We start from the raw sequence: 57,327 nt of genomic DNA, 5'->3' as shown, positions 1-57,327 counted from the left end.
GCTGGCCCGAGCCATTCTCAAGGACGCACCGATCGTGCTGCTCGACGAGCCGACCGCGGCGATGGACGCCACCAACGAGCGCCACGTCCAGCAGGCCCTGTCCGGCCTGATCCGGGACCGCACGGTGCTGGTGGTCGCGCACCGGCTCGGCACGGTGCGGCACGCCGACCGGATCGTGGTCCTCGACGGCGGCGAGGTCGTCGAGGTGGGACGGCACGACGAACTCCTGGCCCGCGACGGGCGGTACGCGCGGATGTGGGCCGAGCAGGAGGCGACCCGGTCCTGGCGGCTGTAGTCGCCTGACGGGCGGCCGACGGCCGCCCGTCAGGCGGGTGACGCTCTCCGGGTGGTTCCGGCCGGTGCCGGGGACGACCTCAGGCGGCGATCCAGACGTTCTTCGGCCGCAGGAACTCCCGGACGCCGGCCTCGCCGCCGATCCGGCCCCAGCCGCTCTGCCGCATCCCGCCGAACGGGGCCGACGGCAGCACGCCGGGCACCCCGTTGACCCAGACGCTGCCCGCCGCCACCGCGCGGCTCACCCGGTGCGCCGTGCGCAGGTCGGTGGTGTGCAGGTACGCCCCGAGGCCGTAGCGGGTGCCGTTGGCCAGCCGGATCGCCTCCTCCTCCGTGTCGAAGGAGGTGAACGCCAGCACCGGCCCGAAGATCTCCTCCTGCGCCAGCTCGCTGTCCGGGTCGACCTCCCCGAACACCGTCGGCGCGATGAAGTACCCGTCGCCCAGATCACCGCCGAGCCGTTCGCCGCCGGTCACCAGCCGCCCCTGGCCCTTGTCCCGGGCCCGGTCCACCACGCCCAGGATCCGGTGGCACGCCTGCTCACTGACGACCGGGCCCATCATGGTGCGCTCCTGCGCGGGATCGCCGAGCGGCACCCGGGCCAGCCGGGCGGCGACGGTCCGCAGCACCTCGTCGTAGACGGACGAGTGCACCAGCACCCGGGTGCCGTTGGCGCAGCCCTGGCCGCTGAGCGCGACGACACCGCTCATCGCCAGCCGGGCCGCCATCCGGACGTCGGCGTCGGCGAAGATGACGTGGGCCGACTTGCCGCCCAGCTCCAGGCCCACCGGCAGGAGCCGCTCGGCGGCGGTGGCGAGGATCCGCCGGGCGGTGCTGCCGCCGCCGGTGAAGTGCACCTTGTCCACGCCCGGGTGCCGGACCAGCGCCTCGCCGCCGGCCGCCCCGCCGGGCACCACGTTGAGCACGCCGGGCGGGAAGCCCGCCTCCAGCGCCAGCTCACCGATGCGCAACGCGGTGAACGGCGCCAGCTCGGAGGGCTTGAGCACGATGGTGTTGCCGGCCGCGAGCGCCGGGCCGAGCATCTGCGCGACCGACACCAGCGGGCCGTTCCAGGGAATGATCAGGGCCACCACGCCGTACGGCTCGTCCAGCGTGTAGTCGACGGCCCGGATCGGCCACGTCGGGACGACCTCGCCGCCGACCTTGTCCGCCCATCCGGCGTTGTACCGCAGGTGGTCCACGGCGACGCGGGGCATCACCGAGGCGAACTGCCGGGGGCAGCCGTTCTCCAGCGTCTGTAACCCGCCCAGCTCGGTCGCGTGCCGCTCGACCAGGTCGGCCAGGGCGAGCAGCAGGTCCCGGCGTACGTTGCCGGGAGTGGCCCGCCAGCCGTCGAGGGCCTCGCCGGCGGCACGGACCGCCGCGTCCATCTCGGCGGCGCCGCCCAGCGGCACGGCGGCGGTGACGCGTCCGTCGGCGGCGTACACGTGCTCGTGCACGCCGCCGGTGGTGGTGGCCGTGCGAACGGCGCCGATCAGGGCGGCGGTGTCCGGGATCAGTTCGGTCGGAGCGGCGGTGACGGGCACGTGGTGACACCTCTTCCGGCTCGGCGCGCCATCCGGATGGCGACGGTCAGCGGAGTATGTTGGGTCGAATCCTAGTGTAGTTTGTTGCGTTAGATAGCCCCCCGTCCGGACGGTCGGTCGGGTGGCGCACCGGATCGTTGGACCGAGGAGGCCGGTCGTGTCAGGACAGCTGTCGTACTTCGAGTTCGGGGTGCCGGACGTCGCGGTGGCCAGCAGCTTCTATGCCGAGTTGTTCGGCTGGAAGGTGCAGGCGCAGGAACACGGTGGGTCGATCGACACCGGGGAGGCGGCGGTGCCGGGCGGCTTCCACCGCGACCCCGGGCCGCCGCAGCACTACCTCTACTTCCGGGTGGACGACATCGACGCCGCCATCAAGCGGGTGCAGGAACTCGGCGGCGAGGTCGAGCCGATGCGCCCGGCCACCGAGGAGTGGGGTGCGTTCGCGGAGTGCCGGGACAACCAGGGGCTCGCCTTCGGCCTGCACGTACCGCCGAAGCCGAAGAACTGAGCGCGGCGGGGGGGGGGGGGGGGGGGGGGGGGGGGGGGCGGCCCCCCCCCCCCCCCCCCCCCGCTCTCAGTCGGCGACCGGTTGCAGGTGCCGCCGTGCCTGCTCCAGCGTGCGACGGCTGTTGGTGCCCAGCGAGCGGCGGACCAGGTCCCGGGCGTCGGCGAGGGTCGCCGAGTCGCCGAGCAACGCGGTCACCCGATCCGGGCGCAGCACCACCGTGTGATGCGACGTGGCGACCACGCCGTCCCGGTCGGGGCGCAGCGTCCAGGTGCCGGTGTGCGCCGCGAGCAGCGGCGGCAGCACCGTCTGCTTGTAGACGATCCGGTCGGCGGGGAAGCAGACCCGGACCGACCTGGTGGTGTGCACGCTGTCGTCCGGCGCGACGGTGTCCATCTCCAGGATCTGTACGCCGGGCTCGTCCTCGGTCAGCTCCACCCGGGCCACGTGCGGCAGCCGTTCCCGCCACCGGTCGGCGTGGTAGAGGAAGTCGTACACGTCCTGCGCCGGGGCGGCCACGTACACCTCGTCGGCGAAGGAGAGCAGGGTGCCGTCCTCGGCGGACTCCGCCGCCGCGCGCAGCGCCGCCAGCTCGGCGGTGCTGTTGTGCTCGACGGCCCGCGCCACCCACTCGGCGGCGTCGGGGTCTTCGTCCACCACGGAGTAGTCGTGCAGCAGGACGACCCGGGTGCCGCCGTCGATCGGTTCGAGCCGCCATTCGCCGCCCATCGAGGCCACCGGCGCTGCCGACACCTCCTGCCGGAACGTGATCCGGCCCTCGGCGGGCGTCAGCGTGCGCCGGGAGACCCAGGAGCGCACCACGCCGTTGGCGGTGGCCCAGAGCCGCAGCCGTTCGCGGTGCTGCGGCCCGTCGGCCTCCCGCTCGATCAGGTCCACGTGGACGGTGGGAGCGAACGTGTACGGCCAGCGGGTGACGTCGGCGATGATCGGGTACACCGCGTCGACGGGTGCGCTCACGTCGACGGTGTGGCGTGTGGTGTGGACGGTGGGTTCGGGCACGGGGGGACCTCCTGCCGGCTCGGTCGGGATGCCCGTCGAGCCTCCCGCGCGCCGATCGACGTCCGATCCAGCACCGTTGGAGGAGCTACCGCACCCGCTGTCCGGCGCGCAGGACGGCGGCGACGCGCCGCAGCGCACCGGGCTCGACGGTCGGGTCTCCGTGCACCGCGAGCAGGTCGGCGTCGTACCCGGGTGCGATCCGGCCGATCCGGTCCGCGAGTCCGCAGACCTGCGCGGCCCCGGAGGTCACCGCCCGTAGCGCGGCCGTGGGCGGGACGCCGAGACCCACCATCGCCTCGACCCCGTACGCGAGCGACCCGTGCGGCTTGCCCGGCCCGCAGCCGGCGTCGCTGGCGCACGCGACGGGGACACCGGAACCGGCCACCCGGCGCAGGGCCGAGTGCACCGCCGCCCGGCGCGGGTCACCGCCGCCATCGCCACCGCCGCCACCGTGTCCGGCGGTGCCGAGGGTGAGCGTGATCCGGGTCCCGGCCGTCGCCATCCGGGCCAGCAGCGGCGGGTCCGCGCGTACGCCGTCGGCGGTGACGAAGGTGCAGTGTTCGATGCCGTCGAAGCCGGCCGTGACTGCGGCGGCGATGCCGTCGGCGGCGTGGCAGTGGCCGGTGACCGGCAGCCCGTACCGGTGGGCCTCCCGCACGACCGCGTCCAACTCCACCGGCCCGAACTGCATCTCGTGCGGCAGCGAACCCGGGGTGAGCTGGCCGCCGGTCACCACGACCTTCACCACGTCGACCCCGCGTTCGGCCCGCTGCCGCACCGCGGCGCGGATCGCGTCGACGCCGTCGACCTCGCCGCCGAGGAACCAGCAGTGTCCGCCGTACGACGTGATCGGTGGTCCGGCGACGAGCAGCCGGGGCCCACGGTGTGGCGTGTCGGCGGTCTCGGCCCGGACCCGGAGCCCCAGGTAACCCCGGTCGCCGAGGTCACGGGCGGTGGTGACACCGGCGTCGAGCGTCGCCGTGGCGGCGGTCCGCATCCGGGTCAGCAGGGTGTCGTCGTCGGCGACGGCGAGACTGCCCATGGTGTCCGGTGTCGCGTCGAAGGCCAGGTGGACGTGGGCGTCGACGAGCCCGGGCAGCAGGGTCGTGTCGCCCAGGTCGACCAGCTCGGCGTCGCGCGGCGGCGGACCGTCCAGGACCGCCTCGATTACGCCGCCGGAGAGGAGCACGGTGGGCCGCGCCATCGGCACCGGGCGGACCCCGTCGAACAGTCGCCGTGTCCGTAGCGCGAGCATGTGCCCCCTCCGCGTGCCGCCGGTCGTTGCCGGGGCAGCGTGTCAGCTCGCGCTAGAGGTTCGCCGGAGCCCGGCACCGATCTGCCGGACGTGCGCCTGGAGACGCACCGAGGCGGCGGCCCGGGCCGCACCGGCCGCCGTCCGGACGTGGTCGCGTGCCTCCCGGTGGTGGCCGCGTCGCTGCGCCAGCACGGCCAGCCCGATCAGCGCCTCGCATCGCGCCTGCGGGTGGCCGATGCGCTCGGCCTCGCGCAACGCCCGCCGGTACTCCGGCTCCGCCAGATCCGCCCGGCCCTCGTCCTGGTGCAACGCGGCCAGCAGGTTGCGGGCGTTGACCAGCAGCGCGACGTAGCCGCCCTCCTCGGCAAAGGCCATCGCCCGACCGACGTGCCGGTGCGCGCGGTCCCGGTGCCCGGTGGCCCGACCGACCCGGGCCAGGCCGTAGGAGGCGAGCGCCACGGAGTGTGCCGACCGGGCGCACCGCCCGAGCCGCAACGCCTCCCGCAGCCACCGGACCGCCTCCCGGTGCGCGCCCAGGTCGCCGCAGACCGTGCCGAGCCGGGCCAGGATCTCCGGCTGGGCCGAGCAGGAACCGAGGCGCTCGCCGATGCGCGCCGCCGTCATCAGGTGTCGGCGGGCCAGCCGCAGGTCGCCGCGCCCGTGGTGGGCCATCCCGAGGTGCAGCAGGCAGCGCGCCTGCGCCTGGCGCAGGCCGAGTCGCCGGCACAGCCGCAGGCCACGGTGCAGCAGGCGGATGGCCTCGTCGAACCGTTTCCGGGGGCGCTGGAGGCGGTGCATGGCCAGCGCGGTGACCGCGACCATCTCCAGCGGTGCCGGACCGTGCCGGTGCAACCGGTCGCGGGCGTGCCGCAGGTGCGGCTCGGCGGCGTCCAGGTCGTGCAGGCCCTGCAACGCCAGGCCGAGGTTGAGCCGGGCGATCGCGGCGTGCACCGGCTCGCGGGCCGGGTCGGTCGCGTCGACCGCCGCCTCGGCGGCCAGCCGCCAGTCGGCGTGGTGCCGGTCGGCTCCGCACGGACCGCGCAGCGCGTCGGTCAGCCGGACCGCCAGCGGCACCAGACCCGTGGACGCGGCGTGCACCGCGACCGCGACCAGGTTGCGCCGTTCCCGTGCCAGCCAACCACGGGCCGCCCGACGCCCGCCGAACGTCGACGTCCGGTGGGTGGCGGGCACCCGCACCACGTCCGGGTGGCACAGCCGCACCGCCTCGTCGGCCGTGCGCAGATACCACTCGCCCAACCGGCGCAGCGCCGCCCGGCGGTACGCGGGTGTGTCCTCGGCGCGTCCCCGCTCGGCGGCGTAGCGCGCCATCAGGCTGTGCAGCCGTACCGCTCCGTCGCGGCCCTGCTCGACGAGTTGGGCGCGGACCAGCTCGTCGAGCCCCTGCGCCGCGGTGGCGACCGGCAGACCGGCCAGCTCCGCGACGGTCTCGGCGCGGTGCGACACTCCCGGCACGAGCGCCAGCAGCCGGAAGATCCGCCGGGTACGCGCCGGCAGCGCGGTGTACGCGAGGTGGAACGCGGTCCGTACCGCCGCGCGCCGGCTGCCGGGCAGGCTCAGCGCGTCGAGCGGGTTGGCCCCGAGCAACTCGACGAACTCGCCGATGCCCTGGGTCGGATGGGTGGCGAGGTGGGCACCGGCGATCCGCAGCGCCAGCGGCAGCCGGTCGCAGTGGGCGACGAGCGCGTCCAGCGCCGCGCGCTCCCGCTCGACCCGGCCCGGGCCGATCATGACGGTCAGCAGCGTCGCCGCCTCGGCGGGGGAGAGCACGTCGAGGGCGACGACCCGGACGCCGGGACACGCGACGAGCGCCTCCGGCCGGCCGCGATGCGTGACGAGGACCGCGCAGTCGGCGGCGAGCGGGAACAGGCCGCGCAGCGCCGAGGCGTCGTGCAGGTCGTCGATGACGATGAGGACCCGGCGGCCGGCGAGGCGGCGCTGCAACGCGCGGGCACCGGCGGCGGTGGTGGCCGGTGGACGGTCCTCCCCGGCGGCGGTCAGCAGCTCGGCGAGGAGCTGCGGCCAGTCACGGCCGGCGCCGTCGGCCTCGCTGGCGTGCGCGTACCACTGGCCGTCGGGGAACCGGTCCCGCAGGCGGTGTGCGGTGCGGACCGCCAGCGCCGACTTGCCGACGCCGGGTGCCCCGGTCAGGCAGACCACCGGTGGGCCGTCCGGCGTCGACCGCAGCGCCGCGTGCAGCTCCGCCAGGAGGCCGGCCCGACCGGTGAAGTCGGCGACGTCCGGCGGTAGTTGGCACTGTGCCCGCCAGCCGGTGCGGGCGGCCACCACGGGCGGGTCCGCCCGACCGTGCGGCGTCCGGGTTCGCGCGGTGTCGCCGGTCTCGGCGAGCAGCCGGCGGTACCGCTGCCGCAGCTCCAGGCCGGGCGTCGCGCCGAACTCCTCGCGCAGCCGGTCCCGGGCCCGGTGGTACGCGGCGAGCGCGGCGGCCCGGTCACCGCTGCCGGCGAGCGCCTCCATGAGCTGTGCCCACAGGCGTTCCCGCTGCGGGTGGGCGACGACGGCGGTGCGGAGTTCCCCGACGACCTCGGCGTGCCGGCCCAGGGCCAGTTCGAGTTCGAAGCGCCGTTCCGTCAGGTGCAGCAGGTCCGCCACCAGGCCGGTGACCACCTCCTGCCGGATGCGTACCGACGGCACCAGGGCGAGCGGTTCCCCGCGCCACTCGGCCAGCGCCTGCCGTACCCAGTGCACCTCGGCGTCCGGCCGTCCGGCCCGTCGTGCCTCCCGGGCCCGGGTCGCCGCCTCGCGGTAGCGGTGCAGGTCCAGTGATCCGGGCGGCACGACGATGCGGTACGCGCCGGGCCGGGTCTCGATCGGCGCGGGCACCTCGGGGCGGATCCCGGCGAACAGGGACCGCAGCCGGGAGAGGTGCACGTGGAGGGCGGCCCGGGGGTTCTCCGGCGGCCGGTCGTGCCACGCCGCGCCGACCAGCTCCGGTGCGCCGACCCAGGTGTTCGCCCGCAGCAGCAGCGCCGCGAGGAAGACGCGTTGCTTCGGGGCGGTGACCGGCACCGGGCGGCCGGAGAGCGTCGCGACCAGGGGTCCCAGGACCCGGTACTCGTCGTCGGCGGTCTGCCCGCTTCCGGCTGTCGCGGTCACGCGGCCTCCTGGACGGTGGGCCTCTTATCGTCGTGCCTCGATGTTTCCAGACGGGAAATGCGTGCCGGTCACATCCGTCATGTGGGTAGCAGGGTGGCGAGCGCCGACCGTTGCGGGACGTCGCGCGGGCGCAGGCCGCACGCCTCGGCCAGCAGCGCGTACGAGCGCACCCGCGCCTGGTGGTCGTGGATCGTGGAGAGGACGACGAACTCGTCCACGCCCACCGCCTCGCTCATCGCGGCGAGCTGCCGGGCCACCTCGCCGGGGGAGTCGACCAGGTAGCGCGGCCACTCGGTGCGCTCGGTCAGCAGGTCCTCGCCGAGACCGGGCAACTGGGCGAGCGCCACCTCGACGGGCGGCACCGGCCGCAGGTCGCCACGGGACATCCGGTGGCGGAACAGGCGCTGACTGGCGAAGACGTGCTCCGCCTCCTCGCGTGTCGGCGCACAGTAGACGCCGATGCCGACCATCACCCGAGGGGTGCCGCCGGTGCGCGGGTCGAAATGCCGCCGGTAGGTCTGCACCGCCTCGGTGACCAGCTCCGGGCGGCCGAAGTGCGCGAACGAGTACGGCAGCCCGAGTCGACCGGCCAGGGCCGCGCTGGGCGGACTCGCGCCGAGCAGCCAGACCTGGGGTGTGCCGTCCACCGACGGCATGATGCCGCCCTGGTCGCCGGTGGCGCCGAGGAACGCGCGCACCGCGTCGACCTGCTCGCCGAACGCGTCGTCGGAGGAGGTGTAGAGGTGCGGGTTGAGCAGCCGGGCGTCGCGGGAACTGGCCCCGGCGCCACGCCCGATGCCGAGGTCGACCCGGCCCGGCGCGAGAGCCTGGAGCACCCGGAAGGTCTCGGCGACCTTGAAGGGGCTGTAGTACGGCAGCAGCACGCCGCCGCTGCCGATGCGGATCCCGCTCGTCTCACCGCTGAGCCGGGCCACCATGACCTCGGGGGAGGGGCTCGCGAACGACGGCGTGGCGTGGTGCTCGGCGAGCCAGTAGCGGTGATAGCCGAGCGCGTCGGCCGCGCGGGCCAGGTCGAGAGTGTGGTGCAGGGCCTGGGTCGGGGTGGACCCCTCGGGGATCATCGACTGGTCGAGGATCGACAGCTGCACGGGTGCTCCCTGCGGGTCAGGCGTCGGCGGGCAGGCCGACGGGGCGGGTGAGCCGCGCGACGACGGAGGCCAGGCGCTCGTCGAAGGCGGCGGCGTCCAGTGCGGTGGCCAGCTCCGCCCGGCATGCCTGTGCGGCCAGGGCGTGCCGTTCCACGCCGGGCTCGGTGATCTGGCAGTAGACCCCACGGCGGTCGTGTGCGCAGCTCACCCGGGCCGCGAGCTGCTTGGCGGTCAGGCGGGTGACCAGGCGGCTCATCGAGGACTGGTCGAGGGCGACCGCGTCGCTGAGGTCCTGGATGCGCATGCCACGGGGGTTGCCCCGGGTCAGTTCGTCGAGCACGAGCAGCTCGGTGAGGGTCAGGTCGAAGTCGCGGGTGAGTCGCCGGTCCAGCGTCTGCCCGAGTCGGCCGGTGAGGACGGTCAGCTGCCGCCACAGGGCGAGCAGGTCGGGCTGTCCGTCGCGTCGCTCCGCCATCGCGCCCCCTTCGTCTGCTGACGCCCTACCCTACATGTCGCTGCTCATTCAATGTAACAGCATCTTTTATTCGCGTCTGACCACAAGTTCGAGCAGGGAAACCCGCGCGCTGGACGCTCGTGTGCGACAAAATGTGTGTGCACATGCATGTAGTATCCCTGCGTCAATCCCCGATCACCCGGCTCGGAGGTCCACATCATGTCCAGCGACACGCCGTCCCTGGCGGCAACCGACGGGGCCGCATCGCGGCGGGCACCCGACGACGTGCCAGATCCCACCGGCCCGGCGGTCGACGACCGCCTCGATCCGGCGTTCCTCAAGATGGCCGGCGTCCTGCTGCTGGCCCTGCTCATGGCGCTCCTCGACGAGACGATCGTCAACGTCGCGGTGCCCCGCCTGACCGCCGTCTTCGACGCGCCCCTGTCGACCATCCAGTGGGTCACCGCCGTCTACCTGCTCGCCGTCGCGATGGCCACCCCGGTCGCCGGGTGGGGAGTGGACCGGTTCGGTGGCCGACGAGTGTGGATCTTCGCCGTCGTGCTGTTCACTCTCGGCTCCCTGCTGTCCGGTCTGGCCTGGTCGGCCGAGAGCCTGATCGCGTTCCGCGTGGTCCAGGGGATCGGCGGAGGCATGATCTTCCCGGTCGTGCAGGCGCTGATCGCCCGGGCCGCCGGCCCCGCCCGGGTCACCAAGGCGATGGGCCTCATCTCGATCCCGCTCACCGTCGGCCCGGTGCTCGGCCCGATCCTCGGCGGCTTCTTCGTCGACGACATCAGCTGGCGGTGGATGTTCTTCATCAACCTGCCGGTCGGCGTGGTCGCGCTGGTGCTCGCCCTGCGCGTGCTGCCCGCCGACGGCCCCACCGGGGACGCCGCCGCACCGAAGCTGGACCTGCTCGGTCTGGCCCTGCTCTCGCCCGGGTTCGCCGCGCTGATCTACGGCCTCGTCACCGCCGCGCACCGTGGCGACTTCGGCGACGGGCGCGCCGTCACCGCGTTCGTGGTCGGCGCGGCCCTGCTCGTGGCGTACGTGCTGCACTCCCTGCGTACCAGCGCGCCGCTGATCGACGTACGGCTGTTCTCGAAGCGCGGCTTCACCATGTCGGTGGTCACCATGCTGCTCGTCGGCGCGGTCGCCAACGCGCTGCTGTTCCTGACGCCGCTCTACTACCAGCAGGCACGCGGATTCGGGGCACTGCACGCCGGCCTGCTGATGGTCCCCTCCGGCATCCTCGGAGCCGCTGGTGCCATCGCCGTCGGCAAGGCCGGTGCCCGCCTGACCGCGCGGGCCACCGCACCGATCGGCATGCTGCTCGCCGCCCTCGCCGCGGTGGTGCTCTCCGGCGTCGGCCCCGACACGTCGCAGACGGTGACCGCTGTCGCGTTCGGCGTCGGCGGGTTCGGCATCGGGTTCACGGTGCCGGGCGTGATGGCGTTCATGTACCTCGCCGTCGGTGACGCCGACGCACCCCGGGCCACCAGCGCGCTGTTCATCCTCAACCAGATCGGCGGTGCGCTGGGCATCGCCGTGGTGGCGGTGGCCCTCCAGGACCGTCTCGCGGCGGCCGGCACCTTTGCACCCGACGCGTACGGCCGGACGTACTGGTTCGTGGTCGGGTTCGCGCTCGTGGCCGGTCTGGCCGCCGCGTTCGTGCCCGGACCGCTGCGCGCGCCACGACAACCCGCGTGACGCTGGGGGCGTCCTCGACCCGGCCGCGAGTGCCTGCGGCTAGAACCGGCGGTGGCGGCACCGCGCCGCCGGTCGACGGAAGGGGAGCCCCCGCATGCGCGTCATCCGTTACTCCGAGCACGGCGGTCCCGAGGTGCTGACCGTCGACAAGGTGCCGGTGCCGGAGCCCGGCGAGGGTCAGGTGCGCGTCCGGGTCGAGGCCGTGGGCGTCAACTTCATCGAGACCCAGCTACGCTCCGGCACCGCGCCGTTCCCGTCGCCGGTGCCCAGCGCCCCGCGCGGGGACGTGGTGGGCCGGGTGGAGGCGGTCGGACCGGGCGAGCACCGCTTCGCCGTCGGTGACCGGCTGGCCGCCTGGGGCGTGGCCGACGCGTATGCCGACCAGGTCCTGGTCACCGACGGGCAGGCCGTCGCCGTACCCGACGACGTGTCGGCGCCGGTCGCCACCGCGCTCGCCTCGACCGCCCAGGTCGCCGCGAACGTGCTCAGCGTCGGTCGGCTCGCCCCCGGCGAGTCGGTGCTCGTGCACGCCGCCGCCGGGGCGATTGGGCACCTGGTGACCCAGTTGGCGAAGCTGCGTGGCGCCGGGACCGTGATCGGCACGGTCGGCTCGCCGGAGAAGGCGGCGTTCGTCCGCGAGCACGGTGCCGACGTCGTGGTCGACTACACCGCACCCGACTGGTCCGAGCAGGTGCGGGCGGCGACCGGCGGCGCCGGGGTGGACGTGGTCCTGGACAGCGTCGAAGGGCCGGTCTTCGCGCCCAGCCTCGCGCTGCTGAAGCCGCTCGGCCGACTGGTCTACTACGGATTCGCGGGCGCCGACGGCGACGTGGCGCGGGTCGCCCTGACCGACCTGCTGAGTCTCAAGAGCATCGTGGGCACCGCGTTCGACGCCTGGCTCGCCGCCGCGCCCGAGGAGGCGCAACGCAATCAGCGGGAACTGACCGAACTCGTCCGCGACGGTCGGCTGCGGGTGGCGGTGCACGCGGTCCTGCCCCTGGAGGAGGCGGCACAGGCCCACCGACTCATCGAGGACCGCCGCCAGCTCGGCCGCGTGGTGCTGGTCCCGTGACCGCCGTCGAACACCGGCCGCTGCTGGTGGTCGGTGCCGGACCGGCGGGCCTGAGCACCGCCATCTTCGCGAGCCTGCACGGGGTGCGCCCGCTGGTCGTGGAGCGCCGGGCCGGCACGTCGACCGGGGTCAAGGCCACCGGCCAGTATCCGCACACCATGGAGGCGTTGCGGGTGGCCGGTCTGGTGGACCGGATCCGTGACCTGAGCCGTCCGGACCGTACCGAGTTCTCCATGGTGCTCGCGCCCCGGCTGGGTGGTCCGGTCACCCGGACGCTGGTCAGCGGCCGGGAGCTGACCATGCGACACGTGTCGCCCGAGGACTGGGGGACGGCCAGCCAGTCCGGTGCGGAGGCGGCCCTCGCCGAGCGGGCCCGAGGGCTCGGCGCCGAGGTGCGCTTCGGCACCCGGCTGCTCGGGTTCGCGCAGGACGAGGACGGTGTCACCGCGTTCCTGGAGGAGACCGAGACCGGTACGCGCCATCGGGTGCGGGCGTCGTACCTGGTCGCCGCCGACGGGTGGCGCAGCCCGGTGCGGGAGTCGCTCGGCGTACCCCTGCGGGGTCGGGGCGTGGTGGGGCAGGTCCTGCGGGTGCTGTTCAAGGCCGACCTCAGCGAGCCGCTGGCGCACACGCCCGGTGCCGCCGACGGCTCCCGGTTCGCGGCCTTCCACGTCGGGAAGGCGGTGCTGTTCAACACCGAGATCCCCGGACTGTACGGCTACTTCCGCAATCTCACCCCGGAGCTGCCGGAGGGCTGGCACCGGTCCCGGGAGGCGATCGCCCGGCAGATCACCGTCGACCTGGGACTCGACCAGGACCTGCCGATGGACATCACCGAGTACGGCGAGACCTCGATCGCCTGCGCCGTCGCCGAACGGTTCCAGGTGGAGCGGGTGCTGCTGGCCGGCGACGCCGCCCACGTGATGCCGCCGACCGGCGGGCTGGGCGGCAACACGGCGATCATGGACGGGTGGTACCTGGGCTGGCGGCTCGCCGCCGTGATCCAGGGCTGGGCGGGGCCCGACCTGTTGTCGACGTACCAGGCCGAGCGGGGGCCGTACGCCCGGCTGCTCGTCGAGCAGCAGTTCGCCAACCTGGTCGAACGGATCGCGCCGGAACTGCGCGACGACGAGGTGCCCGCCCCGCTGCCACCGGCCGTGCTCACCTTCGGCTACCGCTACCCGGCCGGTGCCGTCCTGCTCGAACCCGGCGACGACGGCGCGCTCGTGGAGGACCCGACCACGGCCACCGGCCGGCCCGGATCGCGGGCGCCCTACCTGCCGCTCACAGGCCCGGACGGCGCCGACACCTCCACCACGGCGTTGTTCGGCACGGGCTTCGTGCTGCTGACCGGGTCGGCGGGAACCGCCTGGGCGGAACCGGCCACGCGGGTCGCCGAGCGGCTCGGTGTGCCCCTGGTCGTGCACACGATCGGCCCGACGGGGGAGTACGTCGACCGGGACGGCCGGTTCGGCGCCCGCTACGGCATCGAGCCCGACGGCGCCACGCTGGTGCGGCCGGACCGGTTCGTGGCCTGGCGGTCGGTCGGTCCGCTGCCCGATCCCGAGACCCAGCTGGAGCAGGTGCTACGGACCCTGTTGCGTCGATGAGACGCGCGCGGTGGCGGCCGGACGCTCCCCGGTCCCGTGATGTCGGGAGGTGTGCGGGTCACCGCCCCACGCCTGGGGCGCGAACGGTCGGGCACCGTGCAGCGCCACCAGCTCCGGCACCACCGCATCGCCGACGGTCAGCACCGCGCACCGGGAGGTGCCCGGCAGCAGGTCGTACACCTGCTCGGCGTCGCGGACGTCGTCCAGCACCAGCAGTACGCGCCGGTCGGCGAGCCGGGCGCGGTACGCGGTGACCAGTTCCCGGCGACGCAGGGGCACCGCGTCGGCGGCCACACCGGAGCGTCGCAGCAGCTCGGCGAGCACCTCGGCCGGGTCACGCGGTCGACCGGCGGGGTCGGTCAGCCGCACGTACCACTGCCCGTCCGGGAACGCCGCGCGCAGCCGGCGGGCCAGCGCCACCACGTCTGCGGTGCGGTCCGGGCCGGGCGGACCGGCGAGACACACCAGGGGCAGCGCGGTGCCGGCCTCCCGACCGGCCAGCGCGGCGGCGACGGCCGGCCATCCGGGTCCGCGCGGCTGCCGGTCGGCGTCGACCGGCGGCAGGTCGGTGCGGGTGTGCCAGCCGTCCCCGGCGATCCGCCGGTGCACTGCCTCCAGCTCCGGCCCGGGTGTCAGACCGAGTCGGGTCCGCAGCGTTGCGCGGGCCCGCTCGTACGCGGCCAGGGCCGCAGCCCGGTCACCGGTGCGTTGCAGCGCGGTGACCAGCAGACACCACAGCCGCTCGCACACCGGGTACGCGACGACCAGGGCCCGCAACTCGGTCACCAGCTCACCGGGCGGGCGGGTGGCCAGCTCCAGTTCGTAGCGTCGTTCGAGCAGCCGTAACCGCTCCTCGACCAGCACCGGAGTGACCTCCTCGGCGAGCGAGGGCACCACCGCGAGGGACGCCACCGTGGCCGGTCGCGCCGGGTCCGCGTGCCACTGCGCCAACGCCGCCCGGACGTGCGCGAGTTCGCCGGCCGGGTCGTCGCCGCGTCGGGCCTGCTCCGCCCGGCGGGCGGACGCGCGGAACCGGTGCAGGTCCACGGTCTCCGGTGGGGTGCGCAACGCGTAGCCGCCGCCGAGGGAACGCACCCGGGGGCGGGGCGAGGTCGTCGGCGTACCGGGGCGGTCGCCGAGCACCGCGCGCAGCCGGGCCACGTGCACGTGCAGTGCGGCGGCGGGTCGGGCCGGTGGGCGGTCACCCCACAACCGGGGGTAGAGCTCGTCCAGCGGCACCTCCTCGTTGACCCGCCACAGCAGCGTCACCAGGAGTGCCTGTTGCTTCGGAGCGCCGATGAGCACCGGTCGCCCGTCGATCGTGACCTGCAGCGGCCCGAGAATGCGAAAGTCGGTCACCGAGTCCCCCGTCGAGCGGCGGAATGCACGCACAGTGTCAGGGCGACTACCGTCACCCCGCCTCGGACATCGTGCTCGGGTCGGGCGGCACCGGCAACGCGTATCCCAGTGACGCCCATCTCACCGGCGACTCTCCACCAGGACTCCAGCACCCGTCGGTACGAAGGGCGGGAACCTGTCGTACCGGTGGAGGGCGATGTGAAAGCACTGGTCACGTCCGCGGACGAACCCGACGGACTCCGCCTGGAGTCCGTACCCGAGCCACGCCCGGCACCCGGCGAGGCGCTCGTCGAGGTGCACGCCGTCGCGGTGAACCGCGCGGACCTCCTGCTCGCCGCCCGGCAACCGCCCGGCGCCCGGCTCGGGCTGGACGTCGCCGGCACGGTGGTGCGCGCCGCCGACGACGGCACCGGGCCACCGATCGGCACACCCGTCGCGGGCGTGGCGGCGTCGACCGGATGGGCGCAGCTCGCGGCCGTGCGGACCGACCGGCTCGCGGCCATACCGTCCGGCGTGGAACCGGCCGTCGCGGCGGCGGTGCCGGTGGCCGGACTGACCGCCCTGTACGCGCTGCGGCGTGCCGGGTGGCTGTTGGGCCGCTCGGTGCTGGTGACCGGTGCCAGCGGTGGCGTCGGCGGTTTCGTGGCGGACCTGGCGGCGGCGGGCGGCGCCACCGTCGTCGGTTGGGTGGGCACCCCGGAACGCGGCCGGCACCTGACCGAGCGGGGCCACCGCGTGCACGCCGACTACGCGACACCGCCGCAGGAGCCGGTGGACGTCGTCGTGGACAGCGTCGGCGGGACGGTGTTCCGGGAGGCGTTCGTGCGGTTGCGCCGGGGCGGGGTGGCGGTGGTGTTCGGCAACACCGTGCGCGCCGAGCTGGTCCTGCCGCCGGACTGGGGCCACGCCCGCGCCGGGGTGCGCCTGGAACATCTGTTCCTCCTCGACGAACTGGAACGGCACCGGGCCGACGAGGACCTGGCGACGCTGTTCGGGCTCGTGGTGGACGGGCGGCTGCGTCCGCACGTCGGGCTGCACGCGGACTGGACCGATGCCGCCACGGCGGTGCGGGCCCTGCTGGAGCGCCGGGTCACCGGCCGCGTCGTACTCACCCTGTGATCGACGATCGAGGAGGACAACGGAGATGACGACACCGAGACGTACCGGCGCGGCGCTGGTGACCGGCGGTACGAGCGGGATCGGGCTGGCCGTCGTGGAGACGCTGGCCGAGCAGGGCTTCCCGGTCTACTTCTGTGCCCGCGACGCGGCACAGGTGGCCACCGTCGTCGACAAGCTGCGTGGGCGCGGCCTGGAGGTCGACGGGGTCGCGGCCGACGTGCGGTCCCCGGACGACGTGGTCCGGCTGGTCGCCGGGGCGGTGCAGCGGTTCGGCCCGGTGACGGTGCTGGTGAACAATGCCGGCCGCTCCGGCGGCGGCATCACCGCCGAGCTGGACGACGCGCTCTGGGAGGACGTGCTCGCCACCAACCTCACCTCCGTGTTCCGGGTGACCCGCGAGGTGCTGCGCGCCGGTGGCATGCGCGAGGCCGGGTGGGGCCGCATCGTCAACATCGCCTCGACCGCCGGCAAGCAGGGCGTCGCGCTCGCGGCGCCGTACACCGCCTCCAAGCACGGGGTGGTCGGCTTCACCAAGGCGGTCGGGTTCGAGCTGGCCGGCACCGGCGTCACCGTCAACGCGGTGTGCCCCGGGTACGTGGAGACGCCGATGGCGGTCCGGGTACGCCAGGGGTACGCGGCACACTGGCAGACCACCGAGGACGCGGTGCGGCAGCGGTTCGAGGCGAAGATCCCGCTGGGCCGGTACTCGACGCCGGAGGAGGTCGCCGGGCTGGTCGGCTACCTGGTCACCGACACGGCCGCCTCGCTGACCGGGCAGGCGCTCAACGTCTGCGGCGGTCTCGGGAACTACTGAGACAGGCGACGGCCGCCGGAGCGCGCTCCGGCGGCCGTGGACTGGTGCATCAACCGGTGACGCGGTCGGCCTCGTACTGGAAGACCGGCTCGGTCAGGTGCGGTTCGCCCTTGATGATGCCGGTCAACCGGTCCAGGCGGGTCCGGAACTCCGGCTCGTGCAGCGCGGTACGGAAGGACTCCTCGTCGGTCCACTCGGCGATGTTGTAGTACGTCGACGGATCCTTCTGCGAGCGGCTCAGCACGTACCGGATCAGCCCCGGTCGGGTCTGCATGTACTCGGCCACGCTGGCGTAGTGGCGTTCGAGATCCTCGGCGGCGCCGATCAGCGTGAGCTTGTTGACGAATACGACCATGACGCGGTGTTCCCTTCCGTGTCGTCGATGCGGGGGTAGTCGAGATAGCCCCGGCGACCGCCCTGATAGAAGGTCGTCGGGTCCGGCGGGTTGAACTCGGTGCCGTCGGCCAGGCGGCGGGGCAGGTCGGGGTTGGCGAGGAACTGTTTGCCGAAGGCGAGCGCGTCGAACCCGGCGGCCAGCGCGTCCGCCACCGCGGCCCGGGTGGCCTCCGGCCCGAGGTGACCGGTGCCCGGGTTGAGCACCACCGCCCCGTCCCAGCGGGCCCGGACGACCCGGGTCAGCTCCGGGTCGGAGCCGTGCACCAGGTGCAGGTACGCCAGGTCGAGCGGGCGCAGCGCCTGGAGCAGGGCGGGGTATACCTCGGCGGCGTCCGGCTCGGTCATGTCGTTGAGCCCGAACCCGGGCGACAGCCGTAGCCCGACCCGGTCCGCGCCGACCGCCGCGCCGACCGCCTCCACCAACTCGACGGCGAAGCGCACCCGTCGGTGCGGTGCGCCGCCGTACTCGTCGGTGCGGCGGTTGGTGACCGCCGACAGGAACTGGTGGACCAGGTAGCCGTTGGCGCCGTGCAGCTCCACGCCGTCGAATCCGGCGGCGACGGCCGTCTCGGCGCACCGCACCACGTCCTCGATCGCGTCGGTGATGTCGGTCGGCGACATCTCCCGCGGCTCGGGGTGTTCCTTCGGCCCGTCGAACGTCCGGGCCAGCCCGGCGGCCGGCACCGGCGACGGCGCCAGCGGCTGGTGACCGTACAGGGCGGGGTGACCGATTCGTCCGGCGTGCATGATCTGGAGCACGATGCGGCCGCCGGCGTCGTGGACGGCCCGGGCCACCGCCGTCCACGCCTGGGTCTGCGCGGGGGTGTGCCACTGCACGCTGTACGCGTGGCCGACCGCCCGGGGTGCCGGGTTGGTCGCCTCGCTGACGATGAGCCCGGCGTCGGCCCGCTGGGCGTAGTAGTCGGCCACGTACGGCAGGGGAGTCCCGTCCCGGGTGGCGCGTCCGCGGCCCATCGGGGCCATCACGATCCGGCTGGGCAGCCGCAGGCGACCCAGTCGGACCGGATCGAAGAGCGTCGGCATCGGGGCAACCTCCTCGCTGGGTGGTGCCTGATGCTCGCCCGGGATTCTCAAGGGCCCGTGGAGCCTGGCTACAGGTCGGGCCCGCCCTCCGGTGGGCGGGGGCCTGGTGAACAGCCGTACGTATCAGTTGTGTGAACTTGTGTGAACACTTGCGCCGCACTTCATCAGCCGTTCGGCCGGGTCAGGGTGACATTTTCGGGACTTCCGCCGTGAACAAGGGTTGGGGTCTTGTTCACCTCCACCTAATCCGATAGAACACGAGTGGGTCCGCTGCGCGGCCCGTCCGCCTCGTAGTTCTAGGAGGACTACTTCATGGCACGTACACCTGGTGTGGGCCCCTCCTCGCCCGCCTTCTCCCGTCGCGGGGTGCTGCAACTGGGCGGCAGTTTCGCGCTCCTGCTCGCCACGGGCGCCTGCGCCGCGAACAGCGATTCGAACTCGGACGACTCGACGTCCGGCGGCCCGACCGCCAGCACGCTGCGGATCGCGGTGTCGAGCTACCTGTCGAGCTGGGATCAGGACTTCGTCGGCTTCGACCTGACCGCGCTGATGCTGTTCAAGAACGTCTTCCCCTACATGATCGACTACGGCGTCACCACCGCGGGTGACAGCCAGATCCTCGACACCCAGAACATCACGCCGACCTTCGCCGAGTCCTTCGAGCCGGACGCCGAGCAGAAGGTCTGGACGTTGAAGCTGCGCCGGGGCGTCACGTTCGCCAGCGGCAACGAGATGACCGCGGCCGACGTGAAGTGGTCCAAGGACCGCGCCTTCGCCGCCCAGGCGAACGTGGCCGGCGTCTACCGCACCATCGGTTTGACCGAAGCCGACCAGGTCAAGGTCGTCGACGACTACACCGTCGAGTTCCACCAGGCGTTCCCCAGCGCGCTGACCCGGCAGATCCAGGCGATCTCGCTGTACGTCTTCGACTCGGAGGAGGCCAAGAAGCACGCCACCGCCGACGACCCGTGGGCCAAGGAGTGGTTCGCCAAGAACGCTCCCACCGGCGGCTACTACAACGTCACCAAGGCCACCCAGGGTCAGGAGATCGAGCTGGCGGCGAACACCGGCTACCCGGGACCGGACGCGCCCAAGACGCCGACGATCCGGATCTCCGTGGTGCCCGCCGCCTCGAACCAGCGGCTGCAACTCCAGGCCGGTGACATCGACGTCGCCCTCGGCGTCAGCCAGCGCGACATCGAGGACCTGCGCAGCACCGACGGGGTCAAGGTGATCTCGGCGGCCAGCAACCGTCAGGTCGCGATCCAGATGTCGGTCACCTCGGCGCCGTTCGACAACGTCGACGTCCGCAAGGCCCTGGCCTACGCGGTGCCCTACGAGCAGATCATCAACAACGTGTACGGCGGCGACGCCCGGGCCGCCAAGAGCCCGGTGCCGCTGGACATGCCCGGGTACGACGAGAGCGGCTACCCGTTCACCCACGACGTGGACCGGGCCCGCGCCGCCCTGAACGCCGCCGGTCGGGCCTCGGTCGAGTCGGAACTGGTCTTCGAGGCCGACAACGAGGAGCAGCAGCGCATCGCGGTGCAGGTGCAGAGCGAGGCGGCGAAGGCCGGTATCAACCTCAAGCTGACCCCGCTGGACCCGGCCACCCTCGGTGAGCGGCGGACCCGCAAGAACATCCCGCTCCAGCTCACCTCCGGCCAGCTCTGGGTCAACGACGTCGAGTACATGCTCGCGACGAGCTTCGTCAAGGGCGCGAACCTCAACTACTCGAACTACACCAACGCCGAGATCGAGCAGATCTACGAGCGGTCGCACACCACCGTCGACGAGGCCGACCGCACCGCGCTGTGGCAGCGGGTCCAGCAGATCCTCGCCGAGGACGTGCCGTGGGTGGTGATCTGCCAGCCCAACTTCAACCTCCCGGTCCGCGAGGCGGTGGCCGGCTGGGTGCAGCCGATGGACGGCCTCGCCCGGTTGCGCTACCTGACCAGGTCGGCCTAGGCGCGGCCGGCTCCCTTCATGCGAATCCTTCGTTTCGTCGTCAGGCGGCTGCTCCAGCTCATCCCGGTGTTGCTCGGGGTGGTCGTCCTGACCTTCCTCATCGTCCGGGTGCTGCCCGGCGACCCGGTCCGCAGCATCCTCGGCCAGAACGCCAGCGAGGCCGACGCCGAGGCGGCCCGCGCCCGGTTCGGGCTGGACCAGCCGCTGTGGCGGCAGTTCCTCGACTACCTCGGCGGGCTGGTCACCGGTGACTTCGGCACGTCCATCCAGAGCGGCGGTTCGGTCGGCGCGGAGATGGCGCTGCGGATCGGACCCACCCTGGAACTGGTGGTCATCGCGGTCTCCATCGCGCTGGTGGTGGCCACCGTGCTGGGCGTCTGGTCGGCCCGGCGCGCCAACAGCGTCGGCGACCACGGCGTCCGGATCTTCGCCCTGGTCGGCAACTCCATCCCGGAGTTCTGGCTCGGCCTGGTGCTCGTGCTGGTCGGCTACAGCATGCTGGGCTGGTTCCCGGCGCCCAGCGGACGGGTCGACCCGGACACGAACCTGACCCCGCTGACCGGCGCCGGCCTCGTCGACGCCGCGCTCACCGGCAACGGGCCGGCGCTGGCCAGCGCCGCCGCGTACCTGGCGCTGCCGGTGTTCACCCTGGTCGTCGGCGTAATGGCACCGCTGCTGCGCAGCGTCCGGGCGTCGGCGCTGGAGGTGCTCAACTCCGAGGCGTACACCGCGGCGGCGGCGCACGGCCTGCCGCAACGGACCCTGCTCTACGGCTACCTGCTGCGCTCCACGCTGCTGCGGCTGCCGGCCCTGGCCGCGTTGGTCTTCGGCACCGCCATCGGCTCGACCGTCCTGGTCGAGTACGTCTTCTCCTGGCAGGGCTTCGGCCAGTGGGCGCTGCGCGGCCTGCTGTACCGGGACTACCCGGTGGTGCAGGCGTCCGTTGTGGTGATCGCGCTCTGCTACGTGCTGGTGTTCCTCATCGCCGACGTGGTCCACGCGATCCTCGACCCGAGAGTGAGGATCTGATGGCAGACCTGCGCGGTGTCGGCCCCGGGGACGCCGGCGCCGACGCGGTGATCGTCACCGGCAGTCGGGACGACCGCTTCTCCCGCATCCTGATCATCACCGGCGCGACCATCCTGGCCGTGGTCGCCCTGGCCGCCCTGGCCGCGCCGCTGCTCTCCTCGTGGGGCGCGACCGAGGTCGACCCGAACGCCACCCTGGCCGCCCCCGGCGGCGCGCACCTGCTCGGCACCGACACCAACGGCATGGACATCTGGAGCCGGGTGCTGCACGCGGCCCGGCTGGACCTGGGCATCGCGGTCGCCGCGGTGGCCCTGGCCGTGGTGGTCGGCACGCTGCTCGGCCTGGTGGCCGGCTACCGGGGCGGCTGGATCGACGACGTGCTCATGCGGGTCGTCGACATCTTCCAGGCGTTCCCCACCTTCATCCTCGCCCTGGCGGTGGCGGCCCTGCTCGGCAACGGCACGGTCAACCTCATCATCACCATCGCGGCGGTGAACGCCCCCGCGTACGCCCGACTGGTCCGCGCCGAGGTACGCACCCAGCGGGAACTGCCCTTCGTCGACGCCGCGGTGACCTCCGGGGCCTCGACGACCGGCATCCTCTGGCGGCACCTGCTGCCCAACAGCCTCACCCCGGTCCGGACGATCGCACCGCTGAACTGCGGCTGGGCGATGCTCACCCTGGCCGGGCTCTCCTTCCTCGGGCTGGGCGTCAGCATCCCGGAGGCCGAGTGGGGCGCCATGATCAGCCTCGGTGCCCCGGACGTGGTCGGTGGTCGATGGTGGACCAGCGTGCCGCCCGGCCTGGCCCTGTTCGTCTCCGTGCTGGGGTTCAGCCTGCTCGGCGAGGGCCTGCAGGAACGCGCGAACGCGAAGCGGCGGTAACCATGCTCTCCATCGAGAACCTCTCCGTGGTCATCCACCGTGCCGGCCGGCAGGTGGCCGCCCTCAGCGACGTCAGCCTCACCGTCCGGCCCGGCGAGGTGGTCGGCCTGGTCGGCGAGAGCGGCGGCGGCAAGAGCATGGTGGCCCGCGCGGTGGTCGGCCTGCTGCCCACCGGCGCGCACGCCAGCGGGCGGGTCCGCTTCGACGACGCGGACGTGCTGCGGATGGACGAGGCGGCCCTCGCCGCGCACCGGGGACGCGGGGCGGCGATCTGCTTCCAGAACCCGCGCGGGGCGCTCAGCCCCACCCGCACCGTGGGACGCCAGCTCACCGACCGGCTCGTCACCCACCAGGACATGTCCGCCGAACGGGCCCGCGAGGCCGCGCGGGAGCTGTTCGAGGCGGTCGGCATCCGCAACCCGCAACGCCGCCTGGAGGCGTACCCGCACGAGCTGTCCGGCGGCATGGCCCAGCGGGTGATGATCTCGCTGGCCACCGGCTGCGCCCCCGGTCTGCTGATCGCCGACGAGCCGACCACCGGCCTGGACGTGACGCTCACCCGGGAGATCCTGCGCCAGTTCCGGCACGCCGCCGACGTGGACGGCCGCAGCGTCCTGCTGATCTCGCACGACCTCGCGTCGATCGCCGAGGTCTGCGACCGGGTGGTGGTGCTCTACGCCGGCACGGTGGTCGAGAGCGGGCCTGCCGACCAGGTCTTCCGGGAACCGGCGCACCCCTACACTCGGGCGCTGCTGCGGTCGGTGCCCGACGTCGGCGGTCGACCGGTGGTGGCCACCCCCGGCGCCATGCCGCTGCTGCGCGAGGCGCCGCACCAGTGCCCGTTCGCGGCCCGCTGCCCGCACGCCGACGACACCTGCACCAGCAGCCGTCCACCCACCGCCCCGATGGACGCGCCGGCCGGTGGGACGGACGCGCCCGCCGCCGACTGGTCGCTGGCCTGCTACCACCCGCAGACCGGCGCGATCACCACCGACGAGGCGGTACCCGCCCCGGCTGCCGAGCCCGGCCCGACCGAGACGGGGTCCGCCGTGCTGGAGATCGAGGACGCGCACGTGGTCTACCGCAGCCGCTTCGGCTCCGGCGGACACCACGCGCTGCGCGGCGTGAGCCTGCGCCTGGCACCCGGCGAGACGCTCGGCGTGGTCGGCGAGAGCGGCTGCGGCAAGAGCACCCTCGCCAAACTCATCATGGGGCTGGTTGCACCCTCCTCCGGCTCCGTCGCCGTCACCGGTCAGCACCTGGTCCGGCAACCGGGCCGCCCCGCGCCCCGGGGCCGGAAACTGCGTCGACTGCGGACCCGCGCCCAGCTCGTCTTCCAGGACCCGATCGGGTCGCTGAGCCCGAGGCGTACCGTCGGCGACTCCATCGCCGAGCCGCTGCGCGCCGCCGGAGTGCCCGCCGCCCAGCGGGAAGCCCGGGTCGCCGCCGTGCTGGACCGGATGGAACTCGACCGGTCCATCCTGCGGCGCTACCCGCACGAACTTTCCGGCGGTCAGGCCCAGCGCATCGGCATCGCCCGCGCCCTGGTCGGCGAGCCCGACCTGATCGTCTTCGACGAGCCCACCTCGGCCCTCGACGTCACCGTGCAGGCCCAGATCCTCGACGTGATCGCCGACGTCACCGCCGACACCGACCGGGCCTCGGTCTTCATCTCGCACGACCTGGCCACCGTCCGGGGCTTCTCCGACCGGGTGGCGGTGCTCTACCTCGGTCGCGTGGTCGAGGAGGGGCCCGTCGACGTCGTGTTCGACGACCCCCGCCACCCCTACACCCGGGCACTGCTGGCCAGCGCGCCGCGACTCGGCACGCCGCCCGCGTCCGTCGCGGGGGTGGAGCTGGTCAAGGACCTGGAGGAGACCGACGCGGCCACCGGCTGCGCGCTCGCCGCCCGGTGCCCCTTCGTCACCGACACCTGTCGCTCCCAGCCGCAGGAACTTCAGTCGTACGGCGCGAGCCGGGCCGCCTGCTGGCGCGTCCCGGAACTTCCCGCCCTGATCGGAAAGCAGGCCGACACGCCATGACTCGTCGCCCCATCCGGCTGGCCGTCGACATCGGCGGCACGTTCGTCGACGCGATGGAACTGGACACCCGCACCAACCGGGTGCGCTTCCGCAAGGCGTCCACCACCCCGGCCCGTCCCGCCGACGGGGTGCTCGCCGCCATCGAGGCGCTCGGCACCGACCTGTCCGAGGTGGAGCTCTTCACGCACGGCACCACGCTGGGACTCAACGCGGTGCTGGAGCGGCGCGGCGGCCGGACCGGGATCATCACCAACGAGGGCTTCCGTGACATCTTCCTGATCGGCCGGGGCAACGTGCCGTCGGACCACATGTACGACTTCCAGTACCAGCGCCCGCCGAGCCTGGTGCAGCGCCGCTTCACCGCCGGGGTACGCGGTCGCCTCGACCACCGGGGCCGGGTGGTGGAGGAGTTGGACCCGGACAGCGTCCGCGCCGCCGCCCGCACGCTGGTGGTGGACCAGCAGGTGACCTCGATCGCCATCTGCTTCCTGCACTCGTTCCTGGACCCCACCCACGAACGCGAGGCGGCCCGGCTGATCCGCGAGGAGTTCCCCGAGGTCAGCCTCTCGCTCTCCACCGACATCGTGCGCGAGTACCGCGAGTACGAGCGGACCAGCACCACCGTGCTGGAGGCGTACATCCGGCCGATCTTCGAGCGGTACGTCGACGAGTTGGAGTCCGGCCTCTCCGAGCGGGGCTTCGCCGGGCAGTTCCTGATCATGCGCTCCGGCGGTGGCTCGATGACCAGCGCGGTGGCGAAGACCTCACCGACGCACACCGTGCTGTCCGGCCCGGCCGGTGGCATCGTCGGTGCCGCGTACCTCGCCTCGGAGCTGGGCCGGGAGCGGCTGCTGACGTTCGACATCGGCGGCACCTCGCTGGACGCCTGCGTGATCGAGAACGGCACCGCCGTCGCCGCGTACGAGGCGCAGTTGGAGCACTTCCCGCTGCTGATCCCGACGTACGACATCCGGACCATCGGTGCCGGCGGCGGCTCGATCGCCTGGCTGGACCGGGGGCTGCTCAAGGTGGGGCCGCAGAGCGCCGGGGCCGACCCGGGACCGGTCTGCTACGGGCGGGGCGGCACCCGACCGACCGTCACCGACGCGGCGGTGGTGCTCGGCTACATGGACCCGGACCGGTTCCTCGCCGGCACCATGGGCCTGCACGACACTGCCGCGCGGGCGGCGATCGACGAGCAACTGGCGCAGCCGCTCGGGCTCGACGCCACGGCCGCCGCCGCCGGAGTCTTCGACGTGCTGCTGGCCCGTACGGTGGGCGCGGTCCGCCAGATCACCGTGGAGCGGGGGCACGACCCCCGGCACTTCTCGCTGCTGGCCTTCGGCGGCGCCGGGCCGCTGCTGGCTCCGCTGCTGGCCCGCGAGATGGGCATCGGCGAGGTCGTCGTGCCGTTCGCGCCGTCCGGCTTCTCCGCCTGGGGCATGCTGTCGGCGGACATCGTGAACGACTTCAGCCGTACGGTGATGGCCGGCCTCGACGAGGTGGGGCTGGACGAGCTGGAGGAGCTGTTCAAGGCCGTCGAGGCGGAGGCGGTCGCCTCGCTGGTGGAGCAGGGCGTGCCGGCCGACCAGGCCGTGCTGGAGCGCCAGTTCGAGGTGCGCTACCTGGGCCAGGAGCACAGCCTGATGGTGACCGTCGGGTCGACGCTGGATCGTGACGCGGTGCGCGGCGCCTTCGACGAGGTGCACCGGGCCCGCTACGGCCACACCATGGACAACCCGCTGCAACTGCTCAACCTGCGGGTCCGGGGCATCGGCCGGACCACCCGCCCGGAGCTGGGCACCCACCCGCGCGGCGACGGTGACCCGTCCCGGGCGCTGCTCACCCACCGCGACGCGTACGACTTCGGCTCGCGCGCGGTGGTCCCGTTCGCGGTGTACGACCGGGCGGCGCTGGAGCCGGGCGACACGTTCAGCGGTCCGGCCCTGGTCGACGAGGGCACCTCCACCACGGTCGTGCCCAGTGGCCAGCGCGTCACCGTCGACGAGCACCGCTACCTGCTGGTCACCCTGGAGGAGTCGGCATGACCACACTGGACGGAGCGCAGGTCGAGGTCGTCCGCAGCTATCTGCTGTCGGCGGCCGAGGAGATGCGGGCCACCCTGATCCGGACCTCGTTCAACCCGGTCATCTACGAGGTGCACGACTTCGGCCTGTCGATCTACGACGCCGACCTGCGCCTGGTCGCCGAGGCCACCGGGCTGACCTTCTTCCTCGGCGCGAACGACTTCTCGCTGGCCAAGGGCGTGGAGTACGTGGGTCGGGAGAACCTGCACCGGGGTGACGTGGTGCTGTTGAACTACCCGTACTGGAACGCCGCGCACGCGTACGACGCGACGCTGTTCGCGCCGGTGTTCCGGCCCGACCCGGCGGACGCCGACGCCGACGGCGACCTGGTGGGCTTCCTCTGCGTCCGGGCGCACTGGATGGACCTGGGGGCGAAGGACCCGGGGTACGTGTTGGACTCGACGGACATGCACCAGGAGGGGTTGATCTTTCCGGGGACGAAGGTGGTGTCCCGGGGTGTGCCGGTGCGGGAGATCCATGAGTTGATCCGGTTCAACTCGCGGATGCCGGACGCGGTGTTGGGTGATCTGCACGCGCAGATCGCCGCGCTGCGCACCGGCGAGCGTCGACTGCTGGAGATCATCGAGAAGTTCGGCCGGGACACCGTCTCCGCCGCCGTCGACCACATCATCGCCGACGGCGAGGCCCGCACCCGGGCCGCGCTGGCCACCCTCCCGCAGGGCACCTGGACGGCCGAGGACTGGGTCGACGACGACGGCATCACCGACGACCCGGTCAAGATGCGGGTCACGGTCACCGTCAGCGACGAGCGTTTCGTGGTGGACTTCGCCGGCTCGGCACCGGCCACCCGGGGGCCGATCAACATGCCGTTCGGCGCGACCGAGGCGATCTGCAAGGTCGTCCTCAAGTCGTTGACCTCGCCGGACGAGCCGTCGAACGCCGGGACCGTGGCCCCGCTGGAGGTCCGCGCCGAGCCGGGCACCCTGTTCCACGCGGTCTACCCGCAGCCGACCTTCACGCTCTGGACCGGCATCGTCGCCGTCGAGTTGATCCTCAAGGCGTTGGCGCAGGGGATGCCGGAGCGGTTGCCGGCGTCCAGTGGTGGTGACGTGCCCGGGTTCATGATGGTCGGCGCGAACCCCGAGACGGGTCAGATCTTCGCGGTCAGCAACAACGACCTGGTCGGCTGGGGCGGCACCGGAGAGCACGACGGCATGGAGGCCGCCACCCACGTCTCCGGCAGCACCGGGCGGGGCACCCCGATCGAGGTGATGGAGGCCCGCACCGGGATGTTCTTCGAGCGGGTGGAGATTCGGACGGATTCGGGTGGTGCGGGGCGCTTCCGGGGTGGGTGTGGGTTGCGGCGGGATATTCGTTTCGTGTCGTCGGGGGAGTTCCTGTCGGTGATCAAGAAGACGCGGAGTGCGCCGTGGGCGTTGGCGGGTGGGTTGTCGCCGGAGCCGAATCAGGTGGTGGTGTTTCCGGGTACGGATCGTGAGGCGCGGGTGAGTACGCGTCGGACGGCGGTGGTGGCGGGTGATCGGGTGTCGTTGTTGACCGCTGGTGGTGGTGGTCATGGTGATCCGGGTCTGCGGGATCCGGAGGCGGTACGCCGTGACGTGGCGGAGGGATACGTCTCCGCCGACGCCGCCCGTGAGGTCTACGGGGTGGACGTCGATGGGTGAGCCCCCGGTCGACGGCGCGACCGTCGAGGTGATCGGCAGCTACCTCACCTCCGCCGCCGAGGAGATGCGGGTGACGCTGGTGCGTACCGCCTTCAACCCGGTCATCTACGAGGTGCACGACTTCGGCATCTCCGTCTACGACCGCCACCTGCGGCTGGTCGCGGAGTCGACCGGGCTGTCCCGGTTCCTCGGCGCGAACGACTACTCCCTGGCCAGGGGCGTGGAATACGTGGGTGGGGAGAACCTGCACCCCGGCGACGTGGTGCTGCTCAACTACCCGTACTGGAACGCGGCGCACAGCTACGACGCCACCCTGTTCGCCCCGGTCTTCCTGCCCGACCCGAATGGCGCCGACGGGGAGGAGCTGATCGGCTTCCTCTGCATCCGCGCGCACTGGATGGACCTGGGGGCGAAGGACCCGGGCTACGTGTTGGACTCGACGGACATGCACCAGGAAGGGTTGATCTTCCCTGGGACGAAGGTGGTGTCCCGGGGAGAACCGGTGCGGGAGATCCACGAGTTGATCCGGTTCAACTCGCGGATGCCGGACGCGGTGCTGGGTGACCTGCACGCGCAGATCGCCGCGCTGCGCACCGGCGAGCGCCGACTCACCGAGGTGTACCGCCGGCACGGCACGGCCACCGTGGACGCCGTGGTCGAGCGGCTCATCGCCACGGCCGCCGAATCCGCCGCCGAGGCGGTCGCCGCCCTGCCGCAGGGCACCTGGACGGCCGAGGACTGGCTCGACGACGACGGCGTCACCGACGAGCCGATCCTGATGCGGGCCACGGTGACCGTCGCCGACGGCACGTTCACCGTGGACTTCGCCGGTTCCTCACCGGCGGTCCCCGGCCCGGTGAACCTGCCGCTGGGCGCCACCATCGCCACCTGCCGGGTCGCCTTCAAGGCGATCACCACGCCCACCGAGCAGAGCAACGCCGGGCACTTCGCCCCGCTGCGGGTACGCGCCGAGCCCGGCACGCTGTTCCACGCGGTATACCCGGCGGCGACCTTCACCCAGTGGACCGGGACGGTCGCCCTGGAGCTGATCTACAAGGCGTTGGCGCAGGGGATGCCGGAGCGGCTGCCGGCGTCCAGTGGTGGTGACGTGCCCGGGTTCATGATGGTCGGCGCGCACCCGGAGACCGGTCAGATCTTCGCGGTCAGCAACAACGACCCGGTGGGCTGGGGCGGCACCGTCGACCACGACGGCATCGGCCCGGCGAACCACCTGTGCCAGACCCAGGCCCGCAACACCCCGGTCGAAGTCCTGGAAGCCAAGACCGGGATGTTCTTCGAGCGGGTGGAGATTCGGACGGATTCGGGTGGTGCGGGGCGGTTCCGGGGTGGGTGTGGGTTGCGGCGGGATATTCGTTTCGTGTCGTCGGGGGAGTTCCTGTCGGTGATCAAGAAGACGCGGAGTGCGCCGTGGGCGTTGGCGGGTGGGTTGTCGCCGGAGCCGAATCAGGTGGTGGTGTTTCCGGGTACGGATCGTGAGGCGCGGGTGAGTACGCGTCGGACGGCGGTGGTGGCGGGTGATCGGGTGTCGTTGTTGACCGCTGGTGGTGGTGGTCATGGTGATCCGGGTCTGCGGGATCCGGAGGCGGTACGCCGTGACGTGGCGGAGGGATACGTCTCCGCCGACGCCGCCCGTGAGACCTATGGAGTGATCGCATGAGCACCGTCGAACCGAACCTGCTGCTGGCCCACTGCACCGTGCTGGACGCGCGCGTGGTGGACGGCGTGGACCCGGTGCCGGACGCCGCCGTCTGGGTACGCGGCGACCGGATCGCGGCCGTCGGCCCGTACGCCGAGGTGGCGAAGGAGGCCCGGGCCGCCGGAGCGGTCCGCGAGGTGGACCTGGACGGGGCGTACCTGACGCCCGGTCTGGCCAACATGCACACGCACTTCTCGCTGTCGCTGCCCGGTGCCGGCGGCGACGATGTGAAGACGATGGGGCCGCACGACCTGGCGTACTACATGGCCGACGGGGCCCGGCGCACGCTGCACTGCGGCGTGACCACGGTGCGTTGCGTCGCCGAGAAGGACCACGCCGACTTCGCGTTGCGCCGCGCCATCGCCGCCGGTCGGGCCCAGGGCCCCCGCATCCACACCGCCGGGCGGGCGCTGGTCTGCACCGGCGGGCACGGCCACGAGAGCAGCGACACCCTGGAGTGCGACGGACCGGTCGGGTTCCGCCACGGCGTCCGCAGCCAGATCAAGGCCGGCGCGGACCTGATCAAGGTGATGATCTCCGGCGGCATCGCCGGGGAACACGAGCGCATCAACACCCCGCAGTTGTTCACCGACGAGCTGGCCGCGGTGCTGGAGACGGCCCACGCCTGGGGCCGCAAGGTGACCGCGCACGCCGGACCGGCCGAGGTGATCGGCGCGGCGGTGGAGCTGGGACTGGACTGTGTGGAGCACGGCTACCAGCTCACCCCGCAGGTCGTGGCGCGGATGGCGGAGCAGGGCACCGCCCTGGTGCCGACGCTGCTGGTGACCCGCTGCAAGGAGTTCTTCGACGAGCTGGGCGTACCGGAGTGGATGCAGTGCCGGTCGCTCGGGGCCGGACCCCGGCACCTGGAGAGCTTCGCGATGGCCGTCGACGCCGGGGTGGAGGTGCTGCTCGGCAGCGACATGCCGCCGTTCTGGCACTTCGAGGGCACCAACGCCACGGTCCGGGAGCTGGAGTACATGGCCGAGCGGATCGGCCCGGCGCGGGCGTTGCACGCCGGCACCCGAGGCCCGGTGCGCTGGCTGGGCGTCGAGGAGGACCGGGGCACGGTCGAGGTCGGCAAGCTGGCCGACCTGATCGCGATGGACGAGGACCCGCTCGCCGCCACCTCGGCGTTCCGGGGTGTGCGCTGGGTGATGAAGGGCGGGCGGATCGCCCGGGACGACCGGACGGAGACGGCATGACGATCGTGGCAACCGACGCGGCGCTGATCGACGCGCTCATCGACGACCTGTACGCGGCCTTCCTCGCCGGGGACCGCGACCGCTTCGACGGGCACCTGCACGCCGACGTGACCACCTGGGAGACCCACCTGCCCGGGCCGCTGCGGACGCGGGCGGAGCTGGACGCCTACCGCGACCAGCGCGACGCCGCCGGTGAGCGCCCGCAGTTGGCGGTGCTCGCGGCGCAGGACAAGCGCATCGACGTGTGGGGCGACGTGGGCCTGGCCCGCTATCTGCTGATCGCGCGGGCCGACGCCGAGGAGCCGCCGTCGTCCGCCCGCGTCACCGACGTGCTGCGCCGCGTCGACGGCCGGTGGCAGATCGTGCACCACCACTCCGAGTCGATCAGCGAGCCGGTGGCGGCGGGATGATCCGGCGGCTGGTCGCCTACGACACGGGTGAGCCCGGTCGGGTGCTGTCGGTCGCCGAGCGGCCCGACGACCCCGCGCCCGGTCCCGGTGAGGTCCAGCTCGCGGTCCGCGCGGTGGGGCTGAACTACCTCGACGTCTCGCTCTGCCGGGGCGAGTACCCGGTGCGGCCGGAGCCCCCGATGACCCCGGGTGTCGAGGCGGCCGGTCGCGTGGTGGCGGCCGGTGCCGGTGCCGAGCACCTGCTGGGTCAGGAGGTCATCGCCTGCCCGGCGCTGCCGCGCGGTGCCCTCGGCGACACCGTCACGGTCGACGCGACCGTGGTGGTGCCCCGTCCGTCCACGGTGGACCCGACGGTCGCGGCGGCCCTGCCGGTCACCTACCAGACCGCCTGGTTCGCGCTGGAACGCGCCGGGGTCACCGCCGGGAAGACGGTGCTGGTGCACGCCGGTGCCGGTGGGGTCGGCATCGCCGTCACCCAACTCGCCGTCGCCCGGGGCGCCCGGGTCGTCGCGACCGCCGGTGGCCCGGCGAAGACCGAGGTCTGCCGGGCCCAGGGTGCCTCCGTGGCGATCGACTACACCGGCGAGGACTTCGTGGCGGCGGTCCAAGAGGCCACCGACGGGCAGGGCGTGGACGTGGTCGTCGACCCGGTCGGCGGCGACCTGCTCGCCCGATCGCTGGACTGCCTGGCGTTCGAGGGCCGCCTGGTCAGCGTGGGCGCGGCCGGTGGCCCGCCGCCGCCGGTCGACCCGGCCCGGCTGATCGCGGCGAACGCCGATCTGATCGGGCTCTCCTGGGGCTCGCAGTACCCGTGGCGTCGCCCCGAGGCGGTCGCCGACGCCTACCGGGCGCTGTTCGACCTCTGCGACTCCGGCGCGGTCCGGCCCCCGGTCAGCCGGGTGGTGTCGCTGGCGCAGACCCCGGCGGCCCTGGACGACCTGGCCGCCCGACGGACCACCGGCAAGATCATCGTACGACTCGACGAGGAGGAGCGAGGATGACCGACAGCCCGGACGGCGACATGGAGATCTACGACCTGACGGTGACCGTGGACCGCATCGAGGGACGCTCGGTCTGTGGCATGGCCGTCGGCGACTCGTTCGACCTGGTCAACAGCGCCCACCTGAAGCTGCCTGACGGCAAGCACTTCTGCGTCTACGCCCTCGCCGCCGTGCTGCCCTTCCTCGCCGCCAAGCAGCGGGACCTGGCCGCCGGGGACTGGCTCGACCAGGACTCGCACTTCGCCTGCCCAGACCCGGAGGAGCGGCTGATCATGAAGGTGGAACGCACCTGCCGCCGCCGGATGAACTCGGCGGACCTCACCTGATGACGGTCGAGATCGGACTCGGCCTACAGAGCGACAAGCCTGCCGGCGCGTACGCCCGGCTGGCCCGTGCCGCCGAGTCGCACGGATTCGACGTGCTGACCGTCTTCGGCGACCTGATGTACCAGCCACCGATCTTCCCGCTGCTGGAGATGGCCCAGGCCACCAGCCGGGTACGCCTCGGCCCGGCCTGCCTCAACCCGTACAGCCTGGCGCCGTACGAGATCGCCGGTCAGCTCGCCGCGCTCGACCTGGCCTCGGCCGGACGGGCCTATCTGGGGTTGGCGCGCGGCACCTGGCTCGGCGCGGTCGGTCTGCCCCAGCCGAAGCCGCTGGCCACCATCGAGGAGGCGGCGGCGGTCGTCTACCGCCTGCTGCGCGGTGACCGGGAGGGCTACCGGGGGCAGGTCTTCACGCTGGCCCCGGAGACCGCGCTGCGCTACGCCGTGCAGCGCCCCGATCCGCCGCTGCTGATCGGCGCGTGGGGACCGAAGGGCGCGGCCCTGGCCGGTCGGATCGCCGACGAGATCAAGGTGGGCGGCAGCGCGAACCCCGACATGGTGCCGGTCGTCCGGGACCGGCTCCGGGTCGGCGCCCGTGCCGCCGGACGTGACGTGGACGAGGTCGGCATCGTCCTCGGCGCGGTGACGGTGGTGGACACCGACGGCGAGGCGGCGCGGGCCAAGGCCCGGACCGAGGTCGCCATGTACCTCGCGGTGGTCGCCGACCTGGACCCGACGGTCACCCTGCCGGACGGCCTGGTGGCGCGCGTCGGGGAACTGGTCGACGCGGGAGAGCACGACGCCGCCGGTCGGCTGATCCCGGACGAGGTGCTCGACCGTTTCGCCTTCTCCGGCACCCCCGAGCAGGTCGCCGCCCAGGCCCAGCAGCTCATCGACGCCGGGGTCCGGCGGGTGGAGTTCGGCACCCCGCACGGGCTGACCGACGACCGGGGCGTCGACCTGCTCGGCACCGCCGTCCTGCCCCTGCTGCGTCGCTGAAGGAGAGCCCCATGGACGTCACCGTGCTGGTCGGCCCGGAACTCACCGCCGATCTCGCCCTGCTGGAGTCGCTCACCACGGCCACCGCCGCCGACCTCGGCGGCACCGGTCGTCTGGTGGCCGCCGACTCTGCCGCCGCGCTGGAATCGGCGCTGGCGGCCACCGCCGCGCCGGTCGTGGTGCTGCCTGGTCCGACGGCGTCCGCGCGGTCCCTGATGAGCGGGGCCGCCCCGCACGTCGTCTGGTACGACCTCACCGTGGCCACCGCCGTCGCCGGTGCTCGCCACCTCTCCGGTCGGGGCGTCTGGGGGTTGGCCTGGGCGATCCGCCACGCGGTGCACCAGCACCGGTCCCCGGCGGTACGCGTTGCCTACGGCGCGCACGCCGACCAGTGGGGTGAGCTGCGACTGCCCACGGCGGACACGGCACGTCCGGTGCCGGTCGCGGTGCTGCTGCACGGCGGCTTCTGGCGGTCGTACTGGGGCGCCGACCTGATGGACGCGCTCGCCGTGGACCTGGCCGCACGCGGCTACGCGGCGTGGAACGTGGAGTACCGGCGGCCGGACCGGCACGGCTGGGACGCCACCACCGCCGACGTGGCGGCGGCACTGGCGGTGCTGCCCGTCGTGACCGACGCCGGTGCGCTGGACCTGGACCGGATCGTCGTTCTCGGCCACTCGGCCGGTGGGCAACTGGCGCTGCGGGCGGCGGCAGACCTGGCCGACCCCGCCTCGGCGCCACGGGTCGCCCTGGCGGTGTCGCTGGCCGGTGTGCTGGACCTGGCCGAGGCCGACGGCCGTCAGCTCGGGGACGGTGCGGTCAGCGCCGCCCTCGGTGGTACCCCGACGACCGTCCCCGAGCGGTATGCGGCCGGTGACCCGATGGCGCGACTGCCGATCGGGGTGCCCACGCTGCTGGTGCAGGGGGCGGGCGACAGCCCGGACCTGGTCGATATCAACCGCCGGTACGCGGTGGCCGCTCGGGCGGCCGGTGACCAGCTGACCCACCTCGAACTCCCCGGCGACCACTTCGACGTGATCGGTCCCGGCTCGGCGATCTGGCAGGCCACCATGGATCAGGTGGGGCGCAGTCTCGGGCGGTGAGCCCGCCCGGAGTTGCCGGCTTGTTTCATCAGAGTGAACAAGCCGGGGCCGCCGTCAGAACAATCGGGGCGTGACGACCGAGACCACGGTGGTCACCGCGTCGGTGTCGTTGTACATCGTGTGCGGCACCGTGGAGCGCAGGTGCACGCTGTCTCCCGGATGCAGCCGGTGCTCGACTCCGTTGACCTCGTAGAGCAGCTCGCCGGAGATGACGTAGGCGAACTCCTCGCCCGCGTGGCCGTACGCGTTCTCCCGCCGGCCGCCGGGGGCGATGTGCACCAGCATCGGTTCGAGCAGCAGGTCGGGCCCGCGTTCGGAGAGCATCCGGTAGGTCTGCTGGCCCGACACGTATTGCGTGGCGGTGGTCTCCGCCCTGGTCAGCGAGAAGTGGTGGGGCAACGTGGTGACGGTGCCCCCGACCGGCGCGGTGCTGGCGTCGAAGAAGTCGCCCACCGTCCGGTCCAGCGCCTTGGCCACGCTGCCGAGCGCGGTCAGCCCGATCGACGAGATGCCGCGCTCGACCTGGGACAGGAAGCCGATCGACAGCCCGGACCGGGACGCGAGGCCGCGCAGGGTCAGCCCGCGTTCCTTGCGGTACTGGCGGATCCGGGCACCGACCAGGTCGGCCGGAGTGTGGCCGTTGCTCCCGCCGTCGGGGCGGGCCTGCTCCGGGACCGGATGACTGCCCGTGGACCGCATGGGGACCTCCTGTCGCGCTGGCCGGAACCCGTCCGACACCCGTGTTCGATGCTATCGAACGGAGGTGGCCCTTGGGGAAGCCCCCGACCGTGCCGAATCGGCGGCGATCTGGTCCCCGTGTGCCGATCCACGGCCGGGGAGCGGGATCTCGAAGTGGACGGTGGGGGAGGCGTGTGGATCACCGTCGCGCGGGTCGTGCACCAGGTCGGCCACCCCGCGCCAGAACGCCTCCGCGCCGGGCACCCGGGTGTCGGTGTGCAGATAGACCACCCGGTAGTCGGGTTGCCCGGCGGCGAACGCGACGGCCCGCCGCACGAGCGCTCGGGCGAGCCCGTTGCGCCGGTGCTCGGGACGGACGTAGACCCGGAACAGTTGCGCCGTGCTCGCCGCCGGATAGCGCTCCGCCAGCCAGCGCGGATGCGGCGGGCTGTTCGGTGCGGCGGCGCGTACGGCGGTGGTGGCGACCACCTCGTCGCCCTTGGTGGCGACGAACAGGGCGTGTCGCTCCGGCCGTAGGTAGGTGTCGGCCAGGTCGATGACGTCGGCGTGCCAGCGCGGCTGGTAGCCGTGCCCGAAGACCTGGTAGAAGGTGTCCAGCATGACGCTGCGGGCACCGTCGAGGTGCTGCGGCCCGGCGGTGCGGATGTCGTACGGTCCGGTCGTCTCGTCGGTCATGTCCTGCTCATCTCCTCGGTGTCGGGTGTGGTTGCGGGTAGCGCGATCGTCGGGTCCAGCAGCGCGCGGGTCAGCGGCGACCGGGCAGCGGCGGGCAGGTCGGCGGTCCGACCGTGCTCGACGACCCGACCGTGGTCGAGCACGACCACGTGGTCGGCGAGCCGGACGACGACTTCGGGGTCGTGCGTGATGACCAGTAGCGCCAGGCGGTGCGCCTGTCGCAGCTCGTCCAGCAGGGTGAGGATCCGGTCCCGGTTGACGCCGTCCAGCCCGGAGGTGATCTCGTCGCAGACGAGCAGACGCGGCCGGGTCAGCAGGGCCCGGACCAGGGCGGCGCGTTGCAGTTCGCCCCCGGAGAGCCGGTCCGGGCGGCGGTCGACCAGGCCCCGGGCGAGGCCGACCTCATCCAGCAGGGCACGCGCCGCCGGCAGCACGTCGGCGGGTCCCTGCCGCCGCAGCCGTACGGCGGGCCGCGTCACCTGCGCCAACACCGGCGCGTACGGGTGGAAGCTTGCCCGGGGGTCCTGGAAGACGTACTGCACGGCGGCGAGGTCGGCCGGGTCCCGTCGGTCGAGGGAGGCGGCCAGCCGACGGCCGTCGAGGGTGACCGTGCCGGTGTCCGGCCGGTGCAGCCCGGCCAGACAGCGGGCGAGGGTGGTCTTCCCGCTGCCGGAGCGGCCGATCAGCGCGAGACACTGCGCGTCGCCCAGCGTCACGTCGACGCCGTGCAGGACGGCGGCACCCCGGTGCGCAGCGGTCAGTCCCTCGGCCCGCAGCAGCGCGCCGGTCGACGGGGACCCGGCGGCGGGACGGGCCGCCGCAGCGGACCGGTCGGGTTCCCCGACGACCTCGCGCGCCGGACCGGTGGCGACCACCACGCCCCGGTGCAGGACGATCGCGTCGTCGGCGATCGCGCGGACCAGGTGCAGATCGTGGCTGAGCAGGACGACGGTGACCCCGGTGGCGGCCAGGCGGCGCAGCTCGGCGGCCACCTCGCGGCGGTTGAGGCCGTCCTGCCCGGTGGTCGGCTCGTCGGCGACCAGGACCCGGGCCCCGGCCAGCAGGGCGTGCGCGATGACCAGTCGTTGCTGCTGCCCGCCGGAGAGCTGGTGCGGGTAGCGTCGCAGGATGTCGGCGGGCAGCCCCACCCGGGTCAGTGCCGCCCGGACCGTCTCCCGTACGGCGGCGCGGCGGGCCCGGCGGCCGGAGACCGGGCTGTGTCGGCGGGCGATCTCGTGCAGCACGGGACCGATGCGGCGTACCGGGGTGAGCGCGGCCGAGGGCTGCTGCGGGACGTACCCGACGAGTCCACCGGGCGCCGGGTTCCCGGGATCGACCACCCGACCGTCGATCTCGACCCGGCCGGTGAAACGTACGCCGGGGCCGACCTCGCCGAGCAGCGCCCGCCCGAGGGTGGACTTGCCGCTGCCGGACGGACCGACGACGGCGAGCACCCCACCGGCCGGCACCGCGAACGACACGTCCCGCAGCAGCCGGTGTCCGTCGGCGACGGCACCCAGCCCGTCGACCCGGATCATCGGACCTCCTCCCGAGTACGCGCGCTGTCCGGTTCCGCCACCGGCTCCCGGCCGGTCAACAGCGCGTCGGTGACCAGGTTGACGCCGACGGCGAGCGCGACGAGCAGCGCGGCGGGCACGACGACCGCCCACGGTTGCAGGAAGATCCCGCCCCGGTTGCGGTCGACCATGACCGCCCAGTCGGCGGCGTCCGGGGCGACCCCGATGCCGAGGAAGCTGGCCGTCGCGACGAGATAGACCGCGCCGATGAAGCGCACCCCGGCGTCGGCGAGCAGGACCCGACGGATGCCCCGCGCGACGTAGCCCATCGCCCGCTGCCACCAGGTCTCCCGGTAGAGCCGCATCGCCTCCATCACCGTGCCGTGGGCCAGCGGCAACGCGGCGGCGCGGGTGATCCGTGCGACCTCCGGCAGGGTGACGATCGCGACGATCACCACCAGCGTCAACGGCCCTCGGGGCGCGGTGGCGGCCAGCAGGATGAGCAGCAGCAACGACGGGATGGCGAGCAGCAGGTCCAGCGGGCGCATCAGCGCCTCGTCGAGCCGGCGGTGCCGGGTGAGGGCGGCGACCAGGCCGAGCGGCACGCCCAGCAGATAGGCCAGGGCGGTGGCGGCGACCGCGACCGCGACGACGGACCACCCGCCGAGCAGCACCTGCGCCACGACGTCCCGGCCGACGAAGTCGGTGCCGAGCAGACCCGCGCCGTCGAACGGTCGGGTCCGCGCGTCGGACTCGGCGACCAGCAAAGGTCCGGCGACCGCGAGCAGCAGCGGCACGGCCAACAGCACGACCCCGACGACCGCCCGGGGCATCCGCCGTCGGGCCGTCACCGGACACTGACCGTACGCGGCGCGAGCCGGAACGCCACCAGGTCCGCGACCAGGTTGACCACCACGGTGGTGGCCGCCACCACCACGCAGAGCCCCTGGATGGTGGGTACGTCCCGGGCGGCGACCGCGTCGACCAGGGCGGTGCCCAGCCCGGGGATGACGAAGACCGCCTCCACCACGATGACGCCGCCGAGCAGCCAGTCGGTGGTGCGGGCGACCTGCTGCACGACCGGCGCGGCGGCGGTCGGCAGTGCGTGCGCCAGCCACCGCCGCCGGGTGGAGAGACCGAGACGGCGGGCGTGCTGGACGTACTCCGCACGCAGGGCGTCCACCATGCCGGCGCGGGTCAGCCGACTGATCGAGCAGATCGGCCGGGCCAACAGCACCAGCAGCGGCAGCACCAGCACACCCGGCTGGGCGAGCAGGTCGGCGCCGACGGCGGTGGGCGGAAACCAGCCCAGCCGGACGCCGAAAACCGCCACCAGCAGGATGGCCAGGGCGAACTCGGGCACCGCGTACAGTCCGACCGCGAGGGTGGTGAGTGTCCGGTCGAGCCGGCCCCCCTCGCGTCGGGCGGCGAGCATGCCGAGCCCGACGGCGAGCGGCACCAGCAGTACCAGCGTGGCCACCGCGAGCAGCAGCGTCGCGGCGGCCCCGCCGACGATCAGGTCCAGCACCGGCCGCTGGGAGATCAGCGAGGCACCGAGGTCGCCCTGCAGCAGCCCGACCACCCAGTCCAGGAAGCGTCGCCAGGCCGGTTGGTCGAGGTCGAGCTGCGCCCGGATCAGCGCGATCCGCTGCGGGTCGGGATGGTCACCGGCGATCACCACGGCCGCGTCCCCGGGCAGCGCCTCGGTGAGGACGAACACGACGGTGGTGATGCCGGCGACCTGCCCGACGCCGAGCAGCAGCCGCTGCACGGTGTAGCGGGTCAGACTCAAGCCAGCCACACCTTGTCGAAGCGGGCCCAGTCCAGGGTGTTCGCGGGCGCCTCGGCGGAGACCCCGCGCACCTTCGGTGCGGTGGCCACCAGGAAGTCGGCGAACCCCCACACCAGCAGCCCGCCCTCGGCGTGCAGCATCCGCTGCATGTCCCCGTACGCGCGGCGGCGACCCGCCTCGTCGGGGGTGGAGACGGCGGTGCCGTAGAGCACGTCGAACTCGGGCCGCATCCAGCGGGTGGCGTTCGTGGTGGAGGTGGTCAGCAGCCGCTGCGAGATGTGCGTCTCGATCGGCATGGCACCGCTGCGGAAGGTGGCCATCACCCCGCCGTCGAGCACGTCCCGCCAGTAGGTGTCCTTGTTGCGCTGCACCGGCTCGACGGCGAGCCCGACCTGACGGGCCTGGTCGGCGAAGACGCTGGCGGCCTCGACGAAACCGGCGGCGACCGGTGCGGTGTCCAGCGGGATGCGCAGCCCGCGCGCACCGGCCCGGTCCACCAGCGCACGCGCCCGGTCGAGGTCGCGGGTGCGCTGCGGGATGTCGTCGGCGTAGTACTGGAAGCCCTTGCCGAACAGGTCGTTGCCGACCTGCCCGGTGCCGGAGAGCACCGTCTCGACGAGCTGTTCCCGGTCGGTGAGCAGGAACATCGCCTCGCGCAGGTCCCGGTTGTCGAACGGGGGACGGTCCACCTTCATCGTGAAGCCCAGCAGGTTGCTGTTCGGCATCCGGGTGATCGCGACGCGGTCGTTGCCGGTGTGCGTCCGCGCGGTGGTCGGGCTGACGTCGTGCGCGTAGTCGACCTGCCCGCCGAGCAGGGCGTTGATCCGGGCCGACTCCTCGTTGGCGATCACGTACTCCAGCTCGTCGAGGTGCGCGGCACCCTCCCAGTAGTCCGGGTAGCGGGCCAGCAGCAGCGAGCGGCCGGGGGAGAAGCTGCTGACGGTGAACGGGCCGGAGCCGATCGGCCGGTCGAACGACTCGGTGCCCTCCGGCACGATGTACGCCCCGAACGCGGCCAGGACGTTGCCGAACTCGGCGAACGGCCGGTTCAGGGCGAACTCCACGGTGCGGTCGTCCACCGCCCGGCTGGCCCGCAGGTCGATCAGGGCGAGGCTGGCCCTTGCCCGGAACGCGCGGTCCGGGTCGACGATGCGGGCGTAGCTGGCCAGCACGTCGGCGGCGCGTACCGGTCGGCCGTCGTGGAAGGTGGCCTCGCGCAACGCCACCCGCCAGCGGGTCAGGTCCGCGTTGGGTTCCCAGCTCAGCGCCAGCCGGGGCTGGATCGACACGTCGGGGCCGTAGTCGGCCAGCTTGTCGAAGATGGCCTTGGCTCGCGACGCCTCGTTGAACAGGTTCGCCAGGTGCGGGTCGAGCGTCTCGGTGGCACCGCCACCGGCGAACGCGACCCGCAACCGGCCGCCCCGTTTCGGGGTGTCACCGGCACCGGGGCCGCCGGTGGAGTCGCCGCCGCAGCCGGTGAGCAGGGCGGTGGCCAGGGCGGCCCCGCCGCCGAGCAGCGTACGGCGGGACAGGTGGATCGACATGGGTTTCCTCTCGAAGGTGTTGCGGTGTTCAGGCCGCGCCGTGGCGGCGAGGGGTGACGGCGGGCATCCGCGCGTCGTCCGGGACGGTGTCCGGTGTGGGGTCGGCGGCCGGTCGGGGGCCGAGCAGGTTCCGGCGGTGCAGCACCCGCACCGCCGCGGCCGAGGCCAGCCCGAGGGCGGCGCAGAGCAGCCACGCCCCGGCCGGTACCCGCTCGGCCGTGCCGCCCGATCCGGTCTGCATGAGCCCGCCGACGGCGGTGGTGGCGAGCGCCGCCACCACGCCCGAGGCGAGATAGAAGACGCCGAAGTAGGTGCCGGTGAGCCCGGTGCGGGCGAATCCGGGCAGCAGTTCCAGCACGAACGGCTGCGCCACCATCACCCCCACCGCCAGCGCCAGCGTGGTGACGAGCACCGGCAGGACGCGGACCGCCGGGGGACCGCCCAGCGGCAGCAGCGGCACCAGGAAACCGGCGCCGGTCACCGCCATCCCGGCGGCGATCGCGGTGCCCCGCTCGACGCGGCGACGCAGCCGTGCGGTGATGCGGACCTGCCCCGCCACGGTGACCACGGTGGAGACGACGAAGAGTGCGGCGACCGCCAGCGGCGTGCCGGTGACCGCCTCCGCCTGCACCGGCAGCACCAGATAGAGCTGGGTCTGCAACGCGAACAGTGCGCTCAGCGCCACCGTGAACGCCAGGAACCGGCCGTCGGTCAGCGACTCCCGCCAGTCCCGGCCGACGCTCTGCCCGCTGGCCGTCACCGGCTGGGCCGGCAGCACCAGCGCCTGCGCCACGGTCAACGCGGCGAACACCAGCGCGGCCCCGGTCGCCGCCGCCCGGAAGTCCACCAGCAGCAGCGCGCTGCCGACCAGTGGCCCGATCAACGCCCCCGCGCTGGCGAACACGTTGAACAGGGCGAACGCCTCGGCCCGCCGGTCCGGGGCGGCCTGGGCCAGATAGGCGCGGACGGCCGGGTTGAACAGGGCACCGGCCAGACCGGTCAGCACCGAGGCGACCAGCAGCGCCGCCAGCGACCCGCCGACCGCGAACACCGCGAAGCCGACCGCCCGCAGCCCGCACCCGGCGATGATCACCCCGCGTGCGCCGAGCCGGTCCGCCGCCGAGCCGCCGAGCAGGAACAGTCCCTGTTGGCTCAGGTTGCGGACCCCGAGGACGAGGCCGACCAGGGCGGCCGAGAGCCCGATCTGGTCGGTGAGATAGCCGGCCAGGAAGGGCAGCAGCATGTAGAAGCCGACGTTGACGCCGAGCTGGTTGACCACCAGCAGCCGGATCGGCACCGGGAAGCCGCGCCACGACGCCCAGGTGGCCCTCATCGGGGTGCCTCCGCCGCCGGTGCCACGCCGAGCCCGGCCGCCCCGGACAGGCGCAGCACACCGTCGCGGCCGCCGATCCCGGTCCACGGGTCGTCGGCGAGCAGCAGATGGCCGTCCAGGTCCACCCAGCGGGCCAGACCGGCCAGGTGCACCGCCGGGGCGATGCCGAGCGAACTGGCGACCAGGCAGCCCAGCATCACGTCCAGGTCCCGCTGCCGGGCCGCCTCGATCATGTCCCCGGCAGCGGTGATGCCGCCGCACCGGGCCAGCTTCACGTTCACCCCGGCGACCGCGCCCGCCAGCCGGTCCAGATCGGCCGGACCGGCGGCGTCCTCGTCGGCGACGACGGGCGTGCCGCTGCGGGCACCCACCCAGGCCAGCAGGTCGGGGCGGCCGGGCGGGATGGGCTGTTCCACCGCGTCCAGCCGGTGCGGCGCGAGCGCGTCGAGCTGACGCACCGCCTGCTCGGCGGACCAGCCGCCGTTGGGGTCGAGCAGCAGCCGGGCGTGCGGCGCGACGGCCCGGACCGCCGCCACCCGGGCCAGGTCGTCCGCGTCGCCGGCCTTCACCTTCAGCACCGAGAACCCGGCGTCGACCAGGCGTCGGGCGGTCGCCGCCGCCTCCGGCACCGGCACCAGCCCGATGGTGTACGCGGTGGCCACCGGCGTCGGCGTCGGCGTCCCCACCAGCCGGTGCACCGGTACGCCCCGGGCGTGCCCGAGCAGGTCGTGCACGGCCGCGTCGAGCGCCCCGCGCACCCCCGGCGGCCCGGTGTACCCGCCCAGCTCGCCCCGGAGCGTCTCCGGGTCCGGGCAGCCGGCCACCCGCTCCGCCCACCCGGCGCAGCACGCCTCGATCGCCGCTCGGTCGAGCCCGAGGTAGTGGCTGGTGACGACCTCGCCGTGCCCGGTGACACCGTCGTGCGTCACGGTCAGCCGCACCGCCTCCCGACGGGCCATCACCGACCGCGAGATCCGCAGCGGCTCCCGCAACACCAGCGGGTACGCCTGCCAGGTCAGCCTCATGCCGGCACCCGCCCCCGGTCGGGCACCGGATCGGTCACCGTCCGGCACCGGCTCCAGCGGGTGACCTCCACCGCGCCGGGGTGCGGGATCTCCACCGGGTGTCCGTGTCCCGAGCCGAGCAGCCCGTGCCGGGCGCACCAGCCGTCGTCGAAGATGCTGTCGAGATAGCGGTGCGGGCCGTCCGGGAAGACCGTCACCACCCGCGCGTCCGGCCGGGTCCGCGACGCCCAGGCGGCGACCCGGGCCACCGCACCGGTGCTCCACCCACCGGTGATGAAGCCGGTACGCGCCAACCGCCGGCAGGTGTCCACCGCCTCCGCCGGACCGACCCAGTGCACCTCGTCGAAGGCTGGATAGTCCACGTTGTCCGGATGGATGCTGCTGCCCAGGCCGCGCATCAACCGGGGACGGGCCGGTTGACCGAAGATCCTCGACCCGACCGTGTCCACGCCGATCAGCCGCAGGTGGGGCCAGGACCGCCGCAACGCCCGCGCCAGCCCGGCGCTGTGCCCACCGGTGCCCACACTGCACACCAGCACGTCCACCGCGTCGACATGGGCGGCGATCTCGTCACCGAGGCTCGCGTACCCGGCCACGTTGTCGGGGTTGTGGTATTGATCCGGCCAGTACGCCCCCGGCAGCGCCGCGAGCAGCTCGGTCAACCGGTCCCGGCGGGCCTGCTGCCACCCGCCGGTCGGATGCGGCCGGTCGACCACCTCCAGCCGGGCCCCGTACGCGCGCAGCAGCGCCCGCATCGACGGCTCCAACTCCCGGTCGACCACCAGCACCACCGGGTGCCCGAAGGCGTGCCCGGCGAACGCCAGGCCGATCCCCAACGTGCCGCTCGTCGACTCCACCACCGGCGCGCCGTCGCGCAACTCGCCCCGACGCCGCGCCCCGGCCAGCATGGTGACCGCCGCGCGGGCCTTCATGCCCCCCGGCGCGGCACACTCGACCTTCGCCCAGAAGCCGCCGTGCGGGTGCGGCAGCGGCGCGTCGACGTAGACCAGCGGGGTGTGTCCGACCAGGTTCAACAGTTGCGGCGCGCTCATCCGGACACCCCGTAGCGGTAGAGGGTCGTCGGCCCGCCGTCGAGCCAGAAGAACGGATACGGCTCGGCCGACACGGCGGTCAGTCCCGCGCCCAGGAACCACGGCAGCACCGCGCTGCCGGTCTGCGCGAACGCCACGAAGGGCTTGCGCTCGGCGGCGGCGTGCGCCAGCAGCGGCGCGAACGTGTCGTTGCCGAGGGTCATACCGGAGGCCAGGATCGCGTCGCAGCGGTCCAGCACCGCCGTCGCGTCGGGCAGGTGGGGCTCGTCCCACTCGGTGCGGCCCCCGGCCAGGTCGCACGGCAGATACCGACGGCCGGTCGCCCGCAGCCGCTCCAACAGCGAGTTGACCACCCCGACGACCAGCACCGTGCGGCTGCTCGCGGGCAGCAGGTCCACCACCGCCTCGGCGCGCGCCCGCGACTTGGTCAGCGACCCGCCGCCGGGCACGCTGACCGTCGCGTCCGCCGCCTCGGCGTGCGGGCGCACCGTCATCAGGTACGCGTCCAGCGCGGCCACCCGCACCGGCAGCAGCGGATGGGTGAGCAGGTCCGCCACGGACGCGCCGACGCAGTCGTACGCGGTCTCGTCGGGCAGCTCGCCCGGCTCGATGGCGCAGGACCCGACCGCCGCGTCGACCCGCAGACTCAGCACGTGGTTGCGGTAGCCGTGCGCCCGCGAAGCGTGCCGCACGCCCTGCCGGGTGACGAACCCGACGCTGACCGTGGCCCGCGCCGGGTCGGCCCCGATCCGTCCCGCGCGCACCGCCTCCACCAGCGCCGACATCGACCGGTACGCCGGTCGGGCCGGCGAGGTGGCGGTCACGCCCCGACCCCCACCCGGGCGTCGGCACCGGCCGGAACGCTCTCGTCGAGGTACCCGACCCGGGCCTGCCCGGCCAGCCGGTCGGCGACCGTCCGCGCACCGGCACCGGCGGTGTCGACCACCATCACGTGACCCAGGTAGTCGTTGTTGCTGCTGGCGTCCCCGGCCCGGTGACCGTCCGGCTTCACCGACCAGTCGACCACCCGAGGATCCGTCGACCAGGCCCCGGTGCCGTCGATCCGCGCCACGACACCGGGTCGCGGCGGCAGCACGAACGCGATCGCGGCACTGCGTACGCCGGTGTCGGCCGGGCTGAGGTCCGGGTGTTCGCCGAGCGCGAGCTGCGCGTACACCATCGGCAGGTCCACGCCGGTGACCCGGCGCACCAGCTCGGTGATCTGGTTGCCGGCGGGCCGGGGGTTGACCTCCACCACGCGCGGCCCGGTCGGCGTCAGCCGCAGCTCGGTGTGCCCGACCGCGCGGTCCAACCCGACCGCCTCCAGGGCGGCCACCGCCACCTCGCCGATCCGCTCACGGGTCGCCGGGTCCAGCACCGCCGGGAACATGTGGCCGGTCTCGACGAACCCGGAGGCACCGCCGAGACTCTTGTCGGTGATCCCGACGACCGTGGTCAACCCGTCGACGGTGACCGTCTCCACGCTCACCTCCGGCCCGGTCAGCAGCTCCTCCAGCAGCACCACCGGCACCCTCGGCTGCCGCCGGGCGTTCACCGGGAACGCGGCGAGGGCGTCGAACGCGGCGCGCAGCTCGGTCGGGTCCTCCACCTGCCGCACGTACATGCCGGCGCAGAGGTCCACCGGCTTCAGCACCAGCGGATACCCCAGCTCGCGCGCGGCCTGCGCGGTGGCCGCCCAGCCGTCGGCGAGCGCGAACCGGGGCTGCGGCACACCGGCGCGGGCCATCGCCGTGCGGGCCAGATCCTTGCGGTACGCCCGCCGCACCGCCGCCGGGTCCGCACCGGGCAGCCCGAGGTGCGCGGCCACCTGGGCGACCGTGTCCAGGTAGTAGTCGCACGAGGTGAGCACCCCGTCGAAGCGCAGCGCCGCGTGCAGCCGTCCGGCCTGCTCCAACAACGCGGGGACGTCGTTGGTGTCGACGGTCAGCACGTTCTGCGCGGCCAGCAGCGGATGTGTGCCGCCGGGCGGCGCACCACGCAGGTAGTGGTGCAGGTCCCGGGTCAGGAACGAGAACCGGTGTCCGGCCTCCAACACCGCTCGCGGCAGGAGGTGGCTCATCGCCCCGACCCAGCTCTCCACCAACAACACGTGCGCCATCGGCGCCTCCCCACTCGGCAACAGGCGATGGCAATGGTAACGGTTTTCATTTGCTAGAGGAAGAAGGGTGTGTGGCGTGGCGTGGCGTGTCGGTGAGGTGCACTGTGACAACAGCCGTGGCAGCCGGCGACCGAGGGTGACCTGACGGCGCTGCAGAGTGTGGTTACGAAGTGCGTCGCTGCTGGCGATCCAGCGCCGGAAGTTGTCGATGCCCCCGGTGGCGGTACTCGACGGCGGGCGGGCAGCCGCTGACCCGGTCCGCGGTGATCGTGGTGGTGGGGCTGCGCTTGGTGATGTGGGGCAGATCGGTGCCGCGGGTTTCCTGGATGTCGTGCGGTTGATGCCGCCACCCTCGACCGCATTTGGTGGGCGCGTTCCTACCGGCTGATGCGGCTGCGTTCCCGGTGTGGGCGGCGGCGGTGTTGGCGAGCAGAGCGTCCCGTCCGTGAGTCACCGGAGCCGACGAAGGCCAGGGGTGAGACAGCCGAGTCGCCAGGAGGTGCCGACGAGCAAGACCGTTTCTGGTTGCTGCTGCGGCTTTCGAGAGAAACAGCGTGGTTTGGGTCGTCGGACGTTTGCTGTCTTTGAAGATATCGCAGAGACTTGGGGGAATTCAATCAGCGTTATTCATCTTCTGTGGGCGGCGAAACCACCTCATTTATATCCCAATAGGCTGGGATGACCAGTCCTGGCGGGATCTTGTCAAAATTGGTGAACTGCGGTAATACCTCGGTCTCTTGCTCGCGGTAGTGGCCGGGCGAGACGAATAGTCGACCACCTTCGAATTCTACACCAGTAAGATCAACGGTGGTCCCTAGAAATCTGGTGTAGTCGAAGGAAACATCTCCGCCGGTAAGTGCACCAAACCACCAGAGCGTTCCGCCCCGCAGCTCCGCAGAGTCGAACTTCACCGAGCCGCTCATCACCGTGAAATGCGGTCCCCAGGGCTCACCAAAATAGAAGGATGCTTTCTGGACCCGAGTGTAGCTAAAGTCAAGCTCCCCACCTTCAAGCGTCGGCTCGCTGTCGACGTATCCGTGTTCTTGAAGCTGCCCTCCCCGGTCGCCGAACTGGAAGCTGCCCTCGTGGAATTTCGCATAGCGGAAGCTCACGACGCCGGAGTTGAACTTCGAACCAAGGAAGTCGAGGGATGCGCCGCTGAAGACAGCGCCTCTAAATGAAACGTCAGTCGCAAAGGTGCAGTTAGAGAATCTGATCCTTCCGCTAACAAATTTGGCGCGATCGAAAATCACCTCCGTAGGGCTTGTGAATAGGACGTTCGAGAAGTCGCCTCCGTCGAAGGTGGCACCGGTGAAGTCCATCCTGAGTCCCTGCCAGCTTGCTTCGCTCTTGGCATCATGACGCAGATGCAGGACGACCAATCGGAGAACCGTATTCCGAACTTCGCGTTCCTCATAGCTCGCGAGCTTCTGGGCCTCGTCGGCCTCCACCGCCGTTGGTGAGTAGGGCATACGCATGTATGCGCAGAGTACATCAACGCATGTCTGGCGTCCTTCCCTCCAGTCGTCAGCGAGCCCTGCCATCGCGTATACACCAGCCAGTCGGATTGCTGCCTTGTCGGATCCTAGTTGCTCCGAAGCTTTCGCAAACCTTTCGTGAAATAGGCGGACACCATTTCGGTCTGTTTCAACCTTCGCTCGCTCGTCGGCCGCTTGGGCTAGCATCTTCGACACTTCAGCGCGAGCGTCGGCCGCCTGTGCCAAGAGATGGGCGAACTCAGAGATCTGACTAGCATGTTCGGTGATCCGTTGGCGGCGATATGCGACGACAAGGGCGGCGACCCCACCAATGCCTGCAACTATCGCGAATACCAGCTTGATCAAATCGAAGAGCGTAGCTGGTCGAATTGCGTCGTCGTGCTGGATGGTCGGAAAACCGGCATACCAGAGTGTCGCGAAAAGAAGGACAGTAACGCTGACGACAGCTGTGCCGATAGCAAGAGCAATCGATTTCCGGATATCTGTAAGCCGCAACTTCGGCACAGACTCTTCCGCAGCCCTAAGGAGTGGCGGAGCAACATGGACTCCGGGTAGCTGACGCCCTCCGAGGGCCGGCGTCTCTGGAGCGGGCTCCATATGTAGACTTCTACCTTCCCTCGCGCTGCGAAGCCGACGGGAGCAGTCGTACGAGTTACTGCGGTGACCGGCCTGTGCCAGTGCTGCTGCCTAATTCTGTTGTCCAGCACGCCGGTACGCCCCGAACGGCCGAACCTTTTGATTCAGATCGGGCGTGATTGCGACCGAACCGGCGTCGTTCGGCTTACCTGCCTCGGGCCGAATTGATCATCTCCAAGCCTGCCTGTTCGATCTTTGCGCCCCCGCTGGGGTCATCTTCCGGGCACTCGATCCACTGCTGGGCATGCGATGAGTAGTGACCGGTGCTAGTGCGCCTCCAGAGTTCCAGGCGTACCTCCCCTGGGCGGTGGTCGAAGCGCTCGGTGCTGACGTGAAAATCGTCGGTGTAACTGCCGATCGTGCCCACTTGGTTCCCCTCGCTGCTGGCCCGAGCAGCGATCTTACACGGAGCTGTGAACGATGCAGATGGCTCGATTACCTGTGGATACTTCACACGGGCGGGCGTCGTGCCCGATGACAGGATCGACCCGAGCCATCCACGGGTCAGTGACGACGGCCGTGAGCGGGCACGAGACGCAACCGGGCTAGCCGCAGACCTCAGGCCCTATCGGACACTCGGGAACAGGGGCACAACACGCCGTCGAACGTCGACCTGCATTGAGAGCCTTAGGCGCGGTGCGAGTAGGAGATTGAGTAGCGTTCCCGCTGGCAGCGGATGCTCGAAGGTCCGCTCAACCTCTGACGGCTTGCTTGATGATCAAGCATGTGTGGGTGCCGTACGCGCGTAGCGGTGTACCGTCCGGAGTGGCAGCCTGCCGGGGATGGTCGGCAGGAGTTCTCGTATGACTGGGAGTGCCGCTGATGGCTCGTCGGCCGATACCTGTTGATCCCTCGATTGGTGATCGTATTCGTGCTCGTCGGGAGTTGCGTGGTTGGAGTGTGCGCCACGCGGCCAGTCGGGCGGGGATCTCCCACACCTCGTGGTCGCGGATCGAGCGTGGCCAGCAGCGCACCGACAGGTACATGGTGGTGGATCTGGCGGCGGTTCTTGAATGCTCGGTAGTGGACCTGACCGGGCAGGCGTACACACCGGCTGATCGGCAGCTCGACGCGGCGCGCATCGACGCGGAGCGGGTGTGGCGGATCATGATGGACACGCCGATGTCCAAGCGTTCCGATGCGGTGGCGACAGTCGATCAGGTCCGCCGTGAGGCGGCGCTCGTACGTGGTCTGTACGGGCGGTGTGATTACGCGGGCGCGTTGCGGCGGCTTGTCGATCTGGTGCCGGCGATGCACGGCCTCACCGATCGGCGGGTGGCGTTGGCGGAAATGGTGCCGGTGTACGGCGTGGCGATGGGGTCGTTGCTGAACGTCAGCTACCCGGCGCATGCGTGGCTGGCGGCGGAGCGGTGTGCCGAGGCGGCCGAGTTGCTCGATGACCCGGTGGCGGCCGGGGTCGCGGCGGCGAATCGGGCGCGGGTGTCGGCCTACTCGGGGGCGTACGGTCCGGCGCGGGCGCTGTGTGACGTCGCGGCTGCCGACTTGGCGGGCAGCGGGGCGGATGGGGCGTTGGACGTGTTGGGGTTTCTGCATCTGGCACGGGCGCATCACCTCGCTGGGCTTCGGGATCAGGCGGGTGCGGAGGAGCACCTTGCCGAGGCGGGACGGATCGCGGCGCACACCGGGGAGACCGACAGTTGGGATCTCGCCTGGGGGCCACGGAACGTGGCGCTGTGGCTGATGGCGTTCCTGCTCGACACGGGTCGTCCGGAGGCGGCGTTGCAGACGGCATCGGGCGTGGAGCTGGCGGGCCTGCCAGCGGTGCGGCAGGTGTATTTCTGGCTCGACATGGGCCGTGCCGCCGAGGCGGTCGGCCGGGACCGAGATGCGGTGCGGATGCTGCTCGCTGCCGAACGGGTCGGATCGCAACACGCCCGATCGTCGGTGTCGGCGCGGGAGACGGCACGGTCGTTGCTGCGTAAGGGTGCGACGTCGCCGGAGTTGCGGGGGTTGTGCGAGCGGATGAGCCTCGCCGCGTAGTGGTGGTGCGTAAGCGTTCCAGCTAGCACGTGTGCTTTCCGTAGCGTCCCGATTACAGCGCGGTCCGCATGTTCGTCCTTCTTCGATGTGCTGCGGTCGCGCCCCTGAACCGGCGCGGCGGTGGCCACATCTTCCCGAGTATCCACACCGCCGCGCCCTGTCCGATGAGGGGTCGTACGTGGGCGGCGTGGAACACGAGCGAGGGCACAGCCGTGGCGAGCAGGCGGAAGCGGCGGAGCGGGAGGCCGCGAAGCAACGCATCCTGGCGCAGGCCGAGGCGGAGCGGATACCGGTCGAGGAGACCACCCGGGCGGTGCCGGATCGGCGGTGGCGTCGTGCCCGGTGACCCGGTACCGATCGGGCGGCGGGTCGCCTACCTGCGGGCGCGGCGGAACCTGTCGCAGCAGACGTTCGCCGACCGCCTGGGTAAGTCGAAGAGTTGGGTGGACAAGGTCGAACGTGGTGTGCGGTCGTTGGAGCGCCTGTCGGTCATCCGCGACATCGCCACCGTGCTGCGGGTGGACGCGGCGACCCTGCTCGGCCGGGACGTCGAGCCCGCCGATGCGGTCGAGCGTCATGAGGGTGTCGCGCGGATCAGCGCGGCGATGTCGACGTACGAGATGGCTCTCGGTCGACCGTCCGCGCGCGGCGAGGTGATGCCGCCGGAGCGGGTGGCGCGGGAGGTCGCGCATGCGTGGACCACCTACCAGCACGCCCGATATCCGCACCTGATCGACCTGCTGCCGGGCTGTTGACCACCGTGCACCGGGCGTACGCCCAGGACCCGGAGGCGGGCCGGACGTTGGTGGTGGAGGCGTACCGGGTCACCACGGCGTTGTTGGTCAAGCTGGACGAGCATCAGCTTGCCTGGTTGGCCGCCGACCGGGCCATGTCCGCCGCCACCGGCGACCGGCTGTTGTTGGCGTGCGCGTCGGTGCAGCTCGGGCAGGTGCTCCGGACGTCGGCGCGGGCGCGCTCGGTGATGCTGGCCGCCGCCTACCAGATCGCCCCACCCGACCCCGACACCGGCGAACCACCGGAGGTGTCGCTCTGCGGCAGTCTGCTCGTGCAGGCCGCCCTCATCGCCGCGACCTGCGGCAACGACCGCGCCACCGCTGACCTGCTGGACGAAGCCGCCGAGATGGCCGCCCGGGTCGGCGAGGGACACGACCACCACCGCACGGCGTTCGGCCCGACCGCCGTCGAACTGGCCCGGGTCACCGCCGCCATCGCACTCGGCGACACTTCGGACGCCGTCGCGCGGCACGAGAAGGCGATCGGGCGCGACGAGTGGCGGTGGCTACCCGTCGAGCATCGCGCCGCGCACCTCGTCGACGCCGCTCGCGCCTACCTGGACACCGACGACGCCACCAACGCCGCCCGAGTGCTGATCCAGGCCGACGCCACCGCGTCCGCCGAGGTCCGGCACCGACCGGCGGTACGAGAGATGGTCGCCCACGTCGCCCGCGACCAGGACGCGTCGACGACGATCACCCAACTCGCCATCAGCCTCGGACTGGTCTGAACCGCTCCGGCTCAGCGACGAAGCCCGGGAGATCATTGTCAACGCCGCTTGGTACGTTCCCGCACGGATGCGTGAACAGGATGGCCGACTTCCCGCCGAGGTGTCAGCGTCCTGGGCGTTCATTACCGAGACAACGGCTCTCCTGCTCGCCCGAAAACCGCTGGCTTAGTTCTCCAGCCGCAGTTTCTCGCACAGAGAACCGGTGCCCACGTGTGGCGGATCTCCATCCTGCCCGGCAGTTTCGCGGGCCTCCGCGAGTGCCTCAGGACGGCAGGGGCTCGGCGACCTCGCTCGGACGCACGACTCGTGGCCGACGCGAGATCATGGACAGTTTCCGTTTCGCGCTAACGGAAACTGTCCATGATCTCGGCGATACCGCATACCGAGCGCCAACATGACATGTCCATGGCGCCCGACACCCACCCAGGCGTCCCCGGCGCAGGAGCGTCCCGGGCAACGGTTCGCACCGAGCCCCACGGGTCAGGTCGCCGGTTCGCGGACGTACTCGGCGATCCGGAGGCCGGGGATGACCTCGCGCTCACCGATCAGGCGGAAGTCGAGGCGATCGTAGAGCCGGCGGGCCGGGAGGTTCGCCGCGCCCGTGGCGACCACCGCGCGCCGGTCGCCGGCCGAGGCGAGGAGCGTCCGCACCAGGGCGGTGCCGGTGCCGCGACGGTGGGCTGTCGGGTCCACCACGAGTCGGTCGATGTCCAGCTCGGTGGGGTTCTCAGACCAGGCCACCGCGCCGACCAGCCGTCCGTCGTGGTGGGCGCCGAGCCAGCGCAGCGGCGCGGCGCGCAGCGCGTCGAGCGTCTCGTGCAGGGGTGGGATGCGGTCGTCGCCGATGAGGGACGCCTCCACCGCGTACGCCGCGTGCTGGATCGACAGCAGCGTTCGGGCCAGTGTCTCGTCCCCGTCGGGGTCGATCTCCGTGATCCGCACCGCGCCATTGTGGTCCCCGGCGAGGCGCAGTGCAGCCACTTTCCGAGCCAGCCCTACATCTGTCGTTTGACGTATGACGTCTGCATCGTTAGATTTCGATGAGCGAGCGGTCCGGTCATCCGGCGTCGACACCACGCCCCGACCTGGTGGACCGCTCCCTCGTGGGCTCGTGTCGCCGGATCGGGCGCCGCCGTCCGGGCATCCCCACGACACACCGACGTGCTGACGCCACCACCCGACGCCGGCACCCCCAGCCGGGCGCGCGCGGGCGGTCCCGCCCGCAGGCGACCCCGACCGAAGGAGTGGACCATGACAGTCATCGGCGAGGCCCGTCCCGCCTCCCCGCCGAGACGCGGTCGACGATCCGGACTGGCCGCCGCGCTCGCCGTGGTCATGGCGGCCGGCACGGTCGTGGCGGTCAGCGCCACGCCCGCGTCCGCCGCGACGGTCGATACCGCCGCCTGGTACGTGTTGGTGAACCGGACCAGCGGCAAGGCGCTGGACCTGTATGCCTCGGCCACCAACGACGGTGCGCGGATCAGTCAGTGGACGCGGAACAACGGCGCGAACCAGCAGTGGCAGTTCGTCGACTCCGGCGGTGGCTTCTATCGGCTCAAGTCCCGGCACTCCGGCAAGGTCCTCGACGTGCAGAACCTGTCCACCGCCGACGGTGCCCCGATCGTCGCCTGGTCGGACAACAACGGGGCCAACCAGCAGTTCCGGTTGGCCGACTCGGACGGCGGCCACGTCCGGCTGGTCAGCCGGCACAGCGGCAAGGTCGTCGAGGTCCAGGGCGCGTCGACCGCCGACGGGGCGAACATCGTCCAGTACGCCGACTGGAACGGCGGCAACCAGCAGTGGCAGCTCGTCCGCGTCGACGGGAGCAACCCCACCCCGCCGCCGGGCGGCAGCGGATGCGGCCGTACGCCGACCCTGTCCAGCGGCACCCACACGATCCAGAGCGGCGGCAAGAGCCGGTCGTTCATCCTGCGCGTACCCGCCAACTACCAGCCGAACAACCCGTACCGGCTGATCTTCGCCTTCCACTGGCGTGGCGGCACCATGCAGGAGATCTCCAACGGCGGCACCAGCGGGACCGCCTGGTCGTACTACGGCCAGCAGGAGCAGTCCAACAACAGCGCGATCCTGGTCGCGCCGCAGGGGCTCGGCAACGGCTGGGGCAACGCCGGTGGCGAGGACGTCACGTTCGTGGACGACATGATCCGGCGGATCGAGGCCGACCTCTGCGTCAACCCGAGGCAGCGCTTCGCCACCGGCTTCAGTTGGGGCGGCGGCATGAGCTACGCCCTGGCCTGCGCGCGGGCCGACGTGTTCCGGGCCGTCGCGGTGATCGCCGGTGCCCAGATCAGCGGCTGCTCCGGCGGCACGCAGCCGATCGCCTACTTCGGGTTGCACGGCATCTCGGACAACGTGCTCAACATCGGTCAGGGGCGCGCGCTGCGCGACACGTTCGTCCGCAACAACGGGTGCGCGGCGCAGAACCCGCCCGAGCCCGGTGGCGGCAGCCGCACCCACATCACCACCGTGTACTCCGGCTGCCGGTCGGGTTACCCGGTGCAGTGGGCGGCCTTCGACAACGGGCACATGCCCGGCCCGGTCGACGGGACGTACGGCGAGAGCGGCATCACGACCTGGACCAAGGGTGAGATCTGGCGGTTCTTCGCGCAGTTCTCCTGACCTCGACAGGACAGCGGGATCACCACGGCAGCCGTCACCGGTCGACGACCGGTGACGGCTGCCGGCGGCGAGTGGAGAGGCGGTGTCAGCGTTGCAGTCGGGTCGGCTTGCCGGAGCCCTTGCGGCGGACCAGCCACGCCTCGGTGATGTGGGTGAACATCGCCTCGGCGGCACCGGCCGGGTCGCGGGCGGCGATCCGCTCGTAGATGCGGCGGTGCCCCCGGTTGGACGCCACGCAGAGCGAACGCTGGGTGCGGCCCATGTACCGCGCGGTGTTGGCGACCTGGCTCTCCAGGGAGCGGACCACCCCTCGGGCGATCCGGTTGCCGGACGCCTGCATCACCGTGTCGTGGAAGGCCCGGTCGTGCTCGTGGTAGGCGGCAGTGTCGTCGACGAGTTCGTCCATCCGGTCGACCAGCACCCGCAGGCGCTCGACGGTCTCGGCGTCGGCCTGCCGGGCGGCGACGTGCGCCATGTCCGATTCGAGCAGCCGTCTGGTGACCACCAGGTCGTCCAGGATGGCGAGGCTGTCGTCCTCGGCGATGGTGGCGGCGAGGACGAGCTCGTCGAGCATGTCCCAGTTCGAGGGCTCGGTGACCGTGGTGCCGGCGCCCTGGCGTACCTGCACCAGGCCCTTCTCCTGGAGGACCTTCACCGCTTCCCGGACCACGGTCCGGCTCACCGAGAAGGTCTCGCAGAGCACGGGCTCGGGGGGCAGGGGAGACCCGGACGGGTGTATCCCGCGCACGATCCGCTGCACCAGCTCGGCGGTGACGGCACGCGCCAGGTTCTGTGGCCGGCGGGTCCAGGCCGGGGCGGCCGTGGCATCCACGGTCGTCTCCTGCGATGGCGTCATGTCCCCTCCGATTTGCTTGCCGTGGCACGACGTCCGGTGGTCAGTGTACGTCCGACCGTTGACGTCACACGTCATACGAGTTACGTTTTCGCACATTGTTGGCCTGCGGTGGAGCCGTCGGCCATTCCCGTTCAGAGGTGAACAACGATGAAACGCGCACTCTGGTCCGCCGTCCTCGTTGTGGGACTGGTAGCGATGGCCGGCTGTGGAAGCGCCACCGGATCGGGTGGGTCCGCCGGTGGCGCGGAGGGCAAGCTGGTGGTGTGGGACTGGAAGTCCGGTGAGCCGTCCGCCGCCGCGTACCTCGACAAGGCCAAGGCGGATTTCGCCACGAAGCACCCGGACGTCACGGTCGAGTTCGTCGCGCAGCCGTTCGACCAGTACTACACCCTGCTGGGCGCGGCGATCCAGGCCGGCAAGGGCCCGGACGTCATGCTCTTCAACGGCGGCGGTCAGATCCGTGACCGGGTCGACGCGCTGGTGCCGCTGGACGAGTATCTCGCCGAGGACCGGGATCGCCTGGCCGGCTGGGACGCCTTCACCGAGGAGGGCCGCACCTACGCCGGCCCGGTGACGTTGCAGGGTCACCCCATCTACTACAACAAGGCGGTGTACGAGAAGGCCGGGCTCGACCCCGCCGCCCCGGCGACGACCTGGACCGAGTTCCTCAGCGACTGCGCCGCCATCGCCAAGGCCGGTGCCAAGTGCTTCGCGCTCGGCAACAAGGAGGGCGCGGGCATCCAGTTCTGGCTCTCCGCACTGGGCTCCGCCACGCTCACCGCGCAGGAGTACGACGACTGGGTCGCCGGCAAGCGCGACTGGAACTCGCCCCACGTCAAGCGGGTCTTCCAGCTCTGGCAGGAGGCCGGCGACGCCGGGCTGAACACCGACGGCGCGAACTCGACCGCGATGTTCAACGACGGGTTCGCCCTCTTCCAGTCCGGCAAGGCCGCCCACGTCATCGGGCTGATGTCGGACGTCGGGCACTGGAAGGACTTCAACGAGTTCCTGACGCCGGAGAAGCTCGGCGTGATGAACGCCCCGGTGGTCACCGAGGGCACCACCCCGAGCCTGCCCTTCGACGGTGGGATCGGCTACGGGGTGGCGAAGTGGACCAAGGACCCGAAGGTCGCCGCCGACCTGGTCCGCTCGCTCACCTCCACCGAGGCGCTCAAGGCCTTCTACGCCGACGCGGGTGCGATCGCCGCCGACACCACGATCGACGTGTCGCAGGGCGGCCCGGCGGTGGCCGGCATCGTGGCCGAGACCGCGGACGGCAAGCCGGCCCTGCATGTGGCGCTCTCCTCCAAGACCCTGGATCTGATGGGCCGACTGTCCCAGCAACTGCTCAGTGGCTCGGCCGGCGTCGACGAGGTGGTGCGGCAACTGGCCGCCTCCGACCAGGCGGGCTGAGTTCGTGCCGATCGGGAACGCACAGCCGTGGGGGGGGGGGGGGGGGGGGGGGCCGGCGCGCCCCGGCCGGCCCCCCCCCCCCCCCCCCCAGGGCGCACCCACCTCACACCCCGACCAGCCGCGCGCCGCGCGGGGGGGCCGC

The 57,327-nt window shown here is 72.4% G+C and carries 49 protein-coding genes (1 of these 49 only partly in view); 26 read left to right on the top strand and 23 right to left on the bottom strand.

Annotated features, from left to right (window positions below; all coding sequences use genetic code 11):
* Window positions 1–295, top strand: the 3' portion of a protein-coding gene (locus ACIBO1_RS25740) for an ABC transporter ATP-binding protein (protein ID WP_396750837.1). 1,529 nt of this gene lie to the left of the window's left edge; 295 of the gene's 1,824 nt are visible here — the last part of the coding sequence; its start codon lies off the left edge, out of view; it ends in the stop codon at window positions 293–295.
* A 79-nt stretch (window positions 296–374) separates the two neighbouring features.
* On the opposite strand, the gene ACIBO1_RS25735 is transcribed toward ACIBO1_RS25740, so the two are convergent.
* On the bottom strand, window positions 375–1,841 hold the full coding sequence (locus tag ACIBO1_RS25735; RefSeq protein ID WP_396750835.1) for an aldehyde dehydrogenase family protein: 1,467 nt from the start codon (window positions 1,839–1,841) through the stop codon (window positions 375–377).
* Between the two features lie 157 nt (window positions 1,842–1,998).
* Here ACIBO1_RS25735 and ACIBO1_RS25730 point away from each other — a divergent pair, with 157 nt between their 5' ends.
* Window positions 1,999–2,349 (top strand): VOC family protein, encoded by a 351-nt coding sequence (locus ACIBO1_RS25730; RefSeq protein ID WP_396750833.1) that lies wholly within the window; start codon window positions 1,999–2,001, stop codon window positions 2,347–2,349.
* Between the two features lie 66 nt (window positions 2,350–2,415).
* On the opposite strand, the gene ACIBO1_RS25725 is transcribed toward ACIBO1_RS25730, so the two are convergent.
* The 5 genes from ACIBO1_RS25725 to ACIBO1_RS25705 all read right to left on the bottom strand — a co-directional run bounded on the left by ACIBO1_RS25725 (window position 2,416) and on the right by ACIBO1_RS25705 (window position 9,340).
* Window positions 2,416–3,366, bottom strand: coding sequence for an aromatase/cyclase (locus ACIBO1_RS25725; protein ID WP_396750831.1), 951 nt, complete (start codon window positions 3,364–3,366; stop codon window positions 2,416–2,418).
* 85 nt (window positions 3,367–3,451) lie between these two features.
* Window positions 3,452–4,621 carry an amidohydrolase family protein gene (locus tag ACIBO1_RS25720; protein WP_396750829.1) on the bottom strand — a complete coding sequence of 390 codons (1,170 nt, stop codon included), beginning with the start codon at window positions 4,619–4,621 and terminating at the stop codon, window positions 3,452–3,454.
* A gap of 42 nt (window positions 4,622–4,663) precedes the next feature.
* The gene (locus tag ACIBO1_RS25715) at window positions 4,664–7,756 is read right to left on the bottom strand and encodes an AfsR/SARP family transcriptional regulator (RefSeq protein WP_396750827.1); all 3,093 of its coding nucleotides are present in this window, start codon (window positions 7,754–7,756) and stop codon (window positions 4,664–4,666) included.
* 77 nt (window positions 7,757–7,833) lie between these two features.
* Entirely contained in the window at window positions 7,834–8,865 is a 1,032-nt protein-coding gene (locus ACIBO1_RS25710; RefSeq protein ID WP_396750825.1) for an LLM class flavin-dependent oxidoreductase, read from the bottom strand.
* A 16-nt stretch (window positions 8,866–8,881) separates the two neighbouring features.
* Window positions 8,882–9,340 (bottom strand): MarR family winged helix-turn-helix transcriptional regulator, encoded by a 459-nt coding sequence (locus ACIBO1_RS25705; RefSeq protein WP_396750823.1) that lies wholly within the window; start codon window positions 9,338–9,340, stop codon window positions 8,882–8,884.
* Between the two features lie 198 nt (window positions 9,341–9,538).
* Between ACIBO1_RS25705 and ACIBO1_RS25700 the strand changes: the two genes are divergently transcribed.
* The 3 genes from ACIBO1_RS25700 (at window position 9,539) to ACIBO1_RS25690 (ending at window position 13,711) form a co-directional block, all read left to right on the top strand.
* Complete coding sequence (locus ACIBO1_RS25700) at window positions 9,539–11,029, top strand: DHA2 family efflux MFS transporter permease subunit (RefSeq protein ID WP_396750821.1); 1,491 nt, start codon at window positions 9,539–9,541, stop codon at window positions 11,027–11,029.
* Between the two features lie 94 nt (window positions 11,030–11,123).
* Window positions 11,124–12,101: a zinc-binding alcohol dehydrogenase family protein gene (locus ACIBO1_RS25695; RefSeq protein ID WP_396750819.1), complete on the top strand. Its 978-nt coding sequence runs from the start codon at window positions 11,124–11,126 to the stop codon at window positions 12,099–12,101.
* Complete coding sequence (locus ACIBO1_RS25690; protein ID WP_396750817.1) at window positions 12,098–13,711, top strand: FAD-dependent oxidoreductase; 1,614 nt, start codon at window positions 12,098–12,100, stop codon at window positions 13,709–13,711. The genes ACIBO1_RS25695 and ACIBO1_RS25690 overlap by 4 nt, the downstream gene beginning before the upstream one ends.
* Here ACIBO1_RS25690 and ACIBO1_RS25685 read toward each other — a convergent pair.
* Window positions 13,688–15,070, bottom strand: coding sequence for a BTAD domain-containing putative transcriptional regulator (locus tag ACIBO1_RS25685; RefSeq protein WP_396750815.1), 1,383 nt, complete (start codon window positions 15,068–15,070; stop codon window positions 13,688–13,690). The genes ACIBO1_RS25690 and ACIBO1_RS25685 overlap by 24 nt on opposite strands.
* A 198-nt stretch (window positions 15,071–15,268) precedes the next feature.
* On the opposite strand from ACIBO1_RS25685, the gene ACIBO1_RS25680 reads away from it, so the two are divergent.
* Together ACIBO1_RS25680 and ACIBO1_RS25675 are read left to right on the top strand one after the other, a co-directional pair.
* Window positions 15,269–16,189, top strand: coding sequence for a zinc-binding dehydrogenase (locus ACIBO1_RS25680; RefSeq protein WP_396750813.1), 921 nt, complete (start codon window positions 15,269–15,271; stop codon window positions 16,187–16,189).
* 25 nt (window positions 16,190–16,214) lie between these two features.
* On the top strand, window positions 16,215–17,003 hold the full coding sequence (locus ACIBO1_RS25675) for an SDR family NAD(P)-dependent oxidoreductase (RefSeq protein WP_396750811.1): 789 nt from the start codon (window positions 16,215–16,217) through the stop codon (window positions 17,001–17,003).
* 49 nt (window positions 17,004–17,052) lie between these two features.
* Here ACIBO1_RS25675 and ACIBO1_RS25670 read toward each other — a convergent pair whose 3' ends face one another.
* Window positions 17,053–17,358: an antibiotic biosynthesis monooxygenase gene (locus ACIBO1_RS25670; RefSeq protein WP_131054866.1), complete on the bottom strand. Its 306-nt coding sequence runs from the start codon at window positions 17,356–17,358 to the stop codon at window positions 17,053–17,055.
* Entirely contained in the window at window positions 17,328–18,443 is a 1,116-nt protein-coding gene (locus tag ACIBO1_RS25665) for an alkene reductase (RefSeq protein WP_396750809.1), read from the bottom strand. The genes ACIBO1_RS25670 and ACIBO1_RS25665 overlap by 31 nt, the downstream gene beginning before the upstream one ends.
* A 312-nt stretch (window positions 18,444–18,755) precedes the next feature.
* Between ACIBO1_RS25665 and ACIBO1_RS25660 the strand changes: the two genes are divergently transcribed.
* From ACIBO1_RS25660 to ACIBO1_RS25600, 13 genes are read left to right on the top strand one after another with little or no spacing between them, the layout of a single operon-like run.
* Window positions 18,756–20,411: an ABC transporter substrate-binding protein gene (locus ACIBO1_RS25660; protein ID WP_396750807.1), complete on the top strand. Its 1,656-nt coding sequence runs from the start codon at window positions 18,756–18,758 to the stop codon at window positions 20,409–20,411.
* 18 nt (window positions 20,412–20,429) lie between these two features.
* Window positions 20,430–21,440, top strand: coding sequence for an ABC transporter permease (locus ACIBO1_RS25655; protein ID WP_396750805.1), 1,011 nt, complete (start codon window positions 20,430–20,432; stop codon window positions 21,438–21,440).
* Window positions 21,440–22,324, top strand: coding sequence for an ABC transporter permease (locus tag ACIBO1_RS25650; RefSeq protein ID WP_131054862.1), 885 nt, complete (start codon window positions 21,440–21,442; stop codon window positions 22,322–22,324). The genes ACIBO1_RS25655 and ACIBO1_RS25650 overlap by 1 nt, the downstream gene beginning before the upstream one ends.
* A 2-nt stretch (window positions 22,325–22,326) precedes the next feature.
* Window positions 22,327–24,366, top strand: a complete 2,040-nt coding sequence (locus ACIBO1_RS25645) for a dipeptide ABC transporter ATP-binding protein (RefSeq protein ID WP_396750801.1) — start codon at window positions 22,327–22,329, stop codon at window positions 24,364–24,366.
* Window positions 24,363–26,414, top strand: coding sequence for a hydantoinase/oxoprolinase family protein (locus ACIBO1_RS25640; protein ID WP_396750799.1), 2,052 nt, complete (start codon window positions 24,363–24,365; stop codon window positions 26,412–26,414). Before ACIBO1_RS25645 ends, ACIBO1_RS25640 begins: the two co-directional genes overlap by 4 nt.
* Entirely contained in the window at window positions 26,411–28,099 is a 1,689-nt protein-coding gene (locus ACIBO1_RS25635) for a hydantoinase B/oxoprolinase family protein (RefSeq protein ID WP_396750798.1), read from the top strand. The genes ACIBO1_RS25640 and ACIBO1_RS25635 overlap by 4 nt, the downstream gene beginning before the upstream one ends.
* Complete coding sequence (locus ACIBO1_RS25630) at window positions 28,092–29,777, top strand: hydantoinase B/oxoprolinase family protein (RefSeq protein ID WP_396750796.1); 1,686 nt, start codon at window positions 28,092–28,094, stop codon at window positions 29,775–29,777. The genes ACIBO1_RS25635 and ACIBO1_RS25630 overlap by 8 nt, the downstream gene beginning before the upstream one ends.
* A complete protein-coding gene (locus tag ACIBO1_RS25625; RefSeq protein WP_396750794.1) occupies window positions 29,774–31,021 on the top strand; it encodes an amidohydrolase family protein in 1,248 nt (415 codons plus the stop codon). Before ACIBO1_RS25630 ends, ACIBO1_RS25625 begins: the two co-directional genes overlap by 4 nt.
* Complete coding sequence (locus ACIBO1_RS25620) at window positions 31,018–31,431, top strand: nuclear transport factor 2 family protein (protein ID WP_396750792.1); 414 nt, start codon at window positions 31,018–31,020, stop codon at window positions 31,429–31,431. Before ACIBO1_RS25625 ends, ACIBO1_RS25620 begins: the two co-directional genes overlap by 4 nt.
* Window positions 31,428–32,432: a zinc-binding dehydrogenase gene (locus ACIBO1_RS25615; protein ID WP_396750789.1), complete on the top strand. Its 1,005-nt coding sequence runs from the start codon at window positions 31,428–31,430 to the stop codon at window positions 32,430–32,432. Before ACIBO1_RS25620 ends, ACIBO1_RS25615 begins: the two co-directional genes overlap by 4 nt.
* Window positions 32,429–32,758, top strand: coding sequence for a TIGR04076 family protein (locus ACIBO1_RS25610; protein ID WP_396750787.1), 330 nt, complete (start codon window positions 32,429–32,431; stop codon window positions 32,756–32,758). Before ACIBO1_RS25615 ends, ACIBO1_RS25610 begins: the two co-directional genes overlap by 4 nt.
* On the top strand, window positions 32,758–33,756 hold the full coding sequence (locus tag ACIBO1_RS25605) for an LLM class flavin-dependent oxidoreductase (RefSeq protein ID WP_396750785.1): 999 nt from the start codon (window positions 32,758–32,760) through the stop codon (window positions 33,754–33,756). Before ACIBO1_RS25610 ends, ACIBO1_RS25605 begins: the two co-directional genes overlap by 1 nt.
* 11 nt (window positions 33,757–33,767) lie before the next feature.
* Complete coding sequence (locus tag ACIBO1_RS25600) at window positions 33,768–34,859, top strand: alpha/beta hydrolase family protein (RefSeq protein WP_396750783.1); 1,092 nt, start codon at window positions 33,768–33,770, stop codon at window positions 34,857–34,859.
* 54 nt (window positions 34,860–34,913) lie between these two features.
* Here ACIBO1_RS25600 and ACIBO1_RS25595 read toward each other — a convergent pair whose 3' ends face one another.
* From ACIBO1_RS25595 to ACIBO1_RS25540, 12 genes are all read right to left on the bottom strand, one after another.
* Window positions 34,914–35,558: a helix-turn-helix domain-containing protein gene (locus ACIBO1_RS25595; RefSeq protein ID WP_176093722.1), complete on the bottom strand. Its 645-nt coding sequence runs from the start codon at window positions 35,556–35,558 to the stop codon at window positions 34,914–34,916.
* A 51-nt stretch (window positions 35,559–35,609) separates the two neighbouring features.
* On the bottom strand, window positions 35,610–36,233 hold the full coding sequence (locus ACIBO1_RS25590; protein ID WP_396750781.1) for a GNAT family N-acetyltransferase: 624 nt from the start codon (window positions 36,231–36,233) through the stop codon (window positions 35,610–35,612).
* Entirely contained in the window at window positions 36,230–37,771 is a 1,542-nt protein-coding gene (locus ACIBO1_RS25585; RefSeq protein WP_396750779.1) for an ABC transporter ATP-binding protein, read from the bottom strand. The genes ACIBO1_RS25590 and ACIBO1_RS25585 overlap by 4 nt, the downstream gene beginning before the upstream one ends.
* Complete coding sequence (locus ACIBO1_RS25580; protein WP_396750777.1) at window positions 37,768–38,601, bottom strand: ABC transporter permease subunit; 834 nt, start codon at window positions 38,599–38,601, stop codon at window positions 37,768–37,770. The genes ACIBO1_RS25585 and ACIBO1_RS25580 overlap by 4 nt, the downstream gene beginning before the upstream one ends.
* Window positions 38,598–39,542, bottom strand: a complete 945-nt coding sequence (locus tag ACIBO1_RS25575) for an ABC transporter permease (RefSeq protein ID WP_396750774.1) — start codon at window positions 39,540–39,542, stop codon at window positions 38,598–38,600. Before ACIBO1_RS25575 ends, ACIBO1_RS25580 begins: the two co-directional genes overlap by 4 nt.
* A complete protein-coding gene (locus ACIBO1_RS25570) occupies window positions 39,539–41,086 on the bottom strand; it encodes an ABC transporter substrate-binding protein (protein ID WP_396750772.1) in 1,548 nt (515 codons plus the stop codon). The genes ACIBO1_RS25575 and ACIBO1_RS25570 overlap by 4 nt, the downstream gene beginning before the upstream one ends.
* Window positions 41,087–41,114: 28 nt before the next feature.
* Window positions 41,115–42,419, bottom strand: a complete 1,305-nt coding sequence (locus tag ACIBO1_RS25565) for an MFS transporter (RefSeq protein ID WP_396750770.1) — start codon at window positions 42,417–42,419, stop codon at window positions 41,115–41,117.
* Complete coding sequence (locus ACIBO1_RS25560; protein ID WP_396750768.1) at window positions 42,416–43,444, bottom strand: dipeptide epimerase; 1,029 nt, start codon at window positions 43,442–43,444, stop codon at window positions 42,416–42,418. Before ACIBO1_RS25560 ends, ACIBO1_RS25565 begins: the two co-directional genes overlap by 4 nt.
* Window positions 43,441–44,496, bottom strand: coding sequence for a PLP-dependent cysteine synthase family protein (locus tag ACIBO1_RS25555; protein WP_396750766.1), 1,056 nt, complete (start codon window positions 44,494–44,496; stop codon window positions 43,441–43,443). The genes ACIBO1_RS25560 and ACIBO1_RS25555 overlap by 4 nt, the downstream gene beginning before the upstream one ends.
* Window positions 44,493–45,320 (bottom strand): Rossmann-like domain-containing protein, encoded by an 828-nt coding sequence (locus ACIBO1_RS25550; RefSeq protein WP_396750764.1) that lies wholly within the window; start codon window positions 45,318–45,320, stop codon window positions 44,493–44,495. Before ACIBO1_RS25550 ends, ACIBO1_RS25555 begins: the two co-directional genes overlap by 4 nt.
* Window positions 45,317–46,615: an ATP-grasp domain-containing protein gene (locus ACIBO1_RS25545; RefSeq protein WP_396750762.1), complete on the bottom strand. Its 1,299-nt coding sequence runs from the start codon at window positions 46,613–46,615 to the stop codon at window positions 45,317–45,319. Before ACIBO1_RS25545 ends, ACIBO1_RS25550 begins: the two co-directional genes overlap by 4 nt.
* A gap of 623 nt (window positions 46,616–47,238) precedes the next feature.
* Entirely contained in the window at window positions 47,239–48,618 is a 1,380-nt protein-coding gene (locus ACIBO1_RS25540; RefSeq protein ID WP_396750760.1) for a pentapeptide repeat-containing protein, read from the bottom strand.
* Between the two features lie 987 nt (window positions 48,619–49,605).
* Between ACIBO1_RS25540 and ACIBO1_RS25535 the strand changes: the two genes are divergently transcribed.
* From ACIBO1_RS25535 to ACIBO1_RS25520, 4 genes are all read left to right on the top strand, one after another.
* Window positions 49,606–50,751, top strand: coding sequence for a helix-turn-helix domain-containing protein (locus ACIBO1_RS25535; protein ID WP_396750931.1), 1,146 nt, complete (start codon window positions 49,606–49,608; stop codon window positions 50,749–50,751).
* Window positions 50,752–50,938: 187 nt separating this feature from the next.
* Window positions 50,939–51,097: a hypothetical protein gene (locus ACIBO1_RS25530; protein ID WP_254876825.1), complete on the top strand. Its 159-nt coding sequence runs from the start codon at window positions 50,939–50,941 to the stop codon at window positions 51,095–51,097.
* Window positions 51,087–51,506: a helix-turn-helix domain-containing protein gene (locus ACIBO1_RS25525; RefSeq protein ID WP_396750758.1), complete on the top strand. Its 420-nt coding sequence runs from the start codon at window positions 51,087–51,089 to the stop codon at window positions 51,504–51,506. The genes ACIBO1_RS25530 and ACIBO1_RS25525 overlap by 11 nt, the downstream gene beginning before the upstream one ends.
* Window positions 51,503–52,276, top strand: a complete 774-nt coding sequence (locus ACIBO1_RS25520) for a hypothetical protein (RefSeq protein WP_396750756.1) — start codon at window positions 51,503–51,505, stop codon at window positions 52,274–52,276. The genes ACIBO1_RS25525 and ACIBO1_RS25520 overlap by 4 nt, the downstream gene beginning before the upstream one ends.
* A gap of 480 nt (window positions 52,277–52,756) precedes the next feature.
* On the opposite strand, the gene ACIBO1_RS25515 is transcribed toward ACIBO1_RS25520, so the two are convergent.
* Complete coding sequence (locus ACIBO1_RS25515; RefSeq protein WP_396750754.1) at window positions 52,757–53,218, bottom strand: GNAT family N-acetyltransferase; 462 nt, start codon at window positions 53,216–53,218, stop codon at window positions 52,757–52,759.
* Between the two features lie 309 nt (window positions 53,219–53,527).
* Between ACIBO1_RS25515 and ACIBO1_RS25510 the strand changes: the two genes are divergently transcribed.
* Entirely contained in the window at window positions 53,528–54,916 is a 1,389-nt protein-coding gene (locus ACIBO1_RS25510; RefSeq protein ID WP_396750752.1) for an RICIN domain-containing protein, read from the top strand.
* Window positions 54,917–55,001: 85 nt separating this feature from the next.
* On the opposite strand, the gene ACIBO1_RS25505 is transcribed toward ACIBO1_RS25510, so the two are convergent.
* Entirely contained in the window at window positions 55,002–55,772 is a 771-nt protein-coding gene (locus ACIBO1_RS25505) for a FadR/GntR family transcriptional regulator (protein ID WP_396750750.1), read from the bottom strand.
* Window positions 55,773–55,919: 147 nt separating this feature from the next.
* Between ACIBO1_RS25505 and ACIBO1_RS25500 the strand changes: the two genes are divergently transcribed.
* Window positions 55,920–57,185, top strand: a complete 1,266-nt coding sequence (locus ACIBO1_RS25500; protein WP_396750748.1) for an ABC transporter substrate-binding protein — start codon at window positions 55,920–55,922, stop codon at window positions 57,183–57,185.
* The last annotated feature ends 142 nt before the right edge of the window (window positions 57,186–57,327 follow it).

Origin of the sequence: Micromonospora sp. NPDC049903 (assembly GCF_044460945.1) — a bacterium.
Lineage (GTDB): Bacteria > Actinomycetota > Actinomycetes > Mycobacteriales > Micromonosporaceae > Micromonospora.
The sequence above is the reverse complement of the archived record's forward strand: the minus strand, read 5'-3'. Positions and strand labels throughout refer to the sequence as shown.

Bases quoted from the DNA above. Each gene is read 5' to 3' on its own strand.
- ACIBO1_RS25655 (WP_396750805.1), top strand. From the start codon at position 20,430: ATGCGAATCCTTCGTTTCGTCGTCAGGCGGCTGCTCCAGCTCATCCCG.
- ACIBO1_RS25695 (WP_396750819.1), top strand. From the start codon at position 11,124: ATGCGCGTCATCCGTTACTCCGAGCACGGCGGTCCCGAGGTGCTGACC.
- ACIBO1_RS25590 (WP_396750781.1), bottom strand. From the start codon at position 36,233: ATGACCGACGAGACGACCGGACCGTACGACATCCGCACCGCCGGGCCG.
- ACIBO1_RS25625 (WP_396750794.1), top strand. From the start codon at position 29,774: ATGAGCACCGTCGAACCGAACCTGCTGCTGGCCCACTGCACCGTGCTG.
- ACIBO1_RS25610 (WP_396750787.1), top strand. From the start codon at position 32,429: ATGACCGACAGCCCGGACGGCGACATGGAGATCTACGACCTGACGGTG.
- ACIBO1_RS25600 (WP_396750783.1), top strand. From the start codon at position 33,768: ATGGACGTCACCGTGCTGGTCGGCCCGGAACTCACCGCCGATCTCGCC.
- ACIBO1_RS25570 (WP_396750772.1), bottom strand. From the start codon at position 41,086: ATGTCGATCCACCTGTCCCGCCGTACGCTGCTCGGCGGCGGGGCCGCC.
- ACIBO1_RS25640 (WP_396750799.1), top strand. From the start codon at position 24,363: ATGACTCGTCGCCCCATCCGGCTGGCCGTCGACATCGGCGGCACGTTC.
- ACIBO1_RS25630 (WP_396750796.1), top strand. From the start codon at position 28,092: ATGGGTGAGCCCCCGGTCGACGGCGCGACCGTCGAGGTGATCGGCAGC.
- ACIBO1_RS25645 (WP_396750801.1), top strand. From the start codon at position 22,327: ATGCTCTCCATCGAGAACCTCTCCGTGGTCATCCACCGTGCCGGCCGG.
- ACIBO1_RS25615 (WP_396750789.1), top strand. From the start codon at position 31,428: ATGATCCGGCGGCTGGTCGCCTACGACACGGGTGAGCCCGGTCGGGTG.
- ACIBO1_RS25650 (WP_131054862.1), top strand. From the start codon at position 21,440: ATGGCAGACCTGCGCGGTGTCGGCCCCGGGGACGCCGGCGCCGACGCG.
- ACIBO1_RS25660 (WP_396750807.1), top strand. From the start codon at position 18,756: ATGGCACGTACACCTGGTGTGGGCCCCTCCTCGCCCGCCTTCTCCCGT.
- ACIBO1_RS25500 (WP_396750748.1), top strand. From the start codon at position 55,920: ATGAAACGCGCACTCTGGTCCGCCGTCCTCGTTGTGGGACTGGTAGCG.
- ACIBO1_RS25635 (WP_396750798.1), top strand. From the start codon at position 26,411: ATGACCACACTGGACGGAGCGCAGGTCGAGGTCGTCCGCAGCTATCTG.
- ACIBO1_RS25555 (WP_396750766.1), bottom strand. From the start codon at position 44,496: ATGAGCGCGCCGCAACTGTTGAACCTGGTCGGACACACCCCGCTGGTC.
- ACIBO1_RS25565 (WP_396750770.1), bottom strand. From the start codon at position 42,419: ATGAGGGCCACCTGGGCGTCGTGGCGCGGCTTCCCGGTGCCGATCCGG.
- ACIBO1_RS25670 (WP_131054866.1), bottom strand. From the start codon at position 17,358: ATGGTCGTATTCGTCAACAAGCTCACGCTGATCGGCGCCGCCGAGGAT.
- ACIBO1_RS25700 (WP_396750821.1), top strand. From the start codon at position 9,539: ATGTCCAGCGACACGCCGTCCCTGGCGGCAACCGACGGGGCCGCATCG.
- ACIBO1_RS25545 (WP_396750762.1), bottom strand. From the start codon at position 46,615: ATGGCGCACGTGTTGTTGGTGGAGAGCTGGGTCGGGGCGATGAGCCAC.
- ACIBO1_RS25665 (WP_396750809.1), bottom strand. From the start codon at position 18,443: ATGCCGACGCTCTTCGATCCGGTCCGACTGGGTCGCCTGCGGCTGCCC.
- ACIBO1_RS25705 (WP_396750823.1), bottom strand. From the start codon at position 9,340: ATGGCGGAGCGACGCGACGGACAGCCCGACCTGCTCGCCCTGTGGCGG.
- ACIBO1_RS25510 (WP_396750752.1), top strand. From the start codon at position 53,528: ATGACAGTCATCGGCGAGGCCCGTCCCGCCTCCCCGCCGAGACGCGGT.
- ACIBO1_RS25720 (WP_396750829.1), bottom strand. From the start codon at position 4,621: ATGCTCGCGCTACGGACACGGCGACTGTTCGACGGGGTCCGCCCGGTG.
- ACIBO1_RS25585 (WP_396750779.1), bottom strand. From the start codon at position 37,771: ATGATCCGGGTCGACGGGCTGGGTGCCGTCGCCGACGGACACCGGCTG.
- ACIBO1_RS25595 (WP_176093722.1), bottom strand. From the start codon at position 35,558: ATGCGGTCCACGGGCAGTCATCCGGTCCCGGAGCAGGCCCGCCCCGAC.
- ACIBO1_RS25605 (WP_396750785.1), top strand. From the start codon at position 32,758: ATGACGGTCGAGATCGGACTCGGCCTACAGAGCGACAAGCCTGCCGGC.
- ACIBO1_RS25560 (WP_396750768.1), bottom strand. From the start codon at position 43,444: ATGAGGCTGACCTGGCAGGCGTACCCGCTGGTGTTGCGGGAGCCGCTG.
- ACIBO1_RS25620 (WP_396750792.1), top strand. From the start codon at position 31,018: ATGACGATCGTGGCAACCGACGCGGCGCTGATCGACGCGCTCATCGAC.
- ACIBO1_RS25505 (WP_396750750.1), bottom strand. From the start codon at position 55,772: ATGACGCCATCGCAGGAGACGACCGTGGATGCCACGGCCGCCCCGGCC.
- ACIBO1_RS25675 (WP_396750811.1), top strand. From the start codon at position 16,215: ATGACGACACCGAGACGTACCGGCGCGGCGCTGGTGACCGGCGGTACG.